Raw genomic sequence first — 44,165 nt, 5'->3', positions numbered from 1 at the left:
AAATCCGAACGCTAGAGTCCTCTTTGTGCTTGCGGGGGTTCGAAGACGAACTAGCAAGCTAGTTCTGTCTCACTCCCTTTACGTTACTTATTTCAAGTTAATTATTCTTCTGGTTCATATACCAGGTGGTCGTTAATAAATGACTTGAAGCCCTGTTCAGCTAACTCGCGGCCATAGCCAGAGTGCTTAACACCACCAAATGGCAGTTCTGGAAGTGATGCCCACCCAGAGTTGATCCAGGTCATCCCCGTATCGATCTGGGCAGCGACCTTCCGTGCTTCAGAAACATTCTTACCAAAGACCGTGTTTCCTAAGCCGTAACTTGAGTCATTGGCAAGGTCGATTGCCTCGGCAACGTCGTGGTACTTGTAAACAGACATTACCGGGCCAAACATCTCCTGGTCAAAGATTGGGTTGTCACGACGAATGTCAGTCAAAATTGTTGGCATGAAGAACTGGCCATCGAGGTCGTCAACGGGTTGGTTCCCATAAACTACCTTCGCCCCGTTTTCGACGGCTAAGGCAACCTGCTTTTCAAGCTTCTCCTTTGCTTTCTTAGAATTCATTGGGGCCAGGGTCGTGCTTGGGTCCATTGGGTCCCCCATCTTAACGCTGCTGAAGATTTCCTTAGCGTGCTTCAGAAATTCATCGTAAAGGTTATCCGGGACGATAAAGCGCTTGGAAGAGGTACATACCTGGCCAGCGTTGTAGAGACGGGCAGCAGGAATAATTGCCGCCAACTTATCAATGTCCGCATCCGGGAGGACGATAAAGGCATCGTTACCACCCAGTTCCATCGTACTCTTCTTGAGGTTCTTAGCGGCTTCCGTTGCAACCGCCTGGCCACCACGTTCAGAGCCAGTCAGGCAGACGCCCTGGACCCGCTTGTCAGCGATGATGGCCCCAACCTGGTCGTAGTCAACAAAGAGGTTGGTCAAACTACCGACCGGTGCACCGGTTTCCTTAACAAGGTCCGCAAATGCTTGGGCCGATGTTGGACAATTAGAGGCATCCTTTAAAATCATCGGGTTCCCCGCCAAGAAGTTCGGGATAAAGACCCGGGCGATTTGGTAAAATGGGAAGTTCCACGGCTCAACCGCCATCAAAACACCAGTTGCCTGGTGCAGGACGTAGGCATTGCCCGTGTCGGTATAGATTGGCGTCGGGGCCAGAAACTGGTCCGCTCTTTGGACATAGTAGTCACAGAAGGACGCACACAGCTCAACTTCCCCTTCTGCTTCACCAATCAGCTTCCCCATATCACGGGTAATCAGTTCCCCCATCGCGTGTTTCTTGTCACGAAGAAGGGCACCTAAGCGGGTTATAATCTGCTTCCGCTTAGCCAGTTCGCTGCCATCACGCCACTTGAGGTAGAGGGCATGGGCTGCGGCTAACGTTTTTTCAATTTCTTCATCCGTTGTTTGCGGATATTCATGTTCAACTTCATTGGTATAAGGGTTAACTGTTCGATAAGCCATTTTATATATCCACCTTTCTTTGTTTTCTGTACTTTGCATCCCCACACTTCACATTGTAAACGTTTTCTGTAATTTCACAATTGATTTGCTTGATAGTTCATAAATGTACATGCTTCAACTACTTAGCATAACTGTAATCTTTGTGAAAAAATATTTTGGTTGTTCATTAAATTCACAAGCCTACCTAAAATTAGAAAATAAAAAGGAAGTGCGGGGCGCTAACTCCTCACTTCCTTCTTAATTTATAGTACTGGCGACAGCAAACGGGAGAAGTACTGCTTGAACTTCCGCCAGTTTGACTGCTTGGCAAAGTATTCCGGTGTCAGTAGGGTACTATCCTTCATGTCTTCCTCAAAGATTTGCTTCAGCTGGGCCGTTAACTCCTCATTGTAGGCAAAGGCGTTGGCTTCCCAGTTCAGCCGGTAGCTCCGGTAGTCCTGGTTTGCTGAGCCGACTGAGGAAAGGTTGTCACCGCTGACCATGGTTTTGGCATGGATAAAGCCGTTATTATACTTATAAACCTTGACCCCGTTGTTAACCAGGTACTTAGCATAGTACTCCGTTGCCCGGTAAACGAACGGGTGGTCCGGCATACACGGAATCATGATTCGAACATCAATTCCACTCCGCGCCGCGATTACTAGTGACTCCAGGATTGGTTCACCCGGAATCAAGTATGGGGTTTGAATGTAGACGTACTTGCGGGCCGATGAAATGATCGACTCGTAGCCCCGCCGAATCGCGTAATCATCATTGTCCGGACCCGATGAAACGATCTGCATCACGACATCCTTCTCTGGATCGGCCGGCCGCTCAATGTTCAAGCTCTCAACTACCTTTTCAATTTCTACCCGGTGCTTACTAGTCTTCCGGCAGGTCATGTTCCAGTCCAAGGCAAACCGACCGGTCAAAGTCAGGGCCGCTTGACCAACGACTCGCAGGTGGGTATCACGCCAGTAGCCAAACTTGGCCATTTTACCGACGTACTGGTCACCAATGTTAAAGCCCCCAATGTAGCCGATCTTGCCATCAACCACCACGATCTTACGGTGAAGGTGGTAATTCAACCGCGGCGTGGTGATCCGCTTATTGGACTTAGAGTTAAAAGGTTGGGCCTCGCCACCCAATTCTTCCAGGTGGGCAAAGAACTTGTAGGTTGTCCCCCGGGACCCACTCAAGTCATAGAGAACCTTGACCTGGACCCCCCGCTTGGCTGCCCGTTCCAGCGCTGCCAGAATTTTCTTACCCAGGTCGTCAGCGTAAAAGGTATAAAATTCGACGTAAATGTGGTCCTGGGCCTGGTCAAAGTCGTCAATCATCTTGGTAAACAGTTTCTTACCATCGATGAAAACCTTGACCCGGTTATTGAAGGTCACAATTGCGTTATCCAGGCTGGTCGACAGGCTGATGAGCTGGCGTGCCCGGGCCAAGCGGCCGCTTTGTAGCAGGAGCTTGTGTTTCTCCAGCAATGCCTCCTGACGAGCAACGACCTTTTCACGGAAATGCTGCTGTTCGTCGCGGATGTTAAAAATATCGTCCTCTGACAGCTTCCGGCCGACAAAGAGGTAGACGATAAAGCCAATCACCGGAAATACTGACAGGACCAGCAGCCAGGCCCAAGTTGACGCAATATCGCGCCGGGTCCGAAAAACGGTCCAGATAGCAAAGCCAATGTTGATCAACCACAATACTTCAATAATGCGGCGGATAATATCCCATGTCCAAACAATATTCAATCTTATTCCCACCCTATTAGTAAATTCACTTAATTATAACATTTATTATCTCAAGCGCAGCCCACCAGTGTGTTTCCCGATTAACAAAAAAATTTCCTGGACTGCGACGCAATCCAGGAAATCCTTTTGCTCCTTACCACGAGAATGATGTTAAGAATGTTATCAGGCCGAAGATAATTGCTGGGAAGTTAGCCCAGAAAACGGCCCAGTCACGTTGCCGCTTGAAGTAGGCGTAAATGCACCACAACAAACCGTTCAGTGCCGCAACCAGGGGCTGGAGTGGTGCCCCGTAGTTACCGTGCAAGTTATTAATAATCTGTGGAATGTAGGAAACGTACATGCAGATTGCAATTACCGTCGCAATCTTACTTAAAATGCTAATAAACTTTGTCTCTTTCATACTCTTTCATACTCTCTCATGCCTTCCTTAAATTATACTGTAAGTTATTCAGTAGCCGCCTTCAAAGCCAAGGCAAAGTCACCGATGGTAGCAGAGCCATTGTGTTTAGCCAATGGCATACTAATGTATTCATCAACGTCGCCAACGTCAACGTAGTTATTAAGCAACTTCTTGAATTCGCGACGAACCTTCTTTAAGAACTCCTCGCTGACAACCCCACCACCAAAGATGAGTTGACCAGGACGGAACATCAACGTGGCATCAACTGCCGCTTGGGCAACGTAGTAAGCCATGATGTCCCAAACATGGTCAGTCAACGGAACGTCTTGCCCCTTCTTGCCTGTCCGGGCTTCGAAGGTTGGTCCACTAACTAATCCTTCAAGGCAGTCGCCGTGGAAAGGACAGATTCCCTTGAAGTTCAGGTCGTCAGGGTGCCGCTTCAGGCGAATGTGGCCCATCTCAGGGTGACCGAGTTCACCGACGAACTTACCATCAATAACGGCACCGGCACCCACACCGGTTCCGATAGTGTAGTAAACCAGGGAGTTGATCCGCTTGTTGAAGAGGGTCGACAGAACGTATTCACCGTAAGCAGACCCATTAACATCAGTTGTCCAAGCGATTGGGATGTTAAAGTGCTTCTTGAACGGGCCGACAAAGTCCGTGTCTGCCCAGCCCTTCTTTGGGGTGTTGGTGATGAAACCATACTTTGGTGAGCTCTTCCGAATTTCGATTGGCCCGAATGAGGCAATCCCGATAGCGGAAAGCTGGTCCTTGTACTGGTCAAAGAATTCAATGCACTTTTGCAGCGTTTCTTCTGGCGTGGTGGTTGGAATGTGGACTGAGTCTTGAATTTGGTAGTTGATGTTACCAACGGCACAGACGAACTTGGTTCCACCAGCTTCGATACTTCCTAATAACATGCTAAGTTCCTCCTTGGTTTATTCGTTCTTTTCCATTTCTGCCCGCAATTTCTTGCCGACTTCTTCGTAACCGGGCTTGCCCAGCAGGCCAAACATGTTGGTCTTGTAAGCTTCAACCCCGGGTTGGTTGAATGGGTTAATCCCGTTCAGGTAACCAGAGATGCCCATGGCAACTTCAAAGAAGTAGATCAGGTAACCGAGGGTGTATTCATTTTCTTCTGGAATGTGGACCGTCATTACCGGAACACCACCAGCGGTGTGGGCAGCGACTACGGCTTCGTAGGCCTTCGTGTTGGCGAAGTCCATTGTCTTACCTTCCAGGTACTTCAGGCCATCCAGGTTGTCGTCTTCACTAGGAATCTCAACATCAAAGTTGGGCTTGTCCAACTTAACAACGGTTTCCATCAGGAAGCGGCGACCTTCTTGAATGTATTGCCCCAGGGAGTGGAGGTCGGTAGTGAAGTTGGCGCTGGATGGGTAGATTCCCTTCTGGTCCTTACCTTCGGATTCACCGGCTAATTGCTTCCACCATTCGGCAAACATCCGCATGTTTGGTTCGTAGTTTTCGAGAAGCTCAGTTTCGTACCCCTTCCGGTAGAGAATGTTCCGGTAAGCAGCGTATTGGTAAGCCTCGTTCTTAGTCAGGTCAGGGTCAACGTAATCCTTTTCGGCTTGGGCAGCCCCTTCCATCAACTTGTCAATATCGGCACCAGATGCGGCGATTGGCAGGAGGCCCACTGGGCAAAGAACGGAATAACGACCACCGACGCCGTCCGGAATGACGAATGATTCGTAGCCGTTAGCGTCAGCTTCGGTCTTCAAAGCACCCTTGGCCTTATCAGTCGTGGCGTAGATCCGCTTGTTGGCTTCTTCCAGGCCGTACTTTTCAATCAGCTTCTTCTTGAAGATCCGGAAGGCAATTGATGGTTCCGTGGTTGTCCCGGACTTAGAAACAACGTTGACGGAGAAGTCCTTGTCACCGATCAGTTGTAAGAGGTCGTGAACGTAGGTGGAGCTTAGGGAGTTACCAGCAAAGATTACCAGTGGGTACTTGCGATCCTTGGCGCTTTGGGCCTGGTAGAAGGTGTTGTGCAAGAAGTCGATGGCCATTTGGGCACCGAGGTAGGAGCCCCCAATTCCGATAACGACCAGGATGTCGGAGTCGGATTGGATTTTCTTGGCTGCGGCCTTGATCCGGGCGAATTCGTCCTTGTCATATTCGGTTGGCAAGTGGAGCCAGTCACGGAAGTCCGCCCCGGCGCCGGTCCCGTTGCGGAGTTCGTCGTTAGCAGCGTTAACCATTGCCTGCATTTCACCTAATTCGTTGTCATGAACAAATTGTTTTAAGCCTTGTGTATCAAATGAAAGATGTGCCATGTTTGCTCTCTTCTTTCCTTTACTTAAAAAATCTAATTCCAGAATTGAATACTTTTGTTAACGGTTTCTATGTTAGCGCTTACTATTTAATATGTCAACCGGTTGACATCAGCTTTTTCCCGCGATATGATATGTCAAAAGCGGTTATAATAGAAGTATAATATTCGAAATAATTCAGTAAATTTTACTTGAGAGGACTTTTTTATTATGGATAGCCAAAAACCAACTGTTAAGCAGCGGGTACGGAAGTTCACTGGGAACTTCGCCACTATTGCCTGCTTAGTAATGTACTTTTCTTACATTGAACAAATCATTGCCAACTTTACAGGTAATCCGGTATCTCCGGTACAGCCGTTCTTTGCCTCCATTAACGCCCTGCTCTGGGTTATCTATGGTTGGGTAAAGCCTGATAAGAAGGATTGGCCGGTAATCATCGCTAACTTCCCCGGAATCATCTTCGGTTTAGTTACCGCTGTTACCTCATTTGTTCACTAATAAGAATGCAATTAACGGGGACGCGAGCTCATCAAAGCTTGCGTCCCCGTTTTTTTATTATTTCAGTGCTGCCTGGTAGGTGCGGGCCGTGGTGGGGTCAAAGCAGACCATCGTCACCTCATCGACTTGATGGGCACTTTGTAAAAATTCCCGAATCGTCCGGATGGCAATTTTAGCCGCCTGGTCAAGGGGGAAGGAGTAGACCCCCGTACTAATCGATGGGAAGGCCACAGTACGGCAGCCATTTTGGTCGGCCAGCTCCAGGCTATTGCGGTAAGAGTTCGCCAGTAGCTGGTCCTCACCGTGCTGGCCACCGTGCCAAACCGGTCCCGGCGTGTGAATGATGTACTTCGCCGGCAAATTAAAACCACTGGTGATGCGGGCTTCACCGGTTGGACAGCCACCAAACTTTTCGCAGGCAGCGTAGAGGGCCGGACCGGCCGCCCGGTGGATGGCACCATCCACACCACCGCCGCCCATTAAAGTGGTGTTAGCAGCGTTGACGATTGCGTCCACCTTAACCTTTGTAATGTCACCTTCGACAACCTTAATCTTTACCATTAATAATCCCTTCGTTTCTTAAATTGTTGGTACAACCAAATTGTTTCGACAATTGAGAGGGCTGATAGCGCAATGACAAAGCCATGGCCAACCCCGACCCCAAATTGATAGGCACTCTTGGGTAGGGCTACCGTGTCCAGCTTAGTCAAAAGAGCCAGCACAACAATAAAGGTCATTACTGCCCCAATCTTGGTGGAGCGACTCATCTCCTTCCATTCAACCTTACTCAATAGGAAATAGATATTAAATGACACCAGGCCAACTAGAACGCCAGCCAGCATTCGCCATCCTGGCTGCAGCTGGTTAAGCCAGCTGGTGCCGACTAACGAGCGGCAGAGAAAATATAGGCTTGCAACAACATTAATTATATACGAAATAATAAAGGTGCGGTCTTGCTTGGTATTAGTAACGTGCTCCTGTTTGTAGTTATCAATCATTTCGTGATCCTCCCGTAATAAGTCATCTAAACTAATGTGATAGAGGTCACTGAGCTGGACCAGCATGAAAATATCGGGATAGGAGCGCCCGTTTTCCCAACTTGAAATGGTTTTACGGGAAACACCAAGTTTTTCCGCCACTACCTGTTGGGTCCAATTGTTCTGTTGGCGATAATGTTTAATTTTCACGGCAAATTCCATCTCGTTCCTCCTCAAAGCAAATTAATTTCCCGGGAAATAATTCTTGCCTATTACAATACCGGGCACGAGAAGAATTGTCACGCTATCTTTTTTAGACCAAATTAAAACACCGGATGCTCACCATCTGAGCCCCGGTGTTTCTTAATGTTACCAAATGTTGACCCGGTCTTCCGGTGCCTTGTACATCTTGTCACCTGGTTGGATATCAAAGGCAGTGTAGAAGTCGGCTTGGTTTTGCGCCTGAACGTTAGCCCGCAGCTTTTGCGGGGCATGGACATCAATTGAGAGAAGTAGTTGTTCATACTGCTGGGTGGCCTTCATCCGCCAAATCATGGCCCAATTGATAAAGAATTCCTTGGCATTGAAGTCGTCTTCTTTCTTAGCGGCTTCAAGCGCACAGGATAGGCCACCCCCGTCGGCGATGTTTTCAGAAACGGTTAATTTCCCGTTGACCTTCTGACCGGCAATCGGCAGGCCGTCAAACTCGTCGATCATCTTCTGCGCCAACTTCTTGAAATGGGCCGAATCCTCAGGGGTCCACCAGTTGTTGAGGTTCCCGTACTCGTCAAAGAGGGCCCCGTTATTGTCAAAGGCGTGAGAAATTTCATGGGCAATGACGGCCCCAATTCCCCCGTAGTTTTGACTGCTCGTCTGTTTGAGCGAGTAAAACGGTGCCTGCAAAATGGCAGCGGGGAAGACAATGATGTTCTTAAACGGGTGGTAGTAGGCGTTAACCGTGGCGGCACTCATTTCCCACCGCATCCGGTCAACTGGCTTGTTCCAGCGGGCAAACATTTCCTTGCTGGCAACCACGGCAAGCTGGTTGAGGTTGGCAATCAAGGATTCCTGTTCATCAACCTTCAGCTTATCGTAGAGGGCCGGAATCTTATCCGGGTAGCCGACCTGGATTCCCAACTTGTCGAGCTTCAGGATGGCCTTCTCCCGGGTTGCCTTACTCAACCAGGTATTGTTTGCCAGCCGTCCCTTATAAACCTTGACCATCTGCTCAACCATGTGGTGAACATCGGCCTTGGCCTGTGGTCCGAAGTACTTCTTCCCATAGTAGTCTCCCGCAACCTGACTAAAGATGTCCCGGGCAAGGTAGTAGGCAAATTTCTCCTGGCTGACCGGTTTCTTACTGCCGGAAAGGGCCCGGCTGTACCGGCCATTTATTTCCCGCATCTCATCGTCCAGGTAACTGGCGTTGGCCCGGACAACGTTGATTAGTGCCCAACTCTTGAAGAGGTCAAAGTGGTCCTTCAGAATTCCATCGAGGGCCTTGAAGTAAGCCGGTTCCATGACAATCACCTTGTCAGGGGTCGACTTAACCAGCTGCTTGATTACGGCCGCAATGTCCAGTTGGTCCGTTGACCCTGCCAGTTCGGCAACACTCTGGGGGTTGTACATCTTGCTGTAATCAGCGGCTTCCTCGGCACTCTTGACGTGTGGTGCCAGTAAAGCATCAAATGCCTTGGCGTTCGCAATGTGCTGGTCAGCGGTCTTATCGTCGTAGCCAATCTTCGTTAACAGTTCCTTGACCATCCCCGACCAGAGCTGCAGGAGCTGGTCATGCTGCTCCTTCTTTTCCTCTGCGTAGTAGCTCTTATCCGGCAGGATTAGCGAAGGCGCACCGGCGAACAGTGCGTATACCGTTGCGTTCTTCATGTCCGCGTCGATGTCAAAGGCGACTGGTGATGGCATCCCCATCAAGATCCAGTTCCGCCACTGGGCCTGGTAATCATCATAGGAATTCAGGCCTTCGACACTGTAAAGCATCCGTTTTAACGGCTTGGGGCCCACTTTTTTCCGTAGTTTAAACTTCTTAGCCACCCGGTAAAGCTTAATCATCTCGTTGAACCGGGCATCATCCGACTTCTCCTTACCGTCTGCGTAGGCTGCAAAGTCCGCCATCATCTGCTTATCAATGCCGTCCACCAGGTCGTTAAAACCACCCGTTGCCGGCTTATCGTCAGGGATCTTTGCGTCCTTGATCCAATCACCGTTAACGGCCTCGTACAGGTCATCCTTGATTAGTTCCTTATTAATTGCCACCTTGGCTTCTCCTCCTTCAAAGGGATTTACGCTTCTTATTATACTATTTTTGTAACCGCGGCCAAATCCTAATGCTCAACCCGTGAACGGGGCCAGCAGGGCCTGCCGACTCCCCGCCGAAAACCACTGGGGGTGGCGGACAAGCAACTGGTTAGCAGACTGGTAGTCACCCAGGTCAACTTTCCCGGGAACCAGTTCCGCTTGCTGGAGTTGACGAGCAAAGGCGATGTCCTGCGCTTCAAACACGTCCCGGTAAATTGGCTGATCGTCTGGGTCCCAATTATCGTTGAGCAGGCCCACTGCCCGCTGATAGTCCTGGTCATGAGTGAGCACGGCCTTCATTAACGCTGGTTTTAAAAGTTGTTTTGCCATTATTTTCCTCCTTTCCTTAGCTCGAAAACCCGGTTTGCCGGAGCAGCAACCGACAGTTGGTCACGCTTCGTGGTCAAAAGCCAGTCAACGTTGCGGTAGTGGTGGTCACGCAGGGTTTGTTCGCCCCAACCGTCGGTAATGACCACCACCACCGCCCGCTTGGAAACGTGCTGAGCCCGCAAAAAGTCAAAGATACTCTGGAAGCTGGTGCCCCCACCACCGTTTCGTTCCCGTTTCAGGTGGGTACCCGACCGTAAGCGCTGGCCAGCAGGGTGGACCTTGGCGTCAAAGGTATATACCGTTGCTTGTAGTCGGTAGTGGCGGGCCATCTGGTCAACCGCGTCCAGGGCGCTGGCTAATTCCTTGGTGGACACGGACCCCGAATTATCAATGAAGATGTAGATATCCGGTACTAAACGACTCACCTGCCCCGGCAAGTCCATCCGGAGGGGCTGGCGACGGTTAAAGCGGGCGGACGATTCCCGTTTGCCCGCCGCAATGTTACCCAGCTGCTGGCGAAGGATTGTCTGCCAAAGGGGTGTCGCCGCTTTTACCGGCGTGGCTTCCACAGCCTGGCGAACACTCCCCGGAAGTAACCCCCGGTCACGTTGGGGCGTCTGGGCCCACGCCTGCTTAACGAGCTGACGGAGCTTGGTCAGCCGCACGCTCTGTCGGGTGCCAGTAACGTTATCGGTCCGTCCCCATCCCGCATGGGTATCCGTACCCGGCTGCTTTTTACCGGGCGCGGACTGGCTTCCCGTTTGGTCACCGCTTAATTTAATGCCGGCCGCCCGGAGGCGTTCTTGCTCTTGGGGTGTTAATTTCTGCAAAATCGCCAGGTAGTCGTGCGAATCCTGCTTAGGTGAGAGGCGCCGGTGTAAAACCCGCTCTAGCTGGGCGAGGGTGGCCGTGTTTTGCGGAGCCGCCGGCAGGTACTGGTTGACAGCAACATCGGTGGCCACCTTGGCCAAGCCCGGGTGCGGGTAATTCGCGTAACGGGCCGGGTGCTGCCAAACCACGTGGAGGGCTTCATGCTCCAATAGTAGCTCTGCATCATCATCCCGCATTTTGGCAAGGCGGTCGGGGTTAAGGCGGAGGACGAGTTGGTCACCATCCCAGGCCAATCCAGCGATCCCCTCTTCAGTTGACGTTAGCTTGCGGGGGATTTGAAGGAGGACCTCACCCAAGAAGCGGTTATGGTGGAGGACCTGCGCCACCAGGTGGTTTAACCGGTCCGCCTGGTCGGGGCCTTTCTCTGGTGGGTGCTTCTCAAATATCTTATGCCACCAGGCCATTAGTGCCGGTCCTCCTGGGTTGCAATTTGCGCGAGCCGCTGGTATAGGGCGGCAACCTGACCGGTCGGTTGTTGCTTGGCAACCTGGTACATTTTTTCTAGGAGGCGGTCACCCTTTTCCCCCACGGAATGGACAATGGCGACCTGGCCATCCGGGCTGACCTTCGCTAGTAAGTCGTTGAATAGTGCCGCCCCCGTTTCTGTGGCCAATGACGACGCATCCTCTTTCAACCAGTCACGAAGGAGGTTGAGCTTGGTGGCCTCATCAGCTTGGCCAAACTTTGCCGCCCCCGCTGATGAGGTCCGCAGCTTTTCAAGGGTGAGTTCGTTCCCCTGAGCCAGGACAAACTCAGCAAAGGAGGTGCCGACTTCCACCCCAAGGTCCCCACTAAAAAGGTCGGCTGCCAATTCCCGCTGACTGCTGGAAGGGAGTTTTTGGAGCTGGTCGAGGTTTCTTGCTACCCGTTCCCAGGCCCGCGGTGTTGGCTGCAGGTCCTCACTTTCCGGGTCAATGATACTGAGCCGGGTTGGGTGGGCGCGGAGGTAATTAATTACTAGCTGGTTAAGTCCCTGCTGCTGGGCCCATCGCAGCCACTCGTCAGTCGACGTCGTCATGACCAGGCGGACGGTCCGGTCCCTAATTGCGGCATCCCCTACGGCAACATCGTATTCCCGGTCACTAAAGCCCGCCATGCTACTGTCCGGATTTTCGGCAATCACGATGTGGACCTGGTCAGGCAAACGGAGGGCGTTAATCTGTCGCTGAAGGACCAGGTTCATAAGCTCACTCTGGACAGCCTGACTCCCCCGGTTAAATTCATCGAGGAACCAGATGATGGGATGGTCAGGTTTTGCTTCAGCATGTTTGATGATTTGAACGAGGGTCGCTGAATAACCAAATTGGACGTTGGCGAGCCGCCCATAATTGGCAGTTTCCACAAATGAGTCACTGGTGAGCGGTGGTACTGGAATTGCAAGGTCCCCCTTCTCACTCAGGCTAACCACCGTTGTAAAGAGGGCCGCGCCCGTCTTTTGGGCAACCTCATTTACGAGGGCGGACTTGCCGATTCCCGCGTCCCCGACAATGTTAGGAACGTTTCCCGCCCGCATTACCAGTGGGACGGCCGTCAGTAATTGTTGGTATGTAAGTGCCATCTAATCCCTCCAACCGTACTTTTCAAGGCCCATTTCACGTTTCCGCAGCCCCGAGACGTACGGGTTGCCCGCAACGTAAAAGCGCCAGGGCTTTTTGCCGTCTTTTCCCGCCAGGTTAACCCCAACTCTGGGACCAGCAATTATTTCCCGGGGAATTTTAAACCGGTCGAAGTCCACAGCCAGCCGGTTACCTTCCATCGGCTGACCATCAAGTTGCCGTGAGTGGATCCCCAGGGCCTGCACCAGTTTAGCGGGGCCATTACTAATATTGAAGCCGGTCATTCCCCGGTGTTTTGCCATCAACTCCTGGCCTTGGGCGGGTTCCATCCCCCGCAGCAAAACACCCTGGGGTTCCTCTGCATCTTGAACCACGATGTCGAAGCAGTAGTGGCCACGAATCTGGTAGAGGTAAATATTACCGGGCTGCCCATAGAGTGACTCTGAATAGGATGTCCGCCGGCCGTTAAAGGCGTGGGAGGCGGAGTCATTTTCGCCCAGGTAGGCTTCGCACTCGACAATGTAGCCAGCCGTCACCCCGTCTGGTCCCTGGTAACGCACCAGTTTTCCCAAGAGGTCACGGGCAATTATGGTCGTTGGCCGGCCAGTAAAAAATTTTTGATACGCAGACAGCAAAATTGAATTCCTCCTCATTTGGACTATCCTAAAGGTACCACATAATCAAAGGAGTTTAGCAAATTATGATCAAAGTCGAACGAATCTACCATAAGCCAGCAGACATGGACGGGTGCCGGATCCTGGTTGACCGTCTCTGGCCCCGTGGCATGTCAAAGGTAAACGCCCACCTGGATTATTGGCTTAAGGAAGTGGGCCCCAGTAATGACCTCCGGAAGTGGTTCGGCCACGATCCTGCTAAGTATGACGAATTCAAGGACCGCTACCTCGCCGAGTTAAAGGACAACGTGGCCTACGATATTCTGAAGGAGGTTATCACTATCCACGCCGATGAGGATATCATCCTCCTATTTGGTGCTAAGGATGAAACTCACAACCAAGCAATTATCCTGAAGGAACAGTTAGAAAAGGAACTTCAGTAACTGCTAGCCATAAAATATTGTTAAATAAAATGGCCCTGAGCGTCGATTAACCAAACGCTCAGGACCATTTTTGTTCATAATTATTTTTTCTGTTCTAGCACTGCCAGGCCCTGGTTAAGGACATCAGCTTCGACCTTAACCGTTAAGAAGCGCTGGAGGGGTGTCTCACTGTGGCGGTTCTTGAAGGCCATTGGTTCAGCTGCCAGGATGACGACCGGGAGGTTATTCTCCGTCAGCATCAACTGGCCGGGGCCCTGGTATTTGCCCTTGGTGTGCTTACCCGTCCGCCAGGTATGCAACTTGGCATCCCCGTTCTGGTCAACCTTTAGTTGGTACTTACCGTCGGCGTCCGCCTCAACCGGAATCCCCGTAAACTTTTGCACGTCATACTTATCTTTCTTACTCATTTTCCTTGATGGCCTCGCCTTTAGTCTTGATCTCTAACAGGTGGTAAAAGTAGCCCGCCTGCATCGCTGCCGCCCAGGTACCGCGCTGGACATCTTCCCCGTCAATGATCAAAGACAGCATTGCATTTGCCGCCCGTACATTGTTGATTAGGATTACCTGACCAACCGTGACTGCCGTCATCTTGGGGTGGACGTGGAAGTGGCGCAGCACTTTTCGGTACTTGGGCACGTAAGCTGAGCTCTGTTTAAACTCGCGGACAAAGTCAAGGAGTTCTTGGTCGTAGAGGGGATAGCCGGCACGAATCAGTCCATCTTCCGGACGGGAGATCGTCCACGCCACCTTTCGCCCAATCATTTTCTTAAAGTACTTCTGCTCAGCCTGCCAGTTCATTTGTTTCACCTTTTATCTTTTTTCTTTATAGTGTACCGATTTTCGCGATGAATGTCACTCGCCAGGGCGAATAAATTAGTGGTATTGTGGAGGTAATTAATAATAGGGGGTAATTTAGATGAAACAAGCACCGATTACTGCAGAACAAATGCGGCACTATGATTCATACACCATTAACACAATTGGGGTCCCATCACTGGTCCTCATGGAACGGGCGGCCCTGGCCGTACGGGATGAAATCCTAAACGCCTTCCCACTCAACCTCGGGCACGTTGTTGTGGTCGCTGGTAGTGGTAACAACGGTGGTGACGGTCTTGACGTTGCCCGCCTTCTCCACATTGCTGGTGTCCAGGTAACCATCTTGAACGTCGGTAACCCGGACCACGCCTCCGATGAGCACAAGGTTCAGGATAAGATTTGCCAATACTACCAAATCCCACAAACCACTGACCTGGCAGTACTGAAACAGGCAACCCTAATTGTCGACGCCATGTTTGGGATTGGGATTGACCGTCCCGTCAAGGGTAACTACGCCGACGCTATTAAGGCAATTAACGACTGCGATGCGGTTGTCGTTGCCGTTGACATGCCATCCGGAATCAACACGGACAGTGGCGAGGTAATGGGAGTCGCCGTCAAGGCCACCACAACCGTCACCTTTGCCTTCAATAAGGTTGGCCTGACCAAGGGTGATGGCCAAAAGTATGCCGGCCGGATTGTCATTGCCGATGACATGGGCACCTACGCAACTGACAAATAAATACCAAAGGCGGGATAAAAATGATTCATAACGAAACAATCGACCACCAAGTTAACCACCGGACCATCCGGGCATTTAAAAAGCAAACGTTAAGTGAAGAACAGTTAACGACCCTGTACGAAGCTGCCCGTCATACCTCCACTAGTATGTTCATGCAGCAATTCAGCATTCTTCACGTCACGGACCCGCAACTGCGCACACAGGTTCGGGAAATCTCTAAGCAGCCGTACGTTGGCGCTAACGGGGACCTCTTTATCTTTATTGTCGACCTCTACCGGAACCAGCAAATTAGGGAGCAGAAGGGCAATGACGACGGCCGCCTGCACACCACTGACATCTTCATGCAGGCCGTGGAAGACACCACCCTGGCCGTGCAGAACTTCCTCACGGCTGCCGAAAGCATGGGCCTGGGCGGGGTTATCCTTGGGTCCATTAAGAACGACCCGGCAAAGCTCGTCCAGGTTCTCGATTTGCCAAAGATGACCTTGCCCCTCCTGGGCATCCAAGTTGGGGTCCCAGACCAAGAACCGCAACTAAAGCCCCGGCTGCCACAACGGTTTGTCGCCTTTGCAAATCACTACCCACGGGACTTCAAAGTTGCCGACCTGGCAGAATATAACCAGGTTGTCACCCAGTACTACGACCTCCGGGACGCCAACAGACGGATTGACTCCTTTACCAAGCAGATCAACGGTGACAAGTTAAATAACCACTTTAGCAAGCGGGACGAGCTTGCCCAGGTTATCCAAAAGCAGGGGTTGGCCCTCGACTGGGGAAGGGACCTACAAAAATAACCTAGCGCGTGGGCTTCTTTGGCGTGCCTCAATTACAGTCATTTAGTCACATGGATAACAACCTCAACCATTTAATGAAGTACTTAGACTCCGCTGGACTGGTAATCGCAGTCATCGCCCTCGTGACCGGCTTTATGGGGATGAACGTTGGCGGATTACCCTGGAAGGCATCCACCAATGGCTTCATTCTTACCTGCATTGTTGCCCTTATTCTGGCAACAGCGACCGGCATCTACCTTAAACGCAAAAGTTTTAATGACTAACTATAAAGGGGACCACCAGAATCCGGAAATTTCGGATGCTGGTGGTCCCCTTTTATTTTCAATAATATCAAACTTTACTTCAGGTACTTAGCAGGGTCCGCAACGAAGTCCGTAACCTTAACGTCTACGGTATCCTTTGTTGCCGCGTTCTTTAACTGGAACTGACCCTCACTGACTTCACGGTCACCGAAGACGGCAAAGTACTTAGCGTTGCGCCGGAAGGCTTCCTTGATCTGCTTACCAACCTTCACGCCACTGTAATCCTTGTCAGCGACGATTCCCTGTTGGCGCACCTTGTTAAGGATTTCAAATGCCAGGTTATCACCCTTGTCATCGGCACTTGCCAAGAAGAGGTCCAGCTTGTCGACTGGGGCAAAGTCGGGATTTTCTTCCTGAAGGAGGATCATCAACCGTTCAACCCCCATTCCGAAGCCGATCCCCCCTTCTTCAGGGCCACCAAGTTGGGAAATTAAGCCGTTGTAACGACCACCGGCACAAACCGTCGTGTAGCCGCCACCAAAGGCTGGTGAATCAGACATGATTTCAAAAATAGTGTGGTTGTAGTAGTCCAACCCCCGGACCATGTTACTGTCAATTTCGTAATCAATCCCGAGTTCCTTTAAAAGGGCCTGAACCTGGTCAAAGTAGGATTGAGATTCGTCGTCCAGGTAATCTAGAATCGATGGAGCGTCTTCGACAATCTTCTTGTCGCCCTCATCCTTACTGTCAAGGACCCGGAGTGGGTTCTTGTAGAGCCGTTCCTGGGAGTCCTTACTCAGTTCATCGTAGCGGGGCTTCAGGTAGTTGATCAAAGCTTCCCGGTAGTCCTTTCTAACCTGCTTATCACCAAGCGTGTTGATAACTAACTTCACGTTTGGTACCCCAAACTGCTTGAAGAGGGTCATCGCCATCGCAATAACTTCCACATCAATTTGTGGTGACTCGTTGTTCAGGGCCTCAACACCGATTTGGTGGAACTCACGTTGACGACCGGACTGTGGCCGTTCGTAACGGAACATTGGGCCCATGTAGTAAACCTTGTACGGCTTCGGGTATTCCGGACCGTAAAGCTTATTTTCCACGTAGGCCCGGACAACCCCCGCGGTCCCTTCCGGACGGAGGGCAATGTGACGGTCACCCTTGTCGTGGAAGTCATACATTTCCTTTTCAACGATGTCTGACGTGTCCCCGACGTTCCGGGAGAAGACGTGGTAGTCTTCAAACATTGGGGTCCGAATCCCCCGGTAACCGAATTGCCGGAAGACTTCCCGGGCCTTTGCCTCAACCTTTTCCCAAACGTTCGTCGTGCCCGGCAGCAGGTCTGCCGTTCCCTTTGGCTTTTGATAATCCATTCCTGTTTCTGCTCCTTTCATCAAAAAAGGCCCCCTAAGGCCGTTCAACCTTAGAGGGCGATTAACTCACTGTCCCACCTCTATTTACAGTAACCTCGCAGTTACTGCCTCACGAAGTCGTTATAACTTCACGATGATAACGGGTCGCCCCGGAAGCCGCTACTTGGTTCACCGCTCCTGCTCAGTAGAGGTGGATTCGCAACCACCGCCAGCTCTCAGCTAAACTGGCTCTCTGTTAAGTCGTGGCTGTTTTTGTTCTACTTCTTTGCAATTACACTAGTGATTTTACCATAGGTCGTTAATTTTGGGTATTATTATTTCTGGCGGTTTTCAATCGTCGCCACGAAAGGACGGCACAGAAAACGAAGAGGAGGGTAATTGTCATCATCAAGAAGACGGAGATGAAGAGCTCTTGGTAATTGCCCTGTTCGATAACAAAGCCACCGTAGAGGGGCCCAATTGCCCGACCAACTGAGAACGCGATATTAAGTAAACCTTGGTAGCGCCCCGCCTCATTAACATCCGTCAGCTGGGCAATCCAGGCGGGAAGGCCCGCAAAACTCGTCATTTCACCGATTGTCAATATTACAAAGTCGATGACAAAGGCCCAAAGATTTCGGGCAACGATGAGGAAGAGAAACGATGACGCAAAAATCAGGATCCCCACCATGATCTGGTTGGAAAGCTTGACGTAGGGGCTGAGCTTGTTCACCAGCGGCTGACCAACAATGATCAAGAGGCCATTCAAGGTCCAGAGCATACTATAAGCGTAGAACGGGATCCCCATATTAGTCATATGAACCGCCATCACGCTTTCCCATAGGGAGTAGCTGAGGTGGATTGTCATGTAATTGAGGAGGATCAACCAAACTAATACCAAGGCCCGGTGGTGGGTTGACACTGACCGACCTTTCCTTACCCGCTGTTTGGCCCTAGGTGGCAAGGTCACCCGGACATTGAGGGCCAGGATAACCACCAGGGCAAGGAGGGCATAGAAGAAGGTTGCAGCACTGAAAACCAAAGTTACACTGATTGGCAGCAAAACCCCGACAGCTAAGGTCCCAATCACAACCCCCACATTGAAGGCCATGTAGATGTAGTTGAAGACGTAGCGCGAACTGTGGTCAGTGACCAGGGCCCCGTAAGAATTAACGACGGTCATGTTAATTCCATCCCCAAAGCTATTAAGCATCATTAAGACCGCAAACCAGGGCCAGTCATGTTCGAAAATCAGGGCAAAAATGGCTAGGGTTGAAATGCCAACCCCCATCACGGCGGTCCGGTACTGGTCCCAATGATCGAAAAGCCAACCGCCGAGGTAGTTACCTGCCATCGTACAGATCGACATGAAGAGCATCACGCCCCCCGCCGTCGTTAGCGTTTCATGCAGGTAGTTATGCATGTACATCGTTGTCAGCGGCCATAAAAAAGCAGCCCCGGTGTTGTTGAGCAAACTTGCCAGGGCCACCCATTTCAACTTTACAGTTGCCTGCTTTTTCATTATCCTCCCAACCTTCTTGTCAATTCTACCGTTCGTGGACCATTTCAGATGATGGAACCCGTAGTAAGGTGTAGACTTCTGCGGTCCGGTTAGCACGAAGGCCCAGGCCGTTGAGCAGGGTATTCTTGTAGCTAATCGTCATTTCAGCCGCAAATGCGTGCCCCGTCTGCCGGTCCTGCTTCTTCAGCTTGGCCTTGTCCCACGGCAGGCTGCTTGCGTCCAGAGTAATGATCCGGTCCCCATCGGCTACTGAACCATAGTGGGAATTGGTCGTATAACGGTTACCGTTTGCCCAGTAAGTATAAGAGACAATCGGGTGCTTGCCGTTTTGACTCCGGGTTGCCAGAACGTAGTAGTAGTCATTGCTCTTGTTGTGGATCTGCAACGGTGAGTACTTCATTGTGATGCGCGTTTCGTTGTGGTTATTGATATCTGCCTGGCGGAAGAAGGTCAGATAAAGCATCCCGCCCAGCCAAATGACGGCGACCAGTAGTAAGGCCACGTAACGCCAAAAGAGTTTAGGTGAAAAAGCCTTCTTTGTCTTAGCGATTAACATCAGTTGTTGGACACGAATGTAGTGAATTACGTAGCAGAAAAACACGATTGCGAGAATCCACAGTAGCCAACCTAACCAGTTCCAAGTCATAATCTCTTTCGCTCCATTTCTTCGTCATAATTCTATACTCTGATTATCACACATATTGAAGTTCTTGTCCCCACCCACCAGCGGAATTTAAGATTAATTTTTGCTTTTCTTTTTGTAAATCCGCAAACTGTGCTAAACTAAATTTTGGTGTAAATTTTGTTCCAGCAAAGGACATAAGAATAATAATGTAGTTGAAAAGCTGCCCGAACATCAAGGAGGAATTAATTCATGGATAATTTGAGTGAGTTAGCCAAAGAACTAATCAAATTTGAGCGTGATAACGACTTAAATGACAATGAAGTTGCTTTTGGAAGCCACCTATCAGTAGAGCGGATTCATGATATTAAGTCATCGAACTCTGCCGCAACTTCTGAAGAAGCCGAATTACTCCAACGTTTTATGCAAAGTAAGTAATTACGGGGCCAACCCAGTACGAACCGGGTCCACTTACCACTAAAAAGAGCAAGCTAGTAATCAAAACGATTGCTGACTTGCTCTTTTCTTATTCATGAAATTCAACTGGTAAGGTGACTGACGAAATTTTGGCATTTGGTTCCGCCACCCGTTTAAGGAGGGTCTTAATTAAAGCGGCGGCCAACTTAGGAATTGGCTGAATCACCGTCGGCAGTTGGGGGGCAATGTGGCGGATCAGTTGTGAACCATCATATCCAGTGATGAAGAAGTCCTGGCCCATCTTTAACCCCTGCTGCTGGTAAATTGCGGCAATTTCAAGAGCCTGGACATCGTTTGAAGCCACAACCCCATCATAAATTCCAGGAAAGGTCGTTGAAAAATCAAGGTCCCCTAGGGCCAAGGGGTCAAAGCTGCGGTGCTTTTCCGTCAACCGGTCCAGGGCTCCCTGCAACCGGTTCAGCGTTGGTGAAGCGGATGTATCTTCGTCGACAATTACCGCAATGTGGCGGGCGTTTTTCCGTAGTAAGTATTCCACGGCGAGTTGGCCGCCCCGGTAGCTATCAGAGGCAACGATGGGAATGTTGTCCGCCAGGTAGCGGTCAAAGGAAACAATGGGCGCGGAGATCTGGTGGTACTCCTCAATATCGAGGTTGTGGGACCCAGAGATAATCCCGTCGACCTGGTTGGCCATCAGCATACTAAGGTACTCGTGCTCAATTTCGGGGTTTTCCGCCGATGACGCAATAATTGCCTTGTAGCCCTGGTTAAAGAGTTGGCGCTCAAGTTCATTGACCAGCTCCGCGAAAAAGGGGTTGGTCAGGTTGGGAAAAATCAGGCCAACAAACTTGGAAGGCTTCCCCTGCATTGCCCGGGCCAGTGCGTTGGGCTGGTAGTTAAGCTCCCGCATAGCTTCATGAACCTTTTTAATTGTTTTGGCACTGAGGGACCCGTAATTATTGATTACCCGTGAGACGGTAGTTACGGAAACCCCAGCCAGTTGTGCAACATCTTTTAACTTTGCTACCATGTTAATTTCCTCGCATCCCTAGTGTTAAACTACTTCATTATAGCCTAGTGCCACCCCAACTGGAATCACTTTCTTTAATTTAGTAAAAATCAAGTATGAAATTACTATCATCTATCAAAAATGTTTTTCACATGATAAAGTCGGCTGAAAAGGCTAAATTTCGTGGTCAAATTGGTTATTTTAAACTATTCAAAATATAAATTTACTTATTTTATTTTTAATAGTTCATTGACGCGTATAAAAAATAATGCTACTTTAATTAATAGTGAAATCTTAATAACTTCTTAACTTTTTTGTGCAAAATTATCGGGGAAGAAAGACAGTCTTCCGATTATCTTTCAACTATCACTTTTTAAATGACAGGGGAGCTTAATCAATGAATCAACAGGTAAACGCTAATTCAAAGCACTTCAAAATGTATAAAAGTGGTCGCAAGTGGATGGTTGCCAGCTTAACGGCGGTAACATTGCTCACTGCTACTGGGGTTGTTGCCCACGCTGACGAAAACAACGGGAACAACCAACAGGCAGCTGTTTCAAACGTTAACACGGACAGCCAAGCAGCTAACCAGCAAAGTGCCGCAGTAAACAGTGTGGCACCGGCATCCGCAAGCACCGCTAACTCACAAGCCAACAGCACCGCCTCCAGTGCTACTAGTCAGGACAACAGTGCCCAGGCTACTTCAACACAGAGCTTTGCTGCCCAGACCAATACTCAGCAGGTCAACCTAAACTCACTTCACTTCAGTAATAACGCTACCTCCCAACGCTTTATTGAAAGTGTGGCACCAGGCGCAATCAATGGCTGGAACAAGTACGGTGTCTTGCCTTCCGTAACGGTTGCCCAAGCAATTATTGAAAGTGGCTGGGGCCGTTCTGGCTTAGCTACGCAGACCCACAACCTCTTTGGGATCAAGGGCTCATACAATGGTAACTCGGTTACGATGCGGACCCGTGAAGTTTACGGCGGTCGGTCTGTTTACATCAACGATTCTTTCCGGGCTTACGCCAACAATTCACAATCTGTTGAAGACCACGGGGACTTCCTGTACGTCAACAGCCGCTACCGTAACCTGCTTGGCGACACTAATTATGTTTCCGTTGCCCGGAAGTTGCAGGCTGACGGTTACGCAACCGACCCTAACTACGCCAACGCATTAATCCGGATGGTTCAGACATACGGCTTGAGCCAACTGGATTCCGTAGCCATCTCTGGGAAGACGGTCATCAACAAGCAACAAAATGATAACTCATCAAGTAGCTACGCAAGCAGCACTAACTACTACACCGTTCACGGTGGCGACACGTTATCAAGCATTGCTAACCGCTTCTCCACAACGGTTAACACCTTGGCCCACCTGAACGACATCCAAAACGTCAACCGGATTTACGTTGGTCAACGGCTCCTCGTTCGTCAAGCAGCACCGGTTAACAACCAAAATACCACGACGACCACAACAACGCCTAACCAAGGGCAAAACCAAAGTCAGTCTACCGCGCCAGTTAACAATAACAACACGGTCAAGACTTACACCGTCAAGAGTGGGGACACGTTATCCGGAATTGCTAACCAGTTTGGCATGAATTACGTTCAGTTGGCCCAAATCAACCATATTAAAAACGTCAACCGGATTTACGTTGGCCAAACTCTGCAGTTGCAAGCACAAGCTAATAATGCAACGGTTAGCCAACCGGTCCACAATAACACCACTAACAATGCTAAGCCGGCCCCAACCCCAGCACCAGCTACTAACAACGCAGCCTACACTGTTAAGAGTGGTGACACCTTGTCTGGGATTGCCAGTCGCTTTGGGGTTTCCTATGAGCAGCTGGCCCAGCTTAACAACATTGCTAACCCGAACCTGATCTATGTTGGCCAAGTCCTGCGGGTAAATGGTCAGGCGGCACCACGTTACAACAACTACAGTCGGTCATCAGCAACGACTAGCGTCCGGGGCGGCTACACCGTTAAGAGCGGTGATACCCTGTCTGGAATTGCTGCACAGTATGGCCTTAACTGGCACACCCTGGCACAACGTAATAATTTACAAAGTCCTTACACCATTTACGTTGGGCAGAAGCTGGCCTTCTAATCATCTAGAATAATTTGTTTATAAAAAAGCAAAAGTGCTTAACAGCCTTTTGCTTTTTTGTCGTTTAAATCCTAAAATAAAAGGTAATATAAGTCCGTTCGTTTCAACGTAAGAAAGTAAGGGAGAGCCAATGGCGACGCGTATTTCTGGAGAATTACCAAACATTATCAAAATCAGCAGGCTTTTCAAGGTTCTGGGTAATCCCAAGCGACTGCAATTGATCTACCTCTTGATTCAAAAGTCCATGAGCGTTTCGGAGATTAGCTCGACGCTGAATTGGGAGCAGTCCGGTGTTTCTCACCAACTGCAGCTTCTCCGGAAGTATAACCTGGTCCAGCAGCACCGTCATGGTAAGGTGGTCATTTACCACCTCGACGACCCAAAAGTAATGACCCTAATTGCCGATGCCCTCAGCCATGCAGAGGATATAGTTAAGTAAAAAAACAGCTGACGAAGTTTCGTCAGCTGTTTTTTAGTATTTGTGCACGTCTTTTCAGACAAACTTGAGTTGGAATTGGTCGTCACTCTGAATGTCCTTAACCGTGACGTTTTCCCCGTCATGAAATTGGTCCTGGTCCACCCAAAAGCCAGGATGCTCATGGCTATAAAATTTAAAGTTGTAGTATGGTGCTGAGCTCTCTTCACTAACCTTCATCACCCCTTGGGAACCATCGGAGCAATGAATCGTTTGCGTCTTATAATTATCATGGACAAAAATCGTCGTCACTTCTAACACCTCCATTATGGATTATAGCATAACTTTGGTATACCTAAAAATAAAAAGCATTGTCATTTAAATTAATGATCGATTAAGTTAATAATGTTGATTAAGTTGCACTTACTCTACACTTAAAAAGAAGGGCCCACCGCGTTTTTACACGCGAAGGGTCCCTTCTTTATTTGAATATTAGTCGGCCGTAAGGGCATCGATTGGGTTCAGGCGGGCTGCACGCCGGGCCGGCAGCAGTGCCGCGATGAAGGAAATTACTACCGCAACCACAAACGCGAAGATCACATTCCCGGCCGTTATCTGGACGATGTTGTACTTAATCATCCCGTATAAGGCGTGGTTCAGAATTACGGTTACGACAATGACAATAACCAGTGCTAAGACCGCTGAGAACAACCCAATAAAGATTGACTCTGAAGTGAACAGACGACGAATATCTTTCTTCCTCTCACCAAGTGCCCGCAGGATCCCGATTTCCTTGGTCCGTTCCGATACCGACATGTACATCGTCACGATGATCATCAGTGCGGAGACGAGAAGGGAGATCCCGGCAATGGCGGCAAGAATAGTCGAGGCAAGGTGGACGTAAGTGTTAACCGTCTTCAGGATCGAGCCAACCGTAATTGCCCCAAACATGCGCTCACCCTTGGCATTCTTGAGGTTGTTAATGCGGTTAGCAACCTTTTGAACATCAGAGAGGCTGTTGGCACTCACCGCCACAAAGTTCGGGCTAGTGACGGCGCCGCTGCCCCGCAGCATCCGTTGCATTGTACCGTAGCTAACCGTTGTCTGGGCACTAGTTCCTTCACTGAGGCCAGCCACCTTCACCGTCCCGTTAATGGCAACCGGGTCCCCCTTACTGTTTACCCAGTTAAAGGAAATGTTAACCGGCTGGCCAATAATCTTGCGGTAATTCTTCGCATCGGTCAGCTGGATGGCCTGTTGCTTCGTCAGGACGATCTCATTACTACCTGGCCGGTGACCATGCTTGATCGAACTGGATGTCACTGACTTATTCCAGGTTGTCAGTGTGGTCCCACTCTGTTGCAGTTTCTTGTACGACAGGCGGTAACCACTGATTATGTTCCCCTTTTGGACGCTGGACACCCCATCGACCTTACTTAGCCGGTGGAGGGCCCCACTATCAATCATCATTGACTGGGGATCTGCGGAAAGGTTTTGCATCAGTGATGATTGGATCTGGTCCTGGGTAAGATGCTTCCCGGTCGGGTTCTTGAATACCGTGATTGACCGGGGGTTGGTCAAGGAATTAATTTGGTTTTGGATATAGCCATTAATCCCGTTGCCCAGGCCACTGAAGAGGAGGACGGCAAAAATACCAATTGCCGTTCCCAGCATGATCAGTGAGTTGCGCCAGAAGTTATACATCAGGTGCTTAAAAGACATCCGGTAGCTGGCCATCGCCGGGAGCTGCTGGGACTTAATCACTGTGGGGTCCTTAGGGAGGTCATAGGCTGGCCGGAGCCGTTCGTCCCCATCAATTTTCCCATCGGCTAAGTGGACGACCCGGGTTCCATGGTCGGCAACTTCCTGGGAGTGGGTAACCGCAATGACCAGCTTACCATCCTTGGCAATCTGGTCCAGCAATGTCAGAACCTCCTGGGTATTTTGTGAATCAAGGGCCCCCGTCGGCTCATCGGCAATAATGATCTGGGGGTCACTGGCAAGGGCCCGGGCAATTGCCACCCGCTGCTTCTGTCCCCCAGACAGGTGGTTGGGATGCTTATGAGCCTGGTCGCTCAAGCCAACCTGGTCAAGGAGCTTTAACGCCCGCTTCTGGCGCTCTTCCCGGGAAAGTGAGGTCATGTCCAGGGCCACCAGGACGTTATCCAACACCGTTAAGTGGGAAATCAGGTTATACGACTGGTAGATGTAGCCGACCATTGACCGCCGGTAGTCATCCAACTGGTGCTCCTGCTTATGGTCAAGTGGGGTTCCCTTGATCAGGACCTCACCGGAAAAGTTACGGTCCAGCCCCCCGATGATGTTCATCAGGGTTGATTTTCCCCCGCCAGACTCACCTAAAATCGAAACAAACTCGCCCCGTTCAAACTGGAGGTCAATTCCCTTTAAGACCGGAAAGGCTTCTTTGTCAAGATAGTAGGCCTTCTTGATATTGTGCAATTCTAAAAAAGCCATTGTATTCTCCTTACATTTATTTAGTTTGATTATACCAAAAACCTGCTCAAGGCAAGGGAATCCTCAAGCAGGCTTTATCAAAAATTTATTTCCTGGGAAATATTTACCTTTCCATTGTGAGCTTACCATCCATCAACTGGTAGATATGGTCAGCAAACTCACGCAGCCGCATGTCATGGGTCACGACCACAATTGCCTTGTGGTGCTTAACGGCCATGTTCTTAAAGAGGCGGCCAACAACCTTCACCCGGTTACTGTCGAGTGCCGCTGTTGGTTCGTCCGCTAAGACAATTGGCGGGTTAGGGTACAGGGCGCGGGCAATCGCCACCCGTTGGTTCTGCCCACCGGACATCTCGTCTGGATAGTGGTTGGCGAGTTGGGAAACATCGAGTTCTTCAAGGAGGTTGTTCAGCTCCTCTTCTGACATATTTCCCGTCTTCTTAATCCGGCGAACCAGGGCAAATTGGTCCTTCACGGTCAGGTAGGGAAGCAGGTTGTACGACTGGAGGACAAAGCCAACCTTGTTCAACCGCAATTGGTCCCGTTCCTTAGTCGATAATTTATCTAAGGTTTCCCCTTCAACCGTGACCGTTCCCGTCGTTGGTGTTTGAAGGCCCCCGGCAATCGTCAGGAAGGTACTCTTGCCGGAACCAGAGGGACCCAGGATCAAGCTTAGTTCACCCAGGTCAGCCGTAAAGTTAACGTCATCTAACACCTGGACCTTACTGATTCCTTTACCGAAATCCTTACTGATGTTTTTGAGTTCAATTACTGACATTGCGTAACCTCCTAACTGTTGAGGGCCCTTACTGGGTCAACTTTCATAATCATCCGCACCGGTAGTAGGGCCCCAATTCCCCCAAGAAGGATGAGGACAAGGGAGATCAGACCAATCAATGGCCATTTCAAAACCAGCGGGACCGTCATCGGCATCAACCAAGCCGTCAGCAGGGTCAGAACCAGGCCACCGCATATCCCAGCGACCATCAGGATAACCGCCTGGTCAACCGTCGCCCCAACCAAGTGGCGGGCCGGAATTCCCTGGGCACGGAGCACGGCATAGTTGGGCATCTTCTGCATCGTGAGGATGTAGAGGAAGACCGCAATAATTACGAGGGAGATTACCATTAAGAAGCCAATCATAAACATAAAGGTACTGTTTTCTGCCGAGTAACCAGGAAGTTTCTGGATGAATTTGTCAATTGGGTAGTGGGCCAGCTTTTTGAACCGACTAGCACCCTCCTGCTGGTTGCTAATGATTCCACTGGCAACCACCTGGGGAGCAACTCCCCGGAGTGCACGCCAGGTCGAAAGGCGACCATAAACTACCGGGGCAACGTTTAACTGGGAATCCTTGGCGAAGCCCACCAGGCGGTAGTTTTCCGCTGTTGAGTTGAGCTTCACTTTGTCTCCCAGTTGGTAGCCCTTGGCCTTTAAGCTTTCATCAGCGACCAGCTCATGCTTATTTTTGGCGTGCCGCCCGGCAACCAGGGGCATGTTATCCTTGGCAATATACTGTCCGGCATCAAGGCCAATAAACTGAACACTTTCCTTATGAGCCTTTCCCTGCGTCCGTTTCATGACGGCCGCGGTTTGACCAACGAGGGCCTCGTGCTTATTGAGGGAACGACCGGCCAGCTGGTCCTTAGTGATGACGGACTGACCCATATTATCATTGGCATTCTTGTTCAAAAATACCGTATGGGCGTCCCACGTTGTCAAGGCGGCCTTATTCTCGTTCGCCAGGCCCAGCATCATTCCCATTAGGATGAACATCAGGTAGCTAATCATCACGATCATGGCAATGATCAGTCCATACCGGACCTTCTCGTGTTTAATCTCTTTTAAAGCTAAAAACATCCTACCCCTCCTTTGCCAGGAGCGCCGTCAAAGCGGCCCTTAATCGTTTCAGTATTTGGTCACTACTGTCCGGGTAGCGCAGCCCTTCCTTGATTGCCTCATGAACAAGCGTCATGACGGCCCACTCGGTCGCCGTCACCGGGCGCAACGTGGAATCAACCGGTTGCAGTAACGCCTCATTGACGGCGAAATGCCGCTTTACCAACTCATAGTAGGGACTGGTATTCACTTGGCTAATAAAGGCGGCCACCTGGTCAACATACGCCGCAGCAGATTGAAGGCGGTGGGCACGGATATCGTAATCGTGAAGCTTAAGCAGCGCCTCATGATACAGGTAGGTATACGCATCTGGCAGGTCGGTAAAGTACTTGTAGAAGGCCCCCCGGGCGATCCCGGCGTCCTTAACAATCCGGGCCACCTGGGCATCTGCCAGGTTGTGGGCACTAAATTCAGTTAGCAACGCCTGCCGGACGGTTTCCTGCTTAGCTGCCGGTAGGTTTTCAAAGGTTTTGCTTGGCACGTTTAACCCCTCCTTAAGTGACACGGTGTCACCAAACTTTATAAGTATCATAGCAGCCTGGTGACACCGTGTCAATATTACTGAAATAAAAAAAGCATTTCCCGGGAAATAATCCTGGGGAATGCTTTCACCACTATTAAGCTTCTTCACCGGCAAGCTTAACAACGGCCTTGGAGACATTTTCAATCCGGTCGTTTACAAAGTCGTCCACTTGGTCGATCCCAAATTCATGGGAAAGAAGTGGCAGAACATCGACCTTACCAGATGCCATCAGGGCAATTGAATCTTCGAAGCAGTAAGGATTGATGAAGGCCCCTTGAATCTTCAACTGCTTTTGGAAGACTTCGTAACTGTTAATGGAGAACTTGTCGTCTGGGTTACCAACCCCGAACATTGAAACTTGGCCACCACGGGCAGCAGCTTCAACGGCTTGTTCTTGGGTTTCGGGACGACCAACGGCTTCGATGACGATGTCGTATTCGTTAGTTGGGATCTTTTCACCCTTCTTGGTGTTAATGGTCTTGGCACCAAAACGGTCGTGGTTAAGCTTCAGTTTTGCATCGTTGCGACCACTCAGGGTAACCTCGCTAACCCCGTATGCCTTCAGGGTTTGTACGAATAATTGACCCATGAAGCCATCACCGATAACCAATGCCTTTTGGTATGGGTGGATTTCCAGCAGGTCAACACCGTGAACGGCACATGATAATGGTTCCGTTACGGCAGCCGCCTTCAATGAAACACTGTCAGGGATTGCGTAAACAACCTTTGCAGGTGCCGTGAAGTAGTCTTCAAAACCACCGTCACGGGTAACCCCAACGGCAGACAGGTTTTCACACAGTTCAGGACGGGAAGTCCGGCAGTACTTACATTCACCACAGTAAATGTTCGGGTCAACTGTTACCCGGTCACCAACCTTGACGTTCTTAACGGCAGCACCAACCTTGGCAACCACCCCGGAGTTTTCGTGACCCAGGACGATTGGCGGAACGGCACTAGCCGATCCCGGCAAGCCAGCGTATAAGGCGTGGTCAGTCCCGCAAATACCAGCGTAGGCGGTGTGAACGAGTACTTCATCAGGCTTTACTTCTGGGGTTTCAACATCCTTAACTTCAAGCTGTTTAGTCCCTGTTAATACAAGTGCTTTCATAATCAATTCTCCTTATATAATGTAGTCGGCATAATTATAGTGAAGGATTACACTAGTTGTCAAACGTTTGACAGAAGTAACCGTTTCCAAATAATAATATGAAGAAAACTTCAAAATTTCTTAAATTTATTTAGAACAGTTGTGAAAACGTTTTATCCGTGTTAGTGGCTACCTATCAGCGCAATTGCTATTTAAGTTTATTGCGGTAAAATGCCTTGAGACCGGCAATCTTCCGTTGAAATGTAATATTTTTTATGCTAACCTAACAAAGTATTCGAATTAAGTTAATTTTGATTGTTGGTCAAGTTAACAAAATAAGATGAAAGGTGGATTTGGCGTGGACAACACAAAAAATCAACACAAGAAGCATCACTTGATAGAGTATGCTAACGGTAAGTCACTCGAAGAAATTAACGGAACGGTTGAGGTTCCTCATGGCAAGGGCTTCTTTAAGACCTTGTTTGCTTACTCCGGACCTGGTGCCCTCGTTGCGGTTGGGTACATGGATCCAGGTAACTGGGCTACTTCAATCACCGGTGGTCAAAGCTTCCAATACACCCTGATGACTACTATCTTGATTTCAAGTTTGATTGCGATGTTACTGCAATACATGGTGGCTAAACTCGGAATCGTGAGCCAAATGGACCTCGCCCAGGCAACACGGGCACGGACCGGTAAAGCGTTAGGGATTATTCTTTGGATCATGACGGAATTAGCCATCATGGCCACCGATATTGCGGAAGTTATTGGTGCGGCGATCGCCCTGAACCTGCTCTTCCACATTCCGTTGATCCCATCAGTATTCATTACTGTTCTTGATGTTTTAGTTCTGTTACTTTTGACAAAGATTGGTTTCCGGAAGATCGAAGCAATTGTTGCATGTTTAATTCTGGTTATCCTGTTCGTCTTCGCATACCAAGTTGCTTTGTCACGGCCTGACTGGGCCGCTGCCTTTGCTGGCTTGGTACCATCTGCTAAGGCGATTGCCCAGCACCCACAAATCGGTGGAATTACGCCACTGAGTGGTTCGCTGGGGATCATTGGGGCCACGGTTATGCCGCACAACCTGTACCTGCACTCCGCTATTTCACAAACACGGAAGATGGACCACAACGACCTTAACAGTATTCGGCAAACTGTTCGGTTTACCACTTGGGATTCCAACATTCAGCTGTCTTTGGCCTTCGTTGTTAACGCCCTCCTGCTGATCATGGGGGTTGCGGTCTTCAAGTACGGTGCCGTTAAGGATAGTTCATTCTTCGGTCTGTACGATGCTTTGAACAACACCTCAATGCTTTCCAACCCGATTCTGATTGCGGTTGCTAAGTCTGGTATTCTGTCAACGCTGTTCGCTGTTGCCCTGCTTGCTTCTGGTCAAAACTCAACCATTACTGGTACCTTGACCGGGCAGGTTATCATGGAAGGTTTCATTCACATGAAGATGCCACTGTGGGCACGGCGGTTAGTTACCCGTATCATTTCTGTTATTCCTGTTCTGGCCTGTGTTGCTATGACAAGCGGTGAATCCGTGATCCAACAACACTCGGCCTTGAACCTCCTGATGGAAAATTCACAGGTCTTTCTGGCCTTCGCCCTGCCATTCTCAATGTTGCCATTACTGATTATGACTAACAGTGAGGTTGAAATGGGTGAATTCAAGAACCGAATGTGGGTTAAGGTCTGTGGCTGGATCTCAGTTATTGCCCTGACCTTCTTGAACCTGTACAACCTGCCTTCAACTTACGAGGGCTTCGGTGTTTGGTCCAAGGGCACTTCCGATGTTCTGGCTTACCTGACCATTGTCATCATCTTGGTCCTGCTTGCTTGGACCTGTGGTGAACTCTACCGTGGTGACAAGCGCTTTGCTGCTGAAGGCAAGGGCTTTGGTCAACAAGAAGAGGAAATGAAGGACTCTGCTAAAGACTAATTTCTGAATCAAATATCTATCTAACTTGAATAGTGGATGGGAAAAGAAATAACTTTTCTCACCCGCTATTTGTTTACACCGTAATCTTCTATTCTTCACTTTTTCGTAAACGCATGTTCACAACTTCTTCACGGATTAGGGGTAAGGTTACAACAATCCCATAAATCCCCCAGATAGATTAAGAAGCAGCGGTCATTCACCTCGTGTTTGACCGTTGTTTTTCTTTTGTCACCCCCAATCAATGCTATAATATGGAAATGAATGCTATTTAGCCAGATGAGGTGAAATCATTGAATAATAATCAAGACAAGCGGCCGAGCCGTGTACAACTATACGATAGCCAGCCTAAGAAACGGGGGAACCGTCGTCCTCGTTTGGGTAGCAAAGCTAAAAAGAAAAAGGTATTTGGAAAGAAGCCTAACCGGGGCAAGCGGACCTTTAAGCTCCTCTTAACCCTCCTGCTCGCAATTCTTTTGGTGATGGTCATCATCTTCGTTGTTAAGCAGCAGAACCCGGTTAACACCACCAATAACGATGACACGACGGTGACGACAAGCTCCAAGAAACACAAGAAAAAGAGCAGCAGCAGTCACCACCACCGGCAATCAAGCACGACTGACGACGATGACGATGACAATACCGGGACTAGTGACACCTACACCGTCACGACCACGCCTCATCAATCAAACAGTCAGCAGTCCAACCAGGGACAAAGCAATGGTGGTACCAGCACAGGCAGCCAAAGCCAACAGGGTAACCAAAGCAACGGAAACAGCTCCAGCAGCAACACCCAGGGTCAGGGTAGCGGCAGCAACGGTGGTAACTCAAGTACCACCACGACCGTCCCAAGTGCCCCAGCAACTGGCGGAAATAATAATCGATGAAAATTTTTTATCAAATCCCTTGCCAAGCTGATTTTTGGTGTTATAATTTTAGTCAATTGAAGGATATGTATTTACCGAGTGCTCAACCAGGGAGACGTAACCTAGGCTGGAAGTTATGTCGAGTCGACCGTTAAATATACCACCTTCCTACTTTTACTGGCCGAAATAAGGCCGGTCGGGTCGTGTCCGTTACCACACCATAGAGAGAGTAGTAATACTCTGAACATGGGTGGAACCACGCTAACTATGTTAATTAACGTCCCTAATGCTTGTTGTCAGACAGACATTAGGGACGTTTTATTTTTTATAAAGGGAGAGATTTTTATGGCTCAAGTTGCAGTTATGTCCCCAAATGGATCAGTAAAGAAAATCGATCGGGATTCTAAGGAAGGATTACAAGCCCTCCGGAAGCTTTCAGCCCTGATGCTGAAGGCCGCTTTGAAGCAAGAATTCAAGGGAATTCGTCTTGGTGAAGCTAGCTTCGATGAAGATGGTTTCCACGTTGACTCCGACAAGGATGACCAACAAGTTTCCGCTGACGAACTGCCCGCATTGGAAGACGTTGTTAAGGGCATGGCCAAGGATGACGTTAAGGTTGAATTTGCCGAAGTCGCTGTTGACGACGCCCTGGCAGAAGTCAAGGACGACAAGTTCTCTACTGAATTAATCAAGGAAAACGCCAAGGACGGCAAGGTTGCCATGTACGTTCTCGGCGACGTCAAGGCCGTTGCCCAGGATGACATCCTGGTTTATGGTGACGTTGTTAAGAACCTCAAGCTCTTATCCGTTGCCGGTGCTTACTGGAAGGGCATGTCCTCCAACCCAATGCTGCAACGGATCTACGGGACCGTCTTCTACAAGAAGGACGAATTAGCTGACGACTTGAAGAAGCGTCAAGAAGCTAAGGAACGTGACCACCGGGTTATCGGTAACAAGCTCGACCTCTTCTTCGTTGATCCAAAGGTTGGTGCCGGTTTACCATACTGGATGCCTAAGGGGGCCACTATTCGGCGGACAATCGAACGTTACATCATTGACCGTGAAGTTGCCGATGACTACAAGCACGTTTACACCCCAGTTCTGATGAACCTGGATGCCTACAAGACTTCTGGTCACTGGGAACACTACCGTGACGACATGTTTCCACCAATGGACATGGGTGACGGTGAAATGCTTGAACTGCGGCCAATGAACTGCCCAAGCCACATTCAAATTTACAAGCACCACATCCGTTCCTACCGTGACCTGCCACTGCGGATTGCCGAACTGGGAATGATGCACCGTTACGAAAAGTCTGGTGCCCTCTCCGGTCTGCAACGGGTTCGTGAAATGACTTTGAACGATGGTCACACCTTCGTTGCCCTTGACCAAATCCGGACTGAATTCGCCAAGATTCTGAAGCTGATCATGTCCGTTTACAAGGACTTTGACATTACCGACTACAGCTTCCGTCTCTCCCTTCGTGACCCTAAGAACACGAAGAAGTACTACGCTAACGACGAGATGTGGGAGAAGTCCCAAAAGCTGTTGAAGGCTGCCATGGATGACCTGAACCTTGACTACTACGAAGCCGAAGGTGAAGCTGCCTTCTACGGTCCAAAGCTGGATATCCAAACCAAGACGGCCCTGGGGAACGACGAAACCATGTCCACTATTCAACTGGACTTCATGCTTCCTGACCGCTTCGGCTTAACTTACGTTGGTAAGGATGGTAAGGAACACATGCCAGTCATGATCCACCGTGGTGTTGTTGGGACCATGGAACGGTTCGTTGCTTACCTGACTGAAATCTACAAGGGTGCCTTCCCTACTTGGTTAGCTCCTGAACAAGTTCACATCATTCCAGTTAACGAAGATGCCCATGGTGCTTACGCCGACGACCTTGCTAAGAAGCTGAAGGCCGCTAACATCCGGGTCGTTGTTGACCACCGGAACGAAAAGATGGGCTACAAGATTCGTGAAGCCCAAACTCAAAAGGTACCATACACTCTGGTTGTCGGTGACGACGAAATGAAGAGCAATGGTGTCTCCGTCCGGAAGTACGGTGAAGAAGCCCAAAACGAAATGAGTCAGGATGACTTCATGAACGAAATCCTCGCTGACATCGCATCATACTCCCGCAAGAACTAATTACGTCCCCTATAAATAAAAATATCCCTGACGTTCGGAATATTACCGAATGTCAGGGATATTTTTTTATTAGTCACCATTACTCAGCTTGGGTAGGGCCAGGAAAATTACCAGCCCCACCGCGAACAGGACGCTGAGGGAGGCCACGCCCACCGTCGAACGCCCGGTCCACTGGGTTACGAGTCCCACAACCAGGGGCCCTAGGATAGCGGAGAATTTACCCAAAATGTTGTAGAAACCAAAGAACTCACTTGAAGCGTCCTTCGGGATTAGCTGGCCAAAGTATGACCGGCTAAGGGCCTGCAGCCCGCCCTGGCTCGTCCCAATCAGGATTGCCAAAAACCAGAAGTCAAACAGGCTGTCAAGCTTCAGTGCGTACAAGCAGATAAACAGGTAGACGATGATTCCCAAAAGAACTGCCAGCCGGGTTGAGGTCCGTTTTGCCAGCCACCCGTACAGAAGAGAGAACGGGAAGGCAATCAGCTGGACCATCAATAAAACCATCATCAGCATTGTCGTGTTCACGCCGAGGTCCTTCCCAATCGCGGTTGCCATGGTGAAAATGGTATCGACCCCGTCAATATAGAAGAAGTAAGCGACCAAGAACCAGGAAATCCGCCGGTACTTCCTAATATGACGGAAGGTGCGCCCCAGGCGGCGGAAACTATCAGTCAGCGGGTCCCTGACGGCCTGAACGCTAAAGCGCTGCTGACCGTGCCGGAGAAGGGGCCAGGCAAAGATTACCCACCAGACGGCGGCGAGGACAAAGCTGAACCGGGCCACCCCAAAGCTGGACAACAACCCGCCAAAGCCGTTCGTTAGTTGGGCACCAAGGAAAATGATGAAGGCTAACACGCCGCCCAGGTACCCCATCCCATAGCCGGTGGACGATACTAGGTCCATCTGACGGTCGTCAGCGACATCCGTCAGGAAACTATCGTAAAAGAGGTTCCCGCCGGAGTAGCCGATAATACTCAGGATATACAGGCCCAAGAGCCATTGCCAGTGGCGGGGTGACACCACCGCCAGGCCGAGTGTCAAGACAATCCCCGTCCAGGTAAAGACGTTTAGCCACCGCCGCTTCGAACGTGGGTAGTCCGCGAGCGCCCCAAGCAAGGGGGCCAGCAGGGACACTACCAGGGTGCCAAAGCTATTGGCGTAGCCCCAGAAGGCGGTGGAGTCGGCGGCACTGACTCCTCCGGCTTGGGCAACCGCCTTGAAGTAGACCGGTAAGACGGCGGTAATCACGAGGATCCCGTAACCGGAGTTTGCCCAGTCGTAAAAAATCCATTGCCACTGTTGCTTAGTGAATTTCACAGTTTCACTCACTTTCTAAATATTTCTTCAATTGCTTGCCCAGCGGTCGGGGCCGGGTAGTGGAGGCCGAGTAAGCGCGCGAAGGTTGGGCCCTCGTCAACCAGGTGGGCACCAGCAACCGTTGCGCCTGCCTGGACGTCTGGTCCCGCAAAAACCGCCGTTGTGAAGTAGTTCGGCTGGTCGGGCCCGTAGCCGTGAACACCGTGGTAACGGTCCGGGGTCCCGATGGAATCAGGGTCAACCTCTTCCACCACTGCGGGCCGGTTGACCTCGTCCGTGAAGTAATAACCCGGTTGGGCCTCAACCAGGAAGGCCGCTTTAGGATTGGCACCCAGTTTGACCGCCTCTGCACCATCGTAAATGTGTTGAACCCCCTCGGCCCGAGCAATCAGCTGCTTGACCTCGCCGTAATCAATATTGTGCCCCCGCACGTAGACGTATGTTTCCCCGTCACAGGTTTTGGCGGTCACCTTCCAGTTATTCTTGAAGGTGGTCTTACCATCAATCGGGGTCAGCCACCCTTCCCGTGCGAAGAGCATGTTCAGGTGTATCATCTTGTGGACGTTGATCTGGTAGTGGTCTCCTAAAATCACGAAGTTCGTCCGGTCATAGGTTCCGGCGTCCTTGGTGGCCCGAATCAGCCGGGCAACCCGGCCATCGAGTCGTTGCAGGGCAGTCTTGGCTTCCTTTGACCGTACCCCGTAACGGTGCCGCATGCTGTCCATGTCCACCAGGTGGATCAAAGTTAAGTCGGGGCGCTTGTTGCGGAGGGTATCGACGGCACAGGCGGTCACGAAGTCATCCAACCAGGGCTGCTTAATCCCGTGGCGGAGTTTCCCGTAGCGCTGGTTCATCTTGAGGAGGAACCACGGCGAGCTAGCCTTGAGTGAGACTAACACCTGGTTTGTCCAAATCCGGTTAGGGAAAATTTCGGCCAGGTTATAGTTAATCTTGCTCCCCGCGGTGACTGGCCACAAAAAGGCGGCCGTGGTCATCCCCGCGGCCCGGGCCACATCATAAAGGGGCGTGGCCTTGACGTCCTTACGGTACCAGTACCAGTCCGGTGACTGCCGCCGCGGCTGGACTTTCGTGTTATTAACAATCCCGTGCACTGCCGGGTACTGGCCGGTGATAATCGAGGTGTGAGACGGGTAGGTCAGCGTCGGGTAGATACCCTGGACACGCTTTACCCACGTTCCCTGCTGAATTAGCTTATCAAGGTTCGGCACCAGGTCGCGCAGTTCGGCCAGGTCCCGGTAGCCAAGTGAATCCAGTGAGATTACAACAAGCTTATATTGGGTCATGATTGTTACTTCCTTTTTCAAAGTTACCCTTCTATTTTATGATGGATTAGGAAGAAATGCGAAACCTTTTTACCCGGAGGAAATTTTGGGAGGTGGGCCCCGGGAAAAAAGCCCCCTCCCCACCGGAAAATACTAATAATGTTAAGCGCCAGAATTTGAACCGCTGCTTTATTTAATGTAAACTTAAGGTTCGGACATATATAGAGAAAGGAATCGAAACAATTATGAAAAATCAGATTGGCAAAGGCAGTAGCCCGAAGGAAAAGACTCTCGGACTATTTGACCTTTCAATCCTTGGAATTGGCGCAATCATCGGTACAGGGATCCTCGTCCTCACCGGAATTGTCGCGTCAACCGATGCGGGCCCCGGAATCGTCTTTTCGTTTTTAATTGCGGCCCTAGCGAGTGGGTTGATTGGGCTTTGCTATTCGGAGCTCACCACTAGCTTGCCGAATTCCGGAAGTGCGTTTTTCTATGCCTGGGTATCAATCGGTAAGTTTGTCGCGTTTCTCGCCGGCTGGACCCTGATTGGGGTCTACGTCACCACCACGGCAACGGTTGCCAACGGCTGGACCGGGTATGTCCAATCATTCTTAGAAGTTTTGGGAATTAACCTGCCCCACCAGTTCCTCGTCAACCCCGCTGCGGATGGTTACATCAACCTGCCAGCGGTCCTGATGATCATCCTAATGACCATCATCCTAACCCGGGGAACGAGCGAAAGTAAGCTGGTCAACAACTTCCTGGTTGGGGTCAAGATATTCATTATCGTCTTGTTCATCGTGGTCAGCATCTGGGACGTCAAGGCCACCAACTGGCACCCCTTCCTCCCGTACGGCGTGAAGGGGATCTTCACCGGTGCTTCAGCGGTTTTCTTCTCCTTCCTGGGCTTTGACGCCCTCGCAACGTCGGCGGAGGATGCCAAGGACGTCGGCCACACGATCCCCCGGGCAATCGTCCTCTGCTTGACGGTCTCCACAACCCTCTACATCCTAGTCAGCCTAGTGATGACGGGGGTAGTGCGTTACACCAAGCTGAACGTTTCCGAGGCGATGTCTTACGTACTGCTCAGTGAGGGCCATAACTATGTCGCCGAGATTGTCTCCTTAGGGGCGGTCCTTGGAATCATGGCCGTGGTGTTTGCCTTTATTTACGCCGGGTCCAACATTCTTAAGTCAATGAGCCGGTCCCGCTTTCTGCCCAAGGGCTTTGCCAAGTTAAACGCCCATACCCAGAGTCCGAACCGGGCCATCTGGCTAATCGGCCTGGCCTCCGCGGTGTTTGCTGGTGAGTTCGACCTCCACTACCTGGCCTTAATCGCCAACATTGGTTCCCTGATGGTCTTCATGCTCATCTCCTTGATCGTGATCATCCTCCGGTATAAGTACCCGGAACTGGAGCGGCCATTCAAGGTCCCGTTTGGCAACGTAATCCCCACCTGTTCAATCCTGGTTTGCCTGGTCCTGCTGGTCAGCATCTCGCTCAAGGCATGGTTAACCTACCTGTTATGGATTGTCATCGGGCTAATTGTCTACTTCGCCTACTCACTCCGGCATGCGGACGAGTTTAACTTTACCGAAGATAAGTAGTCTATCGCGGCTGGCCTATTTGGCCAGCCGCTTTTGTAATTAATTTGCCAATTAGTGTTGACAATTAAATTAGAATTCGTTAAGATAATGACAATCAAATTAAGAAATGCTTAGAAGAGATGAGTAAGCAGGCTCAGCCATTACAGAGAACCGCGGTTGGTGGAAGGCGGGATGGCTAGACCTGTCGAAGATGGTCTTGGAGCAATGTTCGGGTGGCGAGCCAGACGTGAGCTGCCCACGAGTGACGTCCGATATAACGTCTAGGTTTACCTCCGGGTGTACCTACTGAGGAGTTGGCTGTGAGGCCGACTCAAATTAGGGTGGTAACACGTTAACTAATGATTAGCTTGACGTCCCTAGGAAAGGCACAGTTCTTTTCCTGGGGGCGTTTTTTATTTGCTCCGCACCTGAACCCACCGCATACGAAAGGATCGATTATTATGACTGAATTCACAAAACGAACTGTTTCCCCATTCCGCTACGACGTTGTTGGTAGCTTTCTCCGTCCCCAAGCATTAAAGGACGCCCGGGCCAAGTTTGCGGCGGGCGAAATTAGCCAGGCCGACCTGACCGCCGTGGAGGACAAGTGCATCACCGAGTTAATTCAAAAAGAAGTTGCCGCCGGACTGCAGGCCGTCACGGATGGTGAATTTCGGCGGAGCTACTGGCACCTTGACTTCTTCTGGGGACTACAAGGGGTCAAGCACGTTAACTTGAAGCATGGCTACTTCTTCCATGACGAAGAGACCCGGAACGATTCAGCCCAGGTGGCCGGCAAGATCAGCGGTGAAAACCACCCCTTTGTCAACTACTTCAAGTTTGTCCAGGACCACGTTCCTGCTGGGGTCCAGGTCAAGCAGACCATCCCCGCACCAGCTCAGTTTTTAGAAGAGTTAATCCGGCCCGAAAACCAGGCCAGCGTTAAGGACAACTACGCTTCTGTTGAAGAGCTGGACCACGACGTTGCGGCCGCCTACCACCAAGTAATTGAAGACCTCTACGCCGCTGGTTGCCGAACCCTCCAACTCGATGACTGTACCTGGGGAATCTCCGTCAATAACTTTGCCAACCTTAAGAAGAAGGACCCCAACGCTGATACGTCTGCACTGAAGCAGCTCCAAGAACGGTTCCTAAAAGTAAATAACGCCGCCATTGCAGACCTGCCAGCGGACTTAACGGTCAACACTCACGTTTGCCGGGGGAACTACCACTCAACTTGGGCTGCCGCGGGTGGCTATGGTCCCGTCGCTGACACCCTCCTCGCCCAGGAAAACGTGCAGGCCTTTTACCTGGAATACGACTCCGACCGGGCTGGTGGCTTTGAACCCCTTGCTAAGGTTCCTGATGATAAGTACGTTGTCTTGGGGCTCATCACGTCCAAGTCCGGTCAGCTGGAAGACAAGCAGACCATCATCGACCGGATTCACGAAGCAGCAAAGTACCACCCGTTGGACCACCTCTGCTTAAGTCCCCAGTGTGGGTTTGCCTCAACTGAGGAAGGAAACATCCTCACCGAGGACCAACAATGGAAGAAAGTCGCCCTCGTTAAGGAAATTGCCACCGAAGTCTGGGGCTAATTCTGCCGATATATACACCTCCTGAATACGAAGAAATGGACCAGTGGGATAATCTCACTGATCCATTTTTATTAACCTAATCCATATAATCACCAACAACGGGGATCCCCGGTAAGACACTGTCACCGTGGGCTACCCGTCTTTTTAATGGTTCCGTCAAATCCTGGCCCGCTGTGTAGCCGTGGTGCTTACCACCCTGCCAGGAAGCATCTTCGGAAACGTCATAGACCTTGCCATCGATTGCGATGTACGCGGGGCGGCCATCCTGGCCATCATACTTTTGTAACTCTTCCTTAGTGAACGTCTTTGCCATACCGGTTTCCTCCCTTTTCCATTCTTTTGGTAGTTTAACTATACCGGGGCCGGCAATAAAAAGCACGCTTTCTGCTCAGCCTTAAGGGAAAGTTACAAGTCCTTAACCATGGTCAACCAGGTCTCGTCCGCATGGCTGGAAGGTGACACCCCCGCCTGATGAAAACCGTTATGCTCATAAAAGGGAACGTTTTTGGCCAGGGAGTCTAGCACAACTGACTGCCGCTTGCTTGCCCGGGCTACCCGCGCCAGGGCGTCCAAGAGCTGGCTGCCAACGCCCTTTCCCCGGTAGGCCGGGGCCACCGCAAGTGAGAGCACCAGCTGGTAGCCACCCGTAGGCAGGTTAGTCGGGGCCGTTTCGTACATCTGGTCGTCGATCACCCGGGTACTAACTGCCGGGCCGACGATAAAACCGACTACCCGGTCCCCAGCCTTGGCCACTAAAAAGGTGTCCGGCAACTTGTTGAGCCGGTCCTGAAAAGCCGCCGGACTCCCAGCCTCAGCCGGACTAAAGCCCGCCCGTTCAATTACAACTACCGCGGGCAAGTCTGCTTGTTGGACATTACTGATTTTGATCATGGGTGACCTCCTTCATTTCCTTAATAAAAATATTGCCAACGTTTGGTAGGCGGTTATCCTTGCGCCAAACTAAAATATTCTGATCAACTAGCGCCGGGGTGAGGGGCCGAAAGACCAGGTTGTCTTCTGCTTGATTTTTAATCAGCCCCTCGTAGGTCATTACCGCGCACGCACCGGTCTTGGCCAACAAGGCCGCGTTAAAGACCAGGTTATACTGACCGACAAAGTTGAAGTGGTTCAGTGCCATCCCCGCCCACTGACGAAAGGTGTCCTGGCGTATGGTTTGCCCCGACGTCATCAGTGGCTGGCCAACCAGGTCCGCAGGGGTAATGGCCTACTTTTGTGCCAGTGGCGAATCGGCCGCCACGACAATCCCCCACCGGTTAACCCCACTAAGGGGCATGGTGTTGTATTCAATCAGGTTTTCGTGCCCCATCAGGATGGCAAACTCAATCAAGCCCGTATCCAGCTGGTGGCGTAAAAACTCACTGTCCCCGCTCACCAGGTTGAGGCGAATCTGGGGAAACTTGGCCATGATGTGTTTGATGCAGGCCATCACGGGTTGGACGGCCCGACTTTCGCCCGCACCGATGTTGATGACACCACTCACCACCGCTTTTTTCTGCAGCTGGTCAGTAGTCCGGTCCACCAGGGTGGTGATTTCCTGGGCCCGGTCAAAGAGGTAGGACCCCTCCTGCGTAAGTTTGATTTGCCGGTGCCCCCGCTCAAAGAGGGTAACCCCCAGCTCGTTTTCGAGCTCCTTCATCTGACGGGAAAGGGCCGGTTGCGAGATGTGGAGAACCTGCGCCGCACCGGAAATATTTCCTTCCCGGACAATCTCATTGAAATAACGTAGTACCCGAACTTCCATCGTCAGTCCTCCTATGCATAATACTTATATTTTCCCATATATTATAAGTATTTTACAGGAGCACGCCAACTGTTTATCCTAGTAATAACCAGAAAGGAGAGTTAATGGATGACAACTAACATGAAAGCCACAAGCCAAGAAATCGCCCAGGTGGTCACCACTAACCAGCCCCTCGTTCAGGAGCTCAACACTGGCGTCCACACCGACCAAGAGGTGCGCCAAGTCGTTGCGCAGATCACGGGACAGGCAATTGACCCGTCCGTTGAAATTCGCCTGCCATTTTACACCGACTTCGGACGCCATCTTCAAATTGGGAAAAACGTCTTTATTAATAGTGGCGTCACCTTTACGGACCTTGGCGGCATTCAATTAGCGGACCGGGTCCTGATTGGTCCCAACGCCACCCTTGTCTCCGTCAACCACCCCCTCGACCCGGCCGACCGCCGCAACCTTGAGCTCAAGCCAATCAAGGTGGGCACGAACGCCTGGATTGGGGCCAACGACACCATCTTACCAGGAGTAACCATCGGCGAAAATGCGGTTGTTGCGGCGGGGGCCATCGTCACTAAGGATGTCCCAGCTAACACCGTTGTCGCCGGAGTTCCCGCAAAAGTCATTAAGAAAATAAAGGAGGACTAACCTATGTCATTACGATACATTACCGAACTCAATGAAAACGTCCACCGTGACCACGTCAGCTTCTTAAACCGCTACGGAATAAAAATTGCGGCTGACCTTTACTCCCCAAAGGAACGGACAGCAGAAAAGTACCCGGCTTTAATCGTGGGTGCGCCCTATGGTGGGGTAAAGGAGCAGGGTCCGGCCGTCTACGCCAACGAGCTCGCCCAGCGGGGCTTTGTGGTCCTGACCTTTGACCAGGTTTTCATGGGTGAATCTGGCTGCTGGCCACGCCACGTGTCATCTCCGGAGCTCTTCGCCGAATCATTTAGTGCCAGAGTTGACTACCTTGGGGTCCAGGTGCCCTTTGTTGACCGGGAGCGGATCGGGGTTATCGGGATCTGCGGCTCTGCCGGCTTTGCCCTTTCCGCAGCTGCCGTTGACCCCCGGATTAAGGCGGTGGTTACCGCTTCAATGTACGACATCACGGACATCCGCGGCATGATGAAGCCTAGCAAGGCCCAATTAGACAAGATGAAGACCCAGTTGGCTAACCAGCGGTGGACGGACTTTGCCAATGGCCAGCCGGAATACAAGCCGTCATTCCCTGACCACCCCTACCCGTCAGTTGATGACCTCCCGAAGATGGACCCCATCAACAATGAGTGGTTCCGCTTCTACGCTGTTCCCCGGGGCTTCCACCCCAATGCCCGGGGCGGCTTTACCACCACTTCCAACCTGGCGATGATGCAGTTCTCCGCCCTCGACCACATTGACGAGATTTCCCCACGGCCAATCCTGTTTATTTTTGGTGACCGGGCCCACTCCCGTGCCTTCTCCGAACGGGCGTATAATTTAGCCAAGGGGCCAAAGGAAAAGTACATCGTTGACGACTGTGAACACATTGACCTGTATGACCAGGTTGATAAGATTCCGTTTGCCAAGATCCAAAGCTTTTTTAATGACCACCTTAACTAATTGATATGGATGTGAGCACTTTGAAAAGATTTCCCCTGATTACGATACTAACCACCATCCTCGCCTTTTGCTGTCTCGCTGTTTCGAGCCGGGCGATGGCTATCCAGCACTACCGGCAGTCGACCGTGCCAACCATCTTCGTCCACGGCTGGGGCTCCAGTGCCCGGGCGGAAGATAAGATGGCCCGGGCCGCCCAACGCGCCGGCGTTACCAAGACAATTGTCCGCGCCAACGTCGATCGCCAGGGAAAGGTGTCGTTTGACCGCAACATCCCCAAGGGGGCAATTAACCCCATCGTGGAGGTCAACCTCGCTGATAACAAGCTTAGCCACTACAAGGATAACTACACGGCTGGCTACCACCACGGCGGCACCTACGTCAAGAACGTGGTTAAGGCCTTGGCAGATTGCAAGAAATAACTTGAACGAATTTAATGACGTAAATTAAGCAGGAAGATCTCGATTGGTGTATGCCAG

46 protein-coding genes are annotated in these 44,165 nt (G+C 50.7%); 16 read left to right on the top strand and 30 right to left on the bottom strand.

The features are described from left to right. Window positions 1-101: 101 nt before the first annotated feature. The 5 genes from QOS01_RS06430 to QOS01_RS06410 all read right to left on the bottom strand — a co-directional run bounded on the left by QOS01_RS06430 (window position 102) and on the right by QOS01_RS06410 (window position 5,914). Window positions 102-1,478, bottom strand: coding sequence for an NAD-dependent succinate-semialdehyde dehydrogenase (locus tag QOS01_RS06430; protein WP_283621607.1), 1,377 nt, complete (start codon window positions 1,476-1,478; stop codon window positions 102-104). 242 nt (window positions 1,479-1,720) lie between these two features. Further along, window positions 1,721-3,214 carry a cardiolipin synthase gene (cls, locus tag QOS01_RS06425; RefSeq protein ID WP_283621606.1) on the bottom strand — a complete coding sequence of 498 codons (1,494 nt, stop codon included), beginning with the start codon at window positions 3,212-3,214 and terminating at the stop codon, window positions 1,721-1,723. A 133-nt stretch (window positions 3,215-3,347) separates the two neighbouring features. Then, window positions 3,348-3,614, bottom strand: coding sequence for a hypothetical protein (locus QOS01_RS06420; RefSeq protein ID WP_283621605.1), 267 nt, complete (start codon window positions 3,612-3,614; stop codon window positions 3,348-3,350). A gap of 44 nt (window positions 3,615-3,658) precedes the next feature. Further along, window positions 3,659-4,537 (bottom strand): fructokinase ScrK, encoded by an 879-nt coding sequence (gene scrK / locus QOS01_RS06415; RefSeq protein ID WP_283621604.1) that lies wholly within the window; start codon window positions 4,535-4,537, stop codon window positions 3,659-3,661. A gap of 18 nt (window positions 4,538-4,555) precedes the next feature. Further along, window positions 4,556-5,914 (bottom strand): glucose-6-phosphate isomerase, encoded by a 1,359-nt coding sequence (locus QOS01_RS06410; RefSeq protein ID WP_283621603.1) that lies wholly within the window; start codon window positions 5,912-5,914, stop codon window positions 4,556-4,558. A gap of 207 nt (window positions 5,915-6,121) precedes the next feature. Here QOS01_RS06410 and QOS01_RS06405 point away from each other — a divergent pair, with 207 nt between their 5' ends. After that, window positions 6,122-6,409 (top strand): SemiSWEET family transporter, encoded by a 288-nt coding sequence (locus QOS01_RS06405; RefSeq protein WP_283621602.1) that lies wholly within the window; start codon window positions 6,122-6,124, stop codon window positions 6,407-6,409. Between the two features lie 57 nt (window positions 6,410-6,466). On the opposite strand, the gene QOS01_RS06400 is transcribed toward QOS01_RS06405, so the two are convergent. From QOS01_RS06400 to QOS01_RS06370, 7 genes are all read right to left on the bottom strand, one after another. Further along, window positions 6,467-6,970: an O-acetyl-ADP-ribose deacetylase gene (locus tag QOS01_RS06400; protein ID WP_283621601.1), complete on the bottom strand. Its 504-nt coding sequence runs from the start codon at window positions 6,968-6,970 to the stop codon at window positions 6,467-6,469. Next, window positions 6,970-7,608, bottom strand: coding sequence for a helix-turn-helix domain-containing protein (locus QOS01_RS06395; protein WP_283621600.1), 639 nt, complete (start codon window positions 7,606-7,608; stop codon window positions 6,970-6,972). Before QOS01_RS06395 ends, QOS01_RS06400 begins: the two co-directional genes overlap by 1 nt. 147 nt (window positions 7,609-7,755) lie before the next feature. Then, window positions 7,756-9,660 (bottom strand): M13 family metallopeptidase, encoded by a 1,905-nt coding sequence (locus QOS01_RS06390; protein WP_283621599.1) that lies wholly within the window; start codon window positions 9,658-9,660, stop codon window positions 7,756-7,758. Between the two features lie 75 nt (window positions 9,661-9,735). Further along, complete coding sequence (locus QOS01_RS06385; RefSeq protein ID WP_283621598.1) at window positions 9,736-10,032, bottom strand: hypothetical protein; 297 nt, start codon at window positions 10,030-10,032, stop codon at window positions 9,736-9,738. Beyond that, entirely contained in the window at window positions 10,032-11,327 is a 1,296-nt protein-coding gene (locus QOS01_RS06380; protein WP_283621597.1) for a vWA domain-containing protein, read from the bottom strand. Before QOS01_RS06380 ends, QOS01_RS06385 begins: the two co-directional genes overlap by 1 nt. Further along, a complete protein-coding gene (locus QOS01_RS06375) occupies window positions 11,327-12,481 on the bottom strand; it encodes an AAA family ATPase (protein ID WP_283621596.1) in 1,155 nt (384 codons plus the stop codon). Before QOS01_RS06375 ends, QOS01_RS06380 begins: the two co-directional genes overlap by 1 nt. Continuing rightward, the gene (locus tag QOS01_RS06370) at window positions 12,482-13,114 is read right to left on the bottom strand and encodes a DNA-3-methyladenine glycosylase (protein ID WP_283621595.1); all 633 of its coding nucleotides are present in this window, start codon (window positions 13,112-13,114) and stop codon (window positions 12,482-12,484) included. Between the two features lie 65 nt (window positions 13,115-13,179). On the opposite strand from QOS01_RS06370, the gene QOS01_RS06365 reads away from it, so the two are divergent. Continuing rightward, window positions 13,180-13,536, top strand: coding sequence for a DUF488 domain-containing protein (locus tag QOS01_RS06365; RefSeq protein WP_283621594.1), 357 nt, complete (start codon window positions 13,180-13,182; stop codon window positions 13,534-13,536). 80 nt (window positions 13,537-13,616) lie between these two features. Here the strand turns inward: QOS01_RS06365 and QOS01_RS06360 are convergent, their stop codons facing one another. Then, window positions 13,617-13,943, bottom strand: coding sequence for a DUF7671 family protein (locus QOS01_RS06360; RefSeq protein ID WP_283621593.1), 327 nt, complete (start codon window positions 13,941-13,943; stop codon window positions 13,617-13,619). Then, window positions 13,936-14,334: a hypothetical protein gene (locus tag QOS01_RS06355; protein WP_283621592.1), complete on the bottom strand. Its 399-nt coding sequence runs from the start codon at window positions 14,332-14,334 to the stop codon at window positions 13,936-13,938. The genes QOS01_RS06360 and QOS01_RS06355 overlap by 8 nt, the downstream gene beginning before the upstream one ends. 118 nt (window positions 14,335-14,452) lie before the next feature. Here QOS01_RS06355 and QOS01_RS06350 point away from each other — a divergent pair, with 118 nt between their 5' ends. The 3 genes from QOS01_RS06350 to QOS01_RS06340 are packed head-to-tail and all read left to right on the top strand — an operon-like array spanning window position 14,453 to window position 16,151. After that, window positions 14,453-15,094, top strand: a complete 642-nt coding sequence (locus QOS01_RS06350) for an NAD(P)H-hydrate epimerase (RefSeq protein WP_283621591.1) — start codon at window positions 14,453-14,455, stop codon at window positions 15,092-15,094. Window positions 15,095-15,114: 20 nt separating this feature from the next. Continuing rightward, a complete protein-coding gene (locus QOS01_RS06345) occupies window positions 15,115-15,888 on the top strand; it encodes an NADPH-dependent oxidoreductase (RefSeq protein ID WP_283621590.1) in 774 nt (257 codons plus the stop codon). A 23-nt stretch (window positions 15,889-15,911) separates the two neighbouring features. After that, complete coding sequence (locus tag QOS01_RS06340) at window positions 15,912-16,151, top strand: CorA family divalent cation transporter (protein WP_283621589.1); 240 nt, start codon at window positions 15,912-15,914, stop codon at window positions 16,149-16,151. Between the two features lie 74 nt (window positions 16,152-16,225). Here QOS01_RS06340 and hisS read toward each other — a convergent pair whose 3' ends face one another. The 3 genes from hisS to QOS01_RS06325 all read right to left on the bottom strand — a co-directional run bounded on the left by hisS (window position 16,226) and on the right by QOS01_RS06325 (window position 19,650). Continuing rightward, entirely contained in the window at window positions 16,226-17,503 is a 1,278-nt protein-coding gene (gene hisS / locus QOS01_RS06335; RefSeq protein ID WP_283621609.1) for a histidine--tRNA ligase, read from the bottom strand. Between the two features lie 298 nt (window positions 17,504-17,801). After that, window positions 17,802-19,004, bottom strand: coding sequence for an MDR family MFS transporter (locus QOS01_RS06330; protein ID WP_283621588.1), 1,203 nt, complete (start codon window positions 19,002-19,004; stop codon window positions 17,802-17,804). Window positions 19,005-19,029: 25 nt separating this feature from the next. Next, window positions 19,030-19,650: an LVIS_2131 family protein gene (locus QOS01_RS06325; protein WP_283621587.1), complete on the bottom strand. Its 621-nt coding sequence runs from the start codon at window positions 19,648-19,650 to the stop codon at window positions 19,030-19,032. Window positions 19,651-19,878: 228 nt separating this feature from the next. Here QOS01_RS06325 and QOS01_RS06320 point away from each other — a divergent pair, with 228 nt between their 5' ends. Beyond that, window positions 19,879-20,064, top strand: coding sequence for an LBP_cg2779 family protein (locus tag QOS01_RS06320; protein ID WP_047770387.1), 186 nt, complete (start codon window positions 19,879-19,881; stop codon window positions 20,062-20,064). A gap of 88 nt (window positions 20,065-20,152) precedes the next feature. On the opposite strand, the gene QOS01_RS06315 is transcribed toward QOS01_RS06320, so the two are convergent. Next, window positions 20,153-21,091, bottom strand: a complete 939-nt coding sequence (locus QOS01_RS06315) for a LacI family DNA-binding transcriptional regulator (RefSeq protein WP_283621586.1) — start codon at window positions 21,089-21,091, stop codon at window positions 20,153-20,155. Between the two features lie 376 nt (window positions 21,092-21,467). On the opposite strand from QOS01_RS06315, the gene QOS01_RS06310 reads away from it, so the two are divergent. Beyond that, entirely contained in the window at window positions 21,468-23,183 is a 1,716-nt protein-coding gene (locus QOS01_RS06310; protein WP_283621585.1) for a LysM peptidoglycan-binding domain-containing protein, read from the top strand. A 130-nt stretch (window positions 23,184-23,313) separates the two neighbouring features. Then, window positions 23,314-23,622, top strand: coding sequence for an ArsR/SmtB family transcription factor (locus QOS01_RS06305; RefSeq protein ID WP_283621584.1), 309 nt, complete (start codon window positions 23,314-23,316; stop codon window positions 23,620-23,622). Between the two features lie 54 nt (window positions 23,623-23,676). Here QOS01_RS06305 and QOS01_RS06300 read toward each other — a convergent pair whose 3' ends face one another. The 6 genes from QOS01_RS06300 to QOS01_RS06275 form a co-directional block, all read right to left on the bottom strand. Next, complete coding sequence (locus QOS01_RS06300) at window positions 23,677-23,910, bottom strand: hypothetical protein (protein ID WP_283621583.1); 234 nt, start codon at window positions 23,908-23,910, stop codon at window positions 23,677-23,679. A gap of 180 nt (window positions 23,911-24,090) precedes the next feature. Beyond that, window positions 24,091-26,073 carry an ABC transporter ATP-binding protein/permease gene (locus QOS01_RS06295; RefSeq protein WP_283621582.1) on the bottom strand — a complete coding sequence of 661 codons (1,983 nt, stop codon included), beginning with the start codon at window positions 26,071-26,073 and terminating at the stop codon, window positions 24,091-24,093. Window positions 26,074-26,176: 103 nt separating this feature from the next. Beyond that, a complete protein-coding gene (locus QOS01_RS06290; protein WP_283621581.1) occupies window positions 26,177-26,851 on the bottom strand; it encodes an ABC transporter ATP-binding protein in 675 nt (224 codons plus the stop codon). 11 nt (window positions 26,852-26,862) lie between these two features. Continuing rightward, window positions 26,863-27,933 (bottom strand): ABC transporter permease, encoded by a 1,071-nt coding sequence (locus QOS01_RS06285; protein WP_283621580.1) that lies wholly within the window; start codon window positions 27,931-27,933, stop codon window positions 26,863-26,865. A gap of 1 nt (window position 27,934) precedes the next feature. After that, window positions 27,935-28,453, bottom strand: a complete 519-nt coding sequence (locus QOS01_RS06280) for a TetR/AcrR family transcriptional regulator (RefSeq protein ID WP_283621579.1) — start codon at window positions 28,451-28,453, stop codon at window positions 27,935-27,937. Window positions 28,454-28,589: 136 nt separating this feature from the next. After that, window positions 28,590-29,603 carry a zinc-dependent alcohol dehydrogenase family protein gene (locus QOS01_RS06275; RefSeq protein WP_283621578.1) on the bottom strand — a complete coding sequence of 338 codons (1,014 nt, stop codon included), beginning with the start codon at window positions 29,601-29,603 and terminating at the stop codon, window positions 28,590-28,592. Between the two features lie 319 nt (window positions 29,604-29,922). Between QOS01_RS06275 and QOS01_RS06270 the strand changes: the two genes are divergently transcribed. From QOS01_RS06270 to thrS, 3 genes are all read left to right on the top strand, one after another. Next, on the top strand, window positions 29,923-31,530 hold the full coding sequence (locus QOS01_RS06270; RefSeq protein ID WP_283621577.1) for an Nramp family divalent metal transporter: 1,608 nt from the start codon (window positions 29,923-29,925) through the stop codon (window positions 31,528-31,530). A 281-nt stretch (window positions 31,531-31,811) separates the two neighbouring features. Further along, window positions 31,812-32,414 carry a hypothetical protein gene (locus QOS01_RS06265; protein ID WP_408612469.1) on the top strand — a complete coding sequence of 201 codons (603 nt, stop codon included), beginning with the start codon at window positions 31,812-31,814 and terminating at the stop codon, window positions 32,412-32,414. 324 nt (window positions 32,415-32,738) lie between these two features. Further along, the gene (gene thrS, locus QOS01_RS06260; RefSeq protein WP_283621575.1) at window positions 32,739-34,544 is read left to right on the top strand and encodes a threonine--tRNA ligase; all 1,806 of its coding nucleotides are present in this window, start codon (window positions 32,739-32,741) and stop codon (window positions 34,542-34,544) included. Between the two features lie 69 nt (window positions 34,545-34,613). On the opposite strand, the gene QOS01_RS06255 is transcribed toward thrS, so the two are convergent. Together QOS01_RS06255 and QOS01_RS06250 are read right to left on the bottom strand one after the other, a co-directional pair. Beyond that, window positions 34,614-35,861, bottom strand: coding sequence for an MFS transporter (locus QOS01_RS06255; protein WP_283621574.1), 1,248 nt, complete (start codon window positions 35,859-35,861; stop codon window positions 34,614-34,616). A gap of 8 nt (window positions 35,862-35,869) precedes the next feature. Beyond that, window positions 35,870-37,165: an alkaline phosphatase family protein gene (locus tag QOS01_RS06250; protein WP_283621573.1), complete on the bottom strand. Its 1,296-nt coding sequence runs from the start codon at window positions 37,163-37,165 to the stop codon at window positions 35,870-35,872. Between the two features lie 224 nt (window positions 37,166-37,389). Here QOS01_RS06250 and QOS01_RS06245 point away from each other — a divergent pair, with 224 nt between their 5' ends. Together QOS01_RS06245 and QOS01_RS06240 are read left to right on the top strand one after the other, a co-directional pair. Beyond that, entirely contained in the window at window positions 37,390-38,754 is a 1,365-nt protein-coding gene (locus tag QOS01_RS06245) for an APC family permease (protein ID WP_283621572.1), read from the top strand. A gap of 440 nt (window positions 38,755-39,194) precedes the next feature. Further along, window positions 39,195-40,331 carry a 5-methyltetrahydropteroyltriglutamate--homocysteine S-methyltransferase gene (locus QOS01_RS06240; RefSeq protein ID WP_283621571.1) on the top strand — a complete coding sequence of 379 codons (1,137 nt, stop codon included), beginning with the start codon at window positions 39,195-39,197 and terminating at the stop codon, window positions 40,329-40,331. A 76-nt stretch (window positions 40,332-40,407) separates the two neighbouring features. On the opposite strand, the gene QOS01_RS06235 is transcribed toward QOS01_RS06240, so the two are convergent. The 4 genes from QOS01_RS06235 to QOS01_RS06220 form a co-directional block, all read right to left on the bottom strand. Further along, a complete protein-coding gene (locus tag QOS01_RS06235; RefSeq protein WP_283621570.1) occupies window positions 40,408-40,644 on the bottom strand; it encodes a cytochrome b5 domain-containing protein in 237 nt (78 codons plus the stop codon). Between the two features lie 92 nt (window positions 40,645-40,736). Then, window positions 40,737-41,222, bottom strand: a complete 486-nt coding sequence (locus tag QOS01_RS06230; protein WP_408612468.1) for a GNAT family N-acetyltransferase — start codon at window positions 41,220-41,222, stop codon at window positions 40,737-40,739. Then, the gene (locus QOS01_RS06225; protein ID WP_283621569.1) at window positions 41,206-41,520 is read right to left on the bottom strand and encodes a hypothetical protein; all 315 of its coding nucleotides are present in this window, start codon (window positions 41,518-41,520) and stop codon (window positions 41,206-41,208) included. The genes QOS01_RS06230 and QOS01_RS06225 overlap by 17 nt, the downstream gene beginning before the upstream one ends. A 36-nt stretch (window positions 41,521-41,556) precedes the next feature. Next, on the bottom strand, window positions 41,557-42,093 hold the full coding sequence (locus tag QOS01_RS06220) for a LysR family transcriptional regulator (RefSeq protein ID WP_283621568.1): 537 nt from the start codon (window positions 42,091-42,093) through the stop codon (window positions 41,557-41,559). A 108-nt stretch (window positions 42,094-42,201) separates the two neighbouring features. Between QOS01_RS06220 and QOS01_RS06215 the strand changes: the two genes are divergently transcribed. Genes QOS01_RS06215 through QOS01_RS06205 form a run of 3 tightly spaced genes read left to right on the top strand, consistent with a single transcriptional unit; the run spans window position 42,202 to window position 44,108 of the window. Continuing rightward, on the top strand, window positions 42,202-42,732 hold the full coding sequence (locus QOS01_RS06215) for a sugar O-acetyltransferase (RefSeq protein ID WP_283621567.1): 531 nt from the start codon (window positions 42,202-42,204) through the stop codon (window positions 42,730-42,732). Between the two features lie 3 nt (window positions 42,733-42,735). After that, window positions 42,736-43,689 carry an alpha/beta hydrolase gene (locus QOS01_RS06210; protein WP_283621566.1) on the top strand — a complete coding sequence of 318 codons (954 nt, stop codon included), beginning with the start codon at window positions 42,736-42,738 and terminating at the stop codon, window positions 43,687-43,689. A 20-nt stretch (window positions 43,690-43,709) separates the two neighbouring features. Further along, window positions 43,710-44,108, top strand: a complete 399-nt coding sequence (locus QOS01_RS06205; RefSeq protein ID WP_408612467.1) for an alpha/beta hydrolase — start codon at window positions 43,710-43,712, stop codon at window positions 44,106-44,108. Window positions 44,109-44,165: the final 57 nt, after the last annotated feature.

This window comes from Limosilactobacillus avium (assembly GCF_947381485.1).
GTDB lineage: Bacteria > Bacillota > Bacilli > Lactobacillales > Lactobacillaceae > Limosilactobacillus > Limosilactobacillus avium.
Note: the sequence above shows the minus strand (reverse complement) of the source record. Positions and strands in the feature narration are given on the sequence as shown.

Bases quoted from the DNA above. Each gene is read 5' to 3' on its own strand.
- QOS01_RS06430 (WP_283621607.1), bottom strand. From the start codon at position 1,478: ATGGCTTATCGAACAGTTAACCCTTATACCAATGAAGTTGAACATGAA.
- QOS01_RS06420 (WP_283621605.1), bottom strand. From the start codon at position 3,614: ATGAAAGAGACAAAGTTTATTAGCATTTTAAGTAAGATTGCGACGGTA.
- scrK (WP_283621604.1), bottom strand. From the start codon at position 4,537: ATGTTATTAGGAAGTATCGAAGCTGGTGGAACCAAGTTCGTCTGTGCC.
- QOS01_RS06410 (WP_283621603.1), bottom strand. From the start codon at position 5,914: ATGGCACATCTTTCATTTGATACACAAGGCTTAAAACAATTTGTTCAT.
- QOS01_RS06405 (WP_283621602.1), top strand. From the start codon at position 6,122: ATGGATAGCCAAAAACCAACTGTTAAGCAGCGGGTACGGAAGTTCACT.
- QOS01_RS06400 (WP_283621601.1), bottom strand. From the start codon at position 6,970: ATGGTAAAGATTAAGGTTGTCGAAGGTGACATTACAAAGGTTAAGGTG.
- QOS01_RS06395 (WP_283621600.1), bottom strand. From the start codon at position 7,608: ATGGAATTTGCCGTGAAAATTAAACATTATCGCCAACAGAACAATTGG.
- QOS01_RS06385 (WP_283621598.1), bottom strand. From the start codon at position 10,032: ATGGCAAAACAACTTTTAAAACCAGCGTTAATGAAGGCCGTGCTCACT.
- QOS01_RS06380 (WP_283621597.1), bottom strand. From the start codon at position 11,327: ATGGCCTGGTGGCATAAGATATTTGAGAAGCACCCACCAGAGAAAGGC.
- QOS01_RS06375 (WP_283621596.1), bottom strand. From the start codon at position 12,481: ATGGCACTTACATACCAACAATTACTGACGGCCGTCCCACTGGTAATG.
- QOS01_RS06365 (WP_283621594.1), top strand. From the start codon at position 13,180: ATGATCAAAGTCGAACGAATCTACCATAAGCCAGCAGACATGGACGGG.
- QOS01_RS06360 (WP_283621593.1), bottom strand. From the start codon at position 13,943: ATGAGTAAGAAAGATAAGTATGACGTGCAAAAGTTTACGGGGATTCCG.
- QOS01_RS06355 (WP_283621592.1), bottom strand. From the start codon at position 14,334: ATGAACTGGCAGGCTGAGCAGAAGTACTTTAAGAAAATGATTGGGCGA.
- QOS01_RS06350 (WP_283621591.1), top strand. From the start codon at position 14,453: ATGAAACAAGCACCGATTACTGCAGAACAAATGCGGCACTATGATTCA.
- QOS01_RS06345 (WP_283621590.1), top strand. From the start codon at position 15,115: ATGATTCATAACGAAACAATCGACCACCAAGTTAACCACCGGACCATC.
- hisS (WP_283621609.1), bottom strand. From the start codon at position 17,503: ATGGATTATCAAAAGCCAAAGGGAACGGCAGACCTGCTGCCGGGCACG.
- QOS01_RS06330 (WP_283621588.1), bottom strand. From the start codon at position 19,004: ATGAAAAAGCAGGCAACTGTAAAGTTGAAATGGGTGGCCCTGGCAAGT.
- QOS01_RS06325 (WP_283621587.1), bottom strand. From the start codon at position 19,650: ATGACTTGGAACTGGTTAGGTTGGCTACTGTGGATTCTCGCAATCGTG.
- QOS01_RS06320 (WP_047770387.1), top strand. From the start codon at position 19,879: ATGGATAATTTGAGTGAGTTAGCCAAAGAACTAATCAAATTTGAGCGT.
- QOS01_RS06315 (WP_283621586.1), bottom strand. From the start codon at position 21,091: ATGGTAGCAAAGTTAAAAGATGTTGCACAACTGGCTGGGGTTTCCGTA.
- QOS01_RS06310 (WP_283621585.1), top strand. From the start codon at position 21,468: ATGAATCAACAGGTAAACGCTAATTCAAAGCACTTCAAAATGTATAAA.
- QOS01_RS06305 (WP_283621584.1), top strand. From the start codon at position 23,314: ATGGCGACGCGTATTTCTGGAGAATTACCAAACATTATCAAAATCAGC.
- QOS01_RS06295 (WP_283621582.1), bottom strand. From the start codon at position 26,073: ATGGCTTTTTTAGAATTGCACAATATCAAGAAGGCCTACTATCTTGAC.
- QOS01_RS06290 (WP_283621581.1), bottom strand. From the start codon at position 26,851: ATGTCAGTAATTGAACTCAAAAACATCAGTAAGGATTTCGGTAAAGGA.
- QOS01_RS06285 (WP_283621580.1), bottom strand. From the start codon at position 27,933: ATGTTTTTAGCTTTAAAAGAGATTAAACACGAGAAGGTCCGGTATGGA.
- QOS01_RS06275 (WP_283621578.1), bottom strand. From the start codon at position 29,603: ATGAAAGCACTTGTATTAACAGGGACTAAACAGCTTGAAGTTAAGGAT.
- QOS01_RS06270 (WP_283621577.1), top strand. From the start codon at position 29,923: ATGAAAGGTGGATTTGGCGTGGACAACACAAAAAATCAACACAAGAAG.
- thrS (WP_283621575.1), top strand. From the start codon at position 32,739: ATGGCTCAAGTTGCAGTTATGTCCCCAAATGGATCAGTAAAGAAAATC.
- QOS01_RS06250 (WP_283621573.1), bottom strand. From the start codon at position 37,165: ATGACCCAATATAAGCTTGTTGTAATCTCACTGGATTCACTTGGCTAC.
- QOS01_RS06245 (WP_283621572.1), top strand. From the start codon at position 37,390: ATGAAAAATCAGATTGGCAAAGGCAGTAGCCCGAAGGAAAAGACTCTC.
- QOS01_RS06240 (WP_283621571.1), top strand. From the start codon at position 39,195: ATGACTGAATTCACAAAACGAACTGTTTCCCCATTCCGCTACGACGTT.
- QOS01_RS06235 (WP_283621570.1), bottom strand. From the start codon at position 40,644: ATGGCAAAGACGTTCACTAAGGAAGAGTTACAAAAGTATGATGGCCAG.
- QOS01_RS06230 (WP_408612468.1), bottom strand. From the start codon at position 41,222: ATGATCAAAATCAGTAATGTCCAACAAGCAGACTTGCCCGCGGTAGTT.
- QOS01_RS06225 (WP_283621569.1), bottom strand. From the start codon at position 41,520: ATGACGTCGGGGCAAACCATACGCCAGGACACCTTTCGTCAGTGGGCG.
- QOS01_RS06220 (WP_283621568.1), bottom strand. From the start codon at position 42,093: ATGGAAGTTCGGGTACTACGTTATTTCAATGAGATTGTCCGGGAAGGA.
- QOS01_RS06215 (WP_283621567.1), top strand. From the start codon at position 42,202: ATGACAACTAACATGAAAGCCACAAGCCAAGAAATCGCCCAGGTGGTC.
- QOS01_RS06210 (WP_283621566.1), top strand. From the start codon at position 42,736: ATGTCATTACGATACATTACCGAACTCAATGAAAACGTCCACCGTGAC.